Origin of the sequence: Halapricum sp. CBA1109, from assembly GCF_009741825.1 — an archaeon.
In the GTDB taxonomy this organism is placed as follows: Archaea; Halobacteriota; Halobacteria; order Halobacteriales; family Haloarculaceae; genus Halapricum.
Genome location: NZ_WPCA01000008.1, coordinates 1 through 42,880, shown reverse-complemented (window position 1 = coordinate 42,880; position 42,880 = coordinate 1). Strand labels below are relative to the sequence as shown.

General features: G+C 64.7%; 40 protein-coding genes and 1 pseudogene. 22 read left to right on the top strand and 19 right to left on the bottom strand.

Translation table 11 applies throughout. From position 1 onward, the window contains the following. Nucleotides 1-247 (bottom strand): hypothetical protein (locus GJ629_RS02030; protein ID WP_197428388.1); only part of this gene is annotated, 247 nt, incomplete at its 3' end. A 275-nt stretch (nucleotides 248-522) separates the two neighbouring features. Here GJ629_RS02030 and GJ629_RS02025 point away from each other — a divergent pair. Both GJ629_RS02025 and GJ629_RS02020 read left to right on the top strand, forming a co-directional pair. After that, on the top strand, nucleotides 523-2,013 hold the full coding sequence (locus GJ629_RS02025) for a lipopolysaccharide biosynthesis protein (RefSeq protein WP_157511516.1): 1,491 nt from the start codon (nucleotides 523-525) through the stop codon (nucleotides 2,011-2,013). A gap of 40 nt (nucleotides 2,014-2,053) precedes the next feature. Then, complete coding sequence (locus tag GJ629_RS02020) at nucleotides 2,054-2,833, top strand: class I SAM-dependent methyltransferase (protein ID WP_157511515.1); 780 nt, start codon at nucleotides 2,054-2,056, stop codon at nucleotides 2,831-2,833. On the opposite strand, the gene GJ629_RS02015 is transcribed toward GJ629_RS02020, so the two are convergent. From GJ629_RS02015 to GJ629_RS02005, 3 genes are all read right to left on the bottom strand, one after another. Beyond that, complete coding sequence (locus GJ629_RS02015) at nucleotides 2,819-3,829, bottom strand: glycosyltransferase family 2 protein (RefSeq protein WP_157511514.1); 1,011 nt, start codon at nucleotides 3,827-3,829, stop codon at nucleotides 2,819-2,821. The two genes, GJ629_RS02020 and GJ629_RS02015, sit on opposite strands and share 15 nt — an antisense overlap. Beyond that, complete coding sequence (locus GJ629_RS02010) at nucleotides 3,826-5,271, bottom strand: right-handed parallel beta-helix repeat-containing protein (RefSeq protein WP_157511513.1); 1,446 nt, start codon at nucleotides 5,269-5,271, stop codon at nucleotides 3,826-3,828. The genes GJ629_RS02015 and GJ629_RS02010 overlap by 4 nt, the downstream gene beginning before the upstream one ends. A gap of 84 nt (nucleotides 5,272-5,355) precedes the next feature. Next, nucleotides 5,356-7,719 carry a right-handed parallel beta-helix repeat-containing protein gene (locus tag GJ629_RS02005; RefSeq protein ID WP_157511512.1) on the bottom strand — a complete coding sequence of 788 codons (2,364 nt, stop codon included), beginning with the start codon at nucleotides 7,717-7,719 and terminating at the stop codon, nucleotides 5,356-5,358. A gap of 271 nt (nucleotides 7,720-7,990) precedes the next feature. Between GJ629_RS02005 and GJ629_RS02000 the strand changes: the two genes are divergently transcribed. Continuing rightward, nucleotides 7,991-9,241 (top strand): DegT/DnrJ/EryC1/StrS family aminotransferase, encoded by a 1,251-nt coding sequence (locus GJ629_RS02000; protein ID WP_157511511.1) that lies wholly within the window; start codon nucleotides 7,991-7,993, stop codon nucleotides 9,239-9,241. Between the two features lie 39 nt (nucleotides 9,242-9,280). After that, nucleotides 9,281-10,474: a carboxylate--amine ligase gene (locus GJ629_RS01995; protein ID WP_157511510.1), complete on the top strand. Its 1,194-nt coding sequence runs from the start codon at nucleotides 9,281-9,283 to the stop codon at nucleotides 10,472-10,474. Between the two features lie 10 nt (nucleotides 10,475-10,484). On the opposite strand, the gene GJ629_RS01990 is transcribed toward GJ629_RS01995, so the two are convergent. Continuing rightward, a complete protein-coding gene (locus tag GJ629_RS01990) occupies nucleotides 10,485-11,381 on the bottom strand; it encodes a polysaccharide deacetylase family protein (RefSeq protein ID WP_370515753.1) in 897 nt (298 codons plus the stop codon). A gap of 269 nt (nucleotides 11,382-11,650) precedes the next feature. Between GJ629_RS01990 and GJ629_RS01985 the strand changes: the two genes are divergently transcribed. From GJ629_RS01985 to GJ629_RS01965, 6 genes are all read left to right on the top strand, one after another. Next, nucleotides 11,651-12,619 (top strand): Gfo/Idh/MocA family oxidoreductase, encoded by a 969-nt coding sequence (locus GJ629_RS01985; protein ID WP_370515752.1) that lies wholly within the window; start codon nucleotides 11,651-11,653, stop codon nucleotides 12,617-12,619. Beyond that, a complete protein-coding gene (locus GJ629_RS17810) occupies nucleotides 12,616-13,545 on the top strand; it encodes a nucleotide sugar dehydrogenase (RefSeq protein ID WP_394350929.1) in 930 nt (309 codons plus the stop codon). Before GJ629_RS01985 ends, GJ629_RS17810 begins: the two co-directional genes overlap by 4 nt. Continuing rightward, a complete protein-coding gene (locus GJ629_RS17805) occupies nucleotides 13,452-13,979 on the top strand; it encodes a UDP binding domain-containing protein (protein WP_394350930.1) in 528 nt (175 codons plus the stop codon). The genes GJ629_RS17810 and GJ629_RS17805 overlap by 94 nt, the downstream gene beginning before the upstream one ends. A 2-nt stretch (nucleotides 13,980-13,981) precedes the next feature. Then, nucleotides 13,982-15,103 (top strand): DUF354 domain-containing protein, encoded by a 1,122-nt coding sequence (locus GJ629_RS01975; RefSeq protein ID WP_157511509.1) that lies wholly within the window; start codon nucleotides 13,982-13,984, stop codon nucleotides 15,101-15,103. After that, complete coding sequence (locus GJ629_RS01970) at nucleotides 15,096-15,314, top strand: hypothetical protein (protein ID WP_157511508.1); 219 nt, start codon at nucleotides 15,096-15,098, stop codon at nucleotides 15,312-15,314. The genes GJ629_RS01975 and GJ629_RS01970 overlap by 8 nt, the downstream gene beginning before the upstream one ends. A 109-nt stretch (nucleotides 15,315-15,423) precedes the next feature. Next, nucleotides 15,424-15,966, top strand: a complete 543-nt coding sequence (locus GJ629_RS01965) for an HTH domain-containing protein (RefSeq protein WP_157511507.1) — start codon at nucleotides 15,424-15,426, stop codon at nucleotides 15,964-15,966. A gap of 1 nt (nucleotide 15,967) precedes the next feature. Here the strand turns inward: GJ629_RS01965 and GJ629_RS01960 are convergent, their stop codons facing one another. Both GJ629_RS01960 and GJ629_RS01955 read right to left on the bottom strand, forming a co-directional pair. Beyond that, nucleotides 15,968-16,378: a hypothetical protein gene (locus GJ629_RS01960; RefSeq protein WP_157511506.1), complete on the bottom strand. Its 411-nt coding sequence runs from the start codon at nucleotides 16,376-16,378 to the stop codon at nucleotides 15,968-15,970. Nucleotides 16,379-16,534: 156 nt separating this feature from the next. Then, nucleotides 16,535-17,290: a TrmB family transcriptional regulator gene (locus GJ629_RS01955; protein WP_157511505.1), complete on the bottom strand. Its 756-nt coding sequence runs from the start codon at nucleotides 17,288-17,290 to the stop codon at nucleotides 16,535-16,537. A 363-nt stretch (nucleotides 17,291-17,653) separates the two neighbouring features. Here GJ629_RS01955 and GJ629_RS01950 point away from each other — a divergent pair, with 363 nt between their 5' ends. Continuing rightward, nucleotides 17,654-18,445, top strand: coding sequence for a TrmB family transcriptional regulator (locus GJ629_RS01950; RefSeq protein WP_197428387.1), 792 nt, complete (start codon nucleotides 17,654-17,656; stop codon nucleotides 18,443-18,445). Between the two features lie 38 nt (nucleotides 18,446-18,483). On the opposite strand, the gene GJ629_RS01945 is transcribed toward GJ629_RS01950, so the two are convergent. Next, nucleotides 18,484-18,756 (bottom strand): HalOD1 output domain-containing protein, encoded by a 273-nt coding sequence (locus GJ629_RS01945; protein ID WP_157511504.1) that lies wholly within the window; start codon nucleotides 18,754-18,756, stop codon nucleotides 18,484-18,486. A gap of 277 nt (nucleotides 18,757-19,033) precedes the next feature. Between GJ629_RS01945 and glmS the strand changes: the two are divergent. Together glmS and GJ629_RS01935 are read left to right on the top strand one after the other, a co-directional pair. After that, a pseudogene (glmS, locus tag GJ629_RS01940) lies at nucleotides 19,034-20,874 on the top strand (glutamine--fructose-6-phosphate transaminase (isomerizing)). Between the two features lie 132 nt (nucleotides 20,875-21,006). Next, the gene (locus GJ629_RS01935; protein ID WP_157511503.1) at nucleotides 21,007-22,164 is read left to right on the top strand and encodes a glycosyltransferase family 4 protein; all 1,158 of its coding nucleotides are present in this window, start codon (nucleotides 21,007-21,009) and stop codon (nucleotides 22,162-22,164) included. 24 nt (nucleotides 22,165-22,188) lie between these two features. On the opposite strand, the gene wecB is transcribed toward GJ629_RS01935, so the two are convergent. The 3 genes from wecB to GJ629_RS01920 all read right to left on the bottom strand — a co-directional run bounded on the left by wecB (nucleotide 22,189) and on the right by GJ629_RS01920 (nucleotide 24,487). Next, nucleotides 22,189-23,301, bottom strand: a complete 1,113-nt coding sequence (wecB, locus tag GJ629_RS01930) for a non-hydrolyzing UDP-N-acetylglucosamine 2-epimerase (protein WP_157511502.1) — start codon at nucleotides 23,299-23,301, stop codon at nucleotides 22,189-22,191. A 284-nt stretch (nucleotides 23,302-23,585) separates the two neighbouring features. Beyond that, entirely contained in the window at nucleotides 23,586-23,840 is a 255-nt protein-coding gene (locus tag GJ629_RS01925; RefSeq protein WP_157511501.1) for a hypothetical protein, read from the bottom strand. Nucleotides 23,841-23,887: 47 nt separating this feature from the next. Beyond that, nucleotides 23,888-24,487 (bottom strand): hypothetical protein, encoded by a 600-nt coding sequence (locus GJ629_RS01920; protein ID WP_157511500.1) that lies wholly within the window; start codon nucleotides 24,485-24,487, stop codon nucleotides 23,888-23,890. A gap of 129 nt (nucleotides 24,488-24,616) precedes the next feature. Between GJ629_RS01920 and GJ629_RS01915 the strand changes: the two genes are divergently transcribed. The 6 genes from GJ629_RS01915 (at nucleotide 24,617) to GJ629_RS01890 (ending at nucleotide 32,702) form a co-directional block, all read left to right on the top strand. Continuing rightward, nucleotides 24,617-26,062 carry a lipopolysaccharide biosynthesis protein gene (locus GJ629_RS01915; protein WP_157511499.1) on the top strand — a complete coding sequence of 482 codons (1,446 nt, stop codon included), beginning with the start codon at nucleotides 24,617-24,619 and terminating at the stop codon, nucleotides 26,060-26,062. Between the two features lie 43 nt (nucleotides 26,063-26,105). Further along, nucleotides 26,106-27,551, top strand: a complete 1,446-nt coding sequence (locus tag GJ629_RS01910; protein ID WP_157511498.1) for a sulfatase — start codon at nucleotides 26,106-26,108, stop codon at nucleotides 27,549-27,551. 57 nt (nucleotides 27,552-27,608) lie between these two features. Further along, the gene (locus tag GJ629_RS01905) at nucleotides 27,609-28,514 is read left to right on the top strand and encodes a hypothetical protein (RefSeq protein ID WP_157511497.1); all 906 of its coding nucleotides are present in this window, start codon (nucleotides 27,609-27,611) and stop codon (nucleotides 28,512-28,514) included. 52 nt (nucleotides 28,515-28,566) lie between these two features. Continuing rightward, the gene (locus GJ629_RS17800; protein ID WP_197428385.1) at nucleotides 28,567-30,279 is read left to right on the top strand and encodes a carbamoyltransferase C-terminal domain-containing protein; all 1,713 of its coding nucleotides are present in this window, start codon (nucleotides 28,567-28,569) and stop codon (nucleotides 30,277-30,279) included. A gap of 112 nt (nucleotides 30,280-30,391) precedes the next feature. Continuing rightward, on the top strand, nucleotides 30,392-31,516 hold the full coding sequence (locus tag GJ629_RS17795) for a glycosyltransferase (protein WP_157511496.1): 1,125 nt from the start codon (nucleotides 30,392-30,394) through the stop codon (nucleotides 31,514-31,516). A gap of 52 nt (nucleotides 31,517-31,568) precedes the next feature. Then, nucleotides 31,569-32,702 carry a glycosyltransferase family 4 protein gene (locus GJ629_RS01890; protein ID WP_197428384.1) on the top strand — a complete coding sequence of 378 codons (1,134 nt, stop codon included), beginning with the start codon at nucleotides 31,569-31,571 and terminating at the stop codon, nucleotides 32,700-32,702. Here GJ629_RS01890 and GJ629_RS01885 read toward each other — a convergent pair. The 4 genes from GJ629_RS01885 to GJ629_RS01870 form a co-directional block, all read right to left on the bottom strand. Further along, nucleotides 32,651-33,502: a polysaccharide deacetylase family protein gene (locus GJ629_RS01885; RefSeq protein ID WP_157511494.1), complete on the bottom strand. Its 852-nt coding sequence runs from the start codon at nucleotides 33,500-33,502 to the stop codon at nucleotides 32,651-32,653. The genes GJ629_RS01890 and GJ629_RS01885 overlap by 52 nt on opposite strands. Next, the gene (locus GJ629_RS01880; RefSeq protein ID WP_157511493.1) at nucleotides 33,499-35,037 is read right to left on the bottom strand and encodes an alkaline phosphatase family protein; all 1,539 of its coding nucleotides are present in this window, start codon (nucleotides 35,035-35,037) and stop codon (nucleotides 33,499-33,501) included. The genes GJ629_RS01885 and GJ629_RS01880 overlap by 4 nt, the downstream gene beginning before the upstream one ends. 69 nt (nucleotides 35,038-35,106) lie before the next feature. Continuing rightward, on the bottom strand, nucleotides 35,107-35,814 hold the full coding sequence (locus tag GJ629_RS01875; RefSeq protein WP_157511492.1) for a sulfatase-like hydrolase/transferase: 708 nt from the start codon (nucleotides 35,812-35,814) through the stop codon (nucleotides 35,107-35,109). Continuing rightward, nucleotides 35,730-36,284, bottom strand: coding sequence for a hypothetical protein (locus GJ629_RS01870; RefSeq protein WP_197428383.1), 555 nt, complete (start codon nucleotides 36,282-36,284; stop codon nucleotides 35,730-35,732). The genes GJ629_RS01875 and GJ629_RS01870 overlap by 85 nt, the downstream gene beginning before the upstream one ends. 184 nt (nucleotides 36,285-36,468) lie before the next feature. On the opposite strand from GJ629_RS01870, the gene GJ629_RS01865 reads away from it, so the two are divergent. After that, complete coding sequence (locus GJ629_RS01865) at nucleotides 36,469-37,911, top strand: sulfatase (RefSeq protein WP_157511490.1); 1,443 nt, start codon at nucleotides 36,469-36,471, stop codon at nucleotides 37,909-37,911. Here the strand turns inward: GJ629_RS01865 and GJ629_RS01860 are convergent. Genes GJ629_RS01860 through GJ629_RS01850 form a run of 3 tightly spaced genes read right to left on the bottom strand, consistent with a single transcriptional unit; the run spans nucleotide 37,854 to nucleotide 40,205 of the window. Continuing rightward, nucleotides 37,854-39,014, bottom strand: coding sequence for a glycosyltransferase family 4 protein (locus GJ629_RS01860; protein ID WP_157511489.1), 1,161 nt, complete (start codon nucleotides 39,012-39,014; stop codon nucleotides 37,854-37,856). The genes GJ629_RS01865 and GJ629_RS01860 overlap by 58 nt on opposite strands. After that, a complete protein-coding gene (locus GJ629_RS01855; RefSeq protein ID WP_157511488.1) occupies nucleotides 39,011-39,271 on the bottom strand; it encodes a glycosyltransferase in 261 nt (86 codons plus the stop codon). Before GJ629_RS01855 ends, GJ629_RS01860 begins: the two co-directional genes overlap by 4 nt. Beyond that, nucleotides 39,228-40,205, bottom strand: a complete 978-nt coding sequence (locus tag GJ629_RS01850) for a glycosyltransferase family 4 protein (RefSeq protein WP_157511487.1) — start codon at nucleotides 40,203-40,205, stop codon at nucleotides 39,228-39,230. Before GJ629_RS01850 ends, GJ629_RS01855 begins: the two co-directional genes overlap by 44 nt. An 86-nt stretch (nucleotides 40,206-40,291) precedes the next feature. Here GJ629_RS01850 and GJ629_RS01845 point away from each other — a divergent pair, with 86 nt between their 5' ends. Beyond that, nucleotides 40,292-40,888 (top strand): hypothetical protein, encoded by a 597-nt coding sequence (locus tag GJ629_RS01845; RefSeq protein ID WP_157511486.1) that lies wholly within the window; start codon nucleotides 40,292-40,294, stop codon nucleotides 40,886-40,888. On the opposite strand, the gene GJ629_RS01840 is transcribed toward GJ629_RS01845, so the two are convergent. Beyond that, complete coding sequence (locus GJ629_RS01840; protein ID WP_197428381.1) at nucleotides 40,879-41,799, bottom strand: hypothetical protein; 921 nt, start codon at nucleotides 41,797-41,799, stop codon at nucleotides 40,879-40,881. The two genes, GJ629_RS01845 and GJ629_RS01840, sit on opposite strands and share 10 nt — an antisense overlap. 111 nt (nucleotides 41,800-41,910) lie before the next feature. Between GJ629_RS01840 and GJ629_RS01835 the strand changes: the two genes are divergently transcribed. Continuing rightward, the coding region (locus GJ629_RS01835; RefSeq protein WP_157511485.1) for a glycosyltransferase at nucleotides 41,911-42,880 on the top strand (970 nt) is incomplete at its 3' end.

Below are 42,880 nucleotides of genomic sequence, written 5' to 3'. Positions count from 1 at the left end.
CGAGGACGAACACGATGTCGACGGCCGGCGCGGGCCGGTCGAGAGCGGTGGGGCCGCCGTCGGTCGCCGTCGCGTTCGGCGCGGTCGCCAACTGCTGTTCGCCCGGCGTCTCGGCGACGCTGCCGACTGTCGCGTCCGAGGGCGCGCCCGCCGTGAGCGTCGCCAGCACCGCGAGCGCTACCACGGCGAGGGTCGCCCCCGACGCCAGTATCGATGCCGCCCGTCTGTCCGTCAGTGGTCGTGACACACCGGGAGTAGGCTGCCGATGGAGGTAGTAAACGGAGGCTTACCACGCTCGTGCCGGACAGCGGAGCGTTCGCTTCCGTGCGTGAGGATACCTGTCACGCTAGCGTGGAGGCCGTCTCCGTGGGCGGGTAACCGTGTCATAACTACGGCCCGCCGGCGACTGGAACGGCCAATGAGCGCACGTTCCCGCCGACCGACTGGTCACCCGACACGACTGCCGCGGCCGGGCGCGACGCCCGTCAGATACCGGCGGACAGCCACGCCGCGCGCTGCGCGATGAGCGGGACGACGCGGTTGTTCCAGCGGTTCCTCTCGCTGGTCGGCCCGAAGATGCTCGGGACGCTCATCGCCGTCGTCTCGACGCCGGTCATCGTCCGCTTGCTCGGCCCGGGCGGGTACGGCGACTACGCCGTCCTGCTATCGATGTACTCGCTGTACATGATTCCGATCAGCGCGGCCGTCACCGAGGGCGTCCAGAAGTTCGTCGCCGAGAATCGCGGGGACGGCTGGGTCGAACGAGTCCTCCAGTTCTATCTGGTGCTCGCCCTCACGCTGGGGGTTCTCGGGAGCGCGCTCCTGTTCGTGCTCACACGGCTCGGCGTCGGCACCGTCTTCGGCGACGGGTTCACCGCGTACCTCTACGTCCTCGCGGCGTTCGTCCTCGTCGGTCAGTGTCGCGCCCTCTCGATGCACACGGTACTGGGATTCGGTCTCGAACACGTACAGGGGCCCCTCGGCGTCGTCAAGAAGGTTCTCACTGTCAGCGTCGGTATCGGCCTCGTCGCCGGCGGCTTCGGCGTCATCGGGATGCTCGCGGGCCACATCCTCGCCAACGGTGTGGTCGCCGTCGTCGCCGGCGCGGTCGTCCTCCGGCGGATATCGCTGCGCCGACTGCTCGCGCTCCCGCGGTCGATTCCCTATCGGGAGTTCCTCTCTTTTAACGTGCTCAACGTCGTCCTCGTCCTCCTCGTGATGTCGCTGTTCCACGTCGACGTGGTGATGGTTCGGACGCTCGTCGGCGGGGCGGAGACGGGCTACTACAAGGCGGCGCTCGCGCTCGCGGAGTACATCTGGATCGTCCCCATCGTCCTCCAGACGCTACTGTTACACTCCAGTTCGAGCCTCTGGAGCGAGGAACGGTACGAACAGATCACGGAACTGGCCGGGCGGATCACCCGCTACACGACGCTTTTGGTCCTGTTGATGGCCGTCGGTCTCGCGTCGCTTGCCCACCGGGTCGTCCCGCTGTACTACGGCCAGCAGTTCGCGGTGGCGACGACGCCGCTGCTGTTGTTGCTCCCCGGTGCCGTCGGGTTCGCCGTCGCCCGGCCGTTGCAGGCCATCTGTCAGGGCTCCGGCCGCCTGCGGCCGCTGCTCGCCGCCGTGGCTGTCGCCGCCGTGACAAACGTGGCGCTGAACGCGGCTCTGATACCCGCCTACGGTATCGCCGGAGCGGGGATCGCTACCAGCGTCGCCTACGGGTCGATGTTCGTCCTGCTCGTGGCGACGGCCAGACACATCGGCTACGACCCGCTCGTGGACTTCCGCGTGGGCCGCATCGCGGTGACCGCACTGGCGACCGGAGCCGCGGTCGTCTGGACCGACAGCCTGTTCGATACCGACGTGCTGGCGCTGGTCGTCGTCCCGGTCGTCGGGCTGGCGGTGTTCGCCGCCGCCGCGCTGCTGTCGGGCGCGCTCGACCGCGAGGAGGTCCTCGCCGCCGTCGACCGGCTACCGCTCCCGTTCGCGGGGAACCCAGTGGCGTAGCGATAGTATACTTATATTAGTCCCCCTCGGGGAATCGAGCATGGACCTGAAGGGACATCTGTACAGGCTGCTCCCGGGGAGGCTCCAGCCCCGGTGTAAGCGGGCGTACCTCACGCTCAGCCCGACCCGACTGACACCGGGGAACATCCAGCGGTCGCTCTCGTCGTCGCTGTTCGACAACGACGCGGCCTACCGCTCGTACCTCGCGGAGCTAGACGAGTCCCCGTTCACCGAGTATCGGACGGTGATGCGGGATCGATACGACGAACACGTGGGGACCCAGACGACCAACGAGCAGAAGTCTATCTCCGGGGGCTTAGACGACACGGCGGCCCGGAACCTCTACGCCGTCGTCCGGTCGCTGCAACCGTCGGTCGTCGTCGAGACTGGCGTCCACTACGGGCACTCGACGGCGTACATCCTCGCGGCGCTGTCCCGGAACGGGCACGGCCACCTCCACTCCGTCGACCCGGTCGCCGCGAGTAGCTGTCCCGGGGACACCGAGGAACCGGGGTGGCTGGTCCCCGAGACGCTGCGGGACGACTGGACCCTCCACGTCGGCCGGAGCCAGCGGGTCTTGCCCGAACTGCTCCCCGAACTGGGAAGCGTCGACCTCTTCTTACACGACTCGGACCACAGCGCCCCGTGTATGCTGTTCGAGTTCGAACTCGCGTGGGAGTGGCTCTCCGAGCGAGGGCTGCTCGTCTCCGACGACATCCACTGGAACGACGCGTTCCCGACGTTTCTCGACCACCGCGACGGCGACGCCGGACGGCTCTCGCTGAACGCCGGCTACGTCCGCCCCTCAGGACGACGGTGACCGCGAGGGCGTCCGCTCACCGGTGAGCACGCGACCGGTCGCCACCACCTCGACGGCCGCCAGCGGGAACGAGTCCGCCGGCGGCGTCCGCTCGGTCAGCCCCGCCGCGAGTCCGACAAGACCGAACCCCTTCACGACGAAGAAGTCGGCCGCGCCGGCGACGCCGCGCTTGCGGGCGACGACGGCGAACGCCGCGATAGAGAGCGCGAGCCACGCGAGGCGGAGCGGCCGCGAGCGGAGCGACCCGACTCCCAGACAGAGCCAGCCGAACAGGCCGAGTTTGTACTGCTGGCGGGCGAGCAACCGCCCGAGTATCGGCGGCGAGCGGAGCCACTTCCTGACGGTCTGTCCCGGCGCGGTGTAGTAGCCCTGTCGCCACCGCCGGAGTGGTTCGGTCGCGGCGTCCTCGTGGTGGTGTATCGCCGACACCGCCGGCAGCCGCACCAGTCGATGGCCGGCGGTCCGGAGTTTGAACCCCACGTCGATGTCCTCGTACCCCGGGAGGAAGGGGTCGAAGCCGCCGACCGAGCGGAGCACCGCGGCGTCGTACAGCATCACGCCGCCGATCTTCTCGACGTCGACGACCTCCTCCTGTGTGGACTCGTCGAGACAGCCCTCGGCGGCCACGGCGTCGGTGTCCCGGAGGTACGCCAGCGCCGCCGGGAGCCACTCCTCCGTCAGCGTCATGTCACCGTCGATGTGGAGGACGTACTCGCCGGTGGCGACCTGATCGCCGACGAACCGGCCCGCGCCACAGGAGACGGTGTGCTCCTCGGGGATGCGGAGGACGGTGACGGGGTACTCGCTCGCGTACTCGACGGTCCTATCTGTCGAGGCCGAGTCGACGAGGATCACCTCGAACTCCTCGACCGACTGGCAGGCGGCGATCACCGACGCCAGACACTCCCGGACGTGGTCGGCCTCGTTCTCGGTGATGACGACGACCGACAGCGTGATCGCTCCCGGTTCGGCGGCCGTCGTCGGATCGACGGTCATCGGTCGCCCCCCGCGAACTCGCCGTCGGTCACACGGCGCTGTTCGACGTGTTCGGTGCCGTCCGGTGTGACCAGTGTCGTGTTCTCGACGCGGACTGTCGCGTCTCTCAGGACCAGTGGCGCCCCCGTGACGTCGATTCGGGAGTCGACGACTCGACCCCCCTCGCAGCCCCAGAAGTGGATGCCGTCGCGGTCGTCGCCGGTCGCTGTGATCTCACAGTCCCGGAACACCGTCCCGTCGCGGCCCTCGACGAGGACGGTCCGGCCAGCCGCGCTCTCGCCCGTCATCGTCACCCCCTCGAACGTGGCCGTCCCCGGATGGTCACTGTTGTCGGGGAACACTCTGATCGCGGGGGTGTCGTCGCGGTCGACCGTTATCTCCGTCCCGGTGACCGTCGCGCCGCCGTTGGTCTCGTGGAAGACGACGCCGCCGTGGGTGAACCGCGAGTCGGCGGTGATGCGGACGAGGCAGTCTTCGATGCGCTGACCGTGGCCGCTGCGGAGCCTGAACCCGCGGGCGTTCGCGCTCGGGCCGGCGTCGGTCGTCGGCGGCGGCGCGTCGCTGATGCTCTCGACGTTCACCGCTGTCGACCCGACTGATCCCAGACGGACGTTCGCGATGTTGTTGTTCCGGTAGGTGCCGCCCTCGACGTGGACGACGCCGCCCGCCCCGTCGGCGAGGCCGGGCGCGGACGCGTAGAGCCCGTTGTCCGTGAACGCCTGTACCGTGCAGTCACGGAAGCGGAGTTCGCCCGCGTGAGATTTCCCGACGTACACGCCCGTCAGGTACTCGTCGTCGTCGCGCGCCCCGATGTCGAGGTTCCGGACGAGGGCCGTGGCGTCGGCGTCCAAGACGTCGAACCGGAACAGCGCTATCTGGCCGTCACAGCCCCCAGCGGCAGTGACGTTCGAGACGGTCGCGTCCCCTGCGGCGTTGACCCTGACGATGCCGCCGACCGAGTCGTCGGTCAGGTCGAGGTGGATTCGGTCTATCAGGAGGTCCTCGACGCCGTCGAACAGGAGGTACGACTCGCCGCTGCCGAGACAGCGGTCGCCGGAGGCGACGAACGCGGGCCGCTCGGACCCGGCGGCGGCGATACCGAGGTTCCGATAGCCCGAGAGGTCGGTCGGTTCCAGCCGGTACTCCCCGGCGGGAAACGACAGGAGCGTGTCGTCGCCGGCGTGGGCAGTCAGGAAGTCAGTTATCGGCTCCTCGCCGTCGGGGTCAGCGCCGTTCTCGACGGCGTCGACGACGGTGCCGAACGCGTCGGCGTGCCGCGGTCCCGACCCGGACGGTTGGGGGTCAGCGACGGCAGTCCCGTCGTCCTCGTCGGGCCCCATACCGCCCAGAATCGACAGCCCCACGAGCAGTCCACCGAGCCCGCCGATACCACCCCACGTCAACAGCTCCCGTCGCTCGAACTCCCGTCGCTCGATATCCATGTACCTGCCCGCTAGGGGTGGGGCCGGATTGTTATGCCGTGGCTATCGGTCCTCGGGGCCCGAGACGCCGACAGCCGCCGGCGTTCAGTTGGTCCGGGAGCCGTCGTACCCCGGGATGATGTCGCTGTACGTGACGGCCGCGTCCGCGCCGTAGTGGTTCGACCCGAAGGAGACGTTCGTCCACGAGGAGTTGTTCGGCTGGATGATCGCCTGCCCGGCCTGATCGGTCGGTCCGTCGGCGTCGGGCGCGTTCGGGTTGAAAAACCAATTGTCGGTGATCAACGCCTCGTCGTCGGGGGCATCCCTGATGACGACGATGTGGTTGACGTTGTCGTCCCACTCCCGTCGCACCGTCTCCACCACGTTGTTGTGGATCTCGTAACGGTCGCCGGCCGGTTCGTGGGCGTCAATGTTGTGCAGGACTTCCATCGGACCGAAGTGGTTGTACCGGCAGACGTAGCCGGGGTTCGACCCACCGGTCGCCACCGAGTGGCGGTTGTAGTTGAAATAGTTGTACTCGATGACGGGCATCCCCGCGTCGACGGTGATGCCGTAGCCGAGGCCGCTCTTGTTGTTCTCCCTGACGACGTTGTGATGGAAGTGCGCGCCGTCGCCGCTGTCGGCCTGTATCCCGTGGTGGGAGAAGCCCCACACCTCGCAGTTGTCGATTTCGCCCGCGCCCATCGTCTGTGCGCCGCCGGCACTGGAGTCGCCGCCCCAGTCGTCGCCGGGGTGGGGACCGCGGACTCGGACGCCAGTCAGCCGTGAGTCGCCCTCGAGGCTGAGCAGTTCGCCCGGTTCGTCGTCGGTGTACAGCAACGCGCCGGCGGACCCGTCGACGCCGCGGTCCGACGCCAGCGTAACCCCGTCCGGGATGTCGTACTGCCGGTTCCCGAGGTCTATCTGTTCGTTGCTGGGGACGAAGACCACGTCGCCGGACCCGGCGCTCGACAGCGCGTCGTCGAGTCCGCCGGCCGTCGTCACGACGGTGTCTGCCTCCGAGCGAGCGACCGTCGCGTCGTACCCCGGGCCGCCGCCGACGACTGGCCCCGTCTGTGTCGTCGTCGGCTCCGCTTCCTCGTCCTGCCACGGGAAACCGCCCTTCCAGCCGTCGCCCGTCGCGCCGGGCTGTGGGTAGTAGTCCAGACTCGACGGCCCCCCGTCGACGAAGGCGTCGGCTTCGCCCTCGATAGTCACGTCGAGGACGAGGTTGTCGAACTCGTAGGCGTGGCGCTCGCCGGGGTCGACGCGACCTGCCGCCTTGGTCCCATCGTCGCTCACCCAGTGGAAGTCGGGCTCGATAATCGCGCCGTCCAGCGTCGTCGCCACCATCTGGGCGTCGTCCTGCACTTCGAGGTAGTAGTCCGCCCACGAGTCGCCGGTCCCCTCGAAGGAGTAGGAGTGTTCACGCTCCACGTCGACCTGCTGCCACGGGAAGCCGCCCTTCCAGCCGTCACCGGTCGCGCCGGGACGCGGGTAGTAATCGAGGTCCGACGGTCTGCCGTCGACGAGGGCGTCTGCCTCACCGTCGATTGTCACGTCGACCACGAGGTTGTCGAACTCGTAGGCGTGGCGCTCGCCGGGGTCGACGCGGCCCGCCGCTTTCGTTCCGTCCTCGCTCACCCAGTGGAAGTCAGGTTCGACGACGGCGCCGTCCAGCGTCGTTGCGATCATCTCGGCGTCGTCCTGCACTTCGAGGTAGTAGTCCGCCCACGAGTCGCCGGTCCCTTCGAAGGAGTACGAATGCTCGCGCGTCTCGGGCGGTTCCTCGCCGGTCAGATCGTAGGCCGTCACCTCGGTCCCGTCGAGAAACAGCGTGTAGTCGCCGTCCATCGGCGAGAACGACTCGACGTCGCCCCAGAAGTCGAAGGTGTCGCCGTCGGTGTTGGCCGTCTCGCCGGTCGCCGTCCAGGTGCCGTCGTCGTTCTCGACGACGGTGTCTTCGGCCTCGGCGGCGTCGCTCTCGGCGTCGCGCACGGCGACCATCCGGTCGGTGGTCGTCACCGAGTACGTCACCGAGGACTCGGTGCCCGCGACGACCGTCAGCCGCTTGGCCGATACGTCCGAACTGTCGCCGTAGTTGATCCGGACGCTCGCGTCGCCGTCGACGTCCAGTCCGGCGAGTTCGCCGCTGAACCGGTAGGCGTCCACGTCGCGGTGGACGGCGCCGGACGCGCTGCCGTCGCCGAGGGTGTCGTTGCCCTCCGTCGACTCCCCGTCTGGGGTGATCGATCCGGTGACGCTGACCTCGTAGTCGGTCTTGCCGCGGCTGACGGTCCCGTCGAAGACGATGCTGTTGGGGTGGTCGGACGTGTCGCCCACGACCGTCCCGGCCGCGAGGGTGCCGACGAGGCCGGCCGTCCCGACCTGCATCAGGCGGCGCTTGCTGATCGACGGTCGCTCGGCTGTCTCGTCACTGTCGGTAGGGTCGCCATTCGAGGGTGGCATAGCTCGGTATGATGTACTTACTGTAAAGGCCGTTGTGACGGGGAAGAGACCACTGAGGCTCCGGTACGGTCGTTTAGTATCCAGCTACCGATCAGTTGGTCACCACCGGCCGTAATTTCCATCGCGTGACGGATCGGATGCGTCTGTGCGCGATACGGACTTCCTACCGCCGGGCCGACGAGATGCGTCGAACGCCGACAGGACAGTATGAATCTTCTACCGACCGGTAAGGACAGGATACCTTTCCGGACGGTGGCTGAGAACCCGACGGATGGACCGACACGACGCGGCGGCCACCGACCGGTGGCCCGACAGCGTGGAGCGACGACGACGGCCCCGGCGGTGGCGACTCGTCCCGCCGGCGGTGACGCCGGTTCGGGCGAGCGACGTCGCCGCGGGTATTCGGGGGCAGTGGGCCGGCCGCGGCCGCCGGCAGTTCCGCGAGGAGATAGCTGGGTTTCTCGACGCCGAACAGACCGCGACCTACACCTCCTACCGGCGGACGCTGGCCGGCTGTTTCCACGAACTCGCCGTGGCCGACGACGACGGGCGCGACACCGTCCTAATCCCGGCGTTCTGTAGCGCCGACTTCCCCGAAGCCATCGAGGGCGTCGGCCTCGAGCCGCGGCGCTACGACATCGACCCCGAGACGCTCGCGTTCGACCCCGACTCCCTGCGCGAGGGGCTGGAGACGGACCCGCTGGCCGTCGTCTCGATACCCGTGTTGGGCTACGGGTCGCCGATGGACGAGTTGGTCGAGCGCTGCGGGGACCCGTACCTCGTCGAGGTGCTGGGGTACGCGCTCGGGACGGAGTACGACGGGCGGCGACTCGGCACGTTCGGCGACTGCGCGGTACTGAACTTCCAGCAGGGGAAACCGCTACCGGTCGGCGGCGGGATGGTCGTCGCCGGAAACGACGAGTTATCCTTCCGCGACGCGGGGCGGGACCCGGTCGACCCGAACGTCGCCGCGCTGGCGGGCTACGCCGCCTTGGGCCGCCCGCGGCCGTACTACGCCTACGCGGCCGTCCGCGACGCGTTCGACGGCGTCGGCGACCGGGCCACGACCCACCCCGACCCGAAGTTCGCGGTCGACTACGACCCGCCGTTCGAGACCATCTCGGACTTCCAGGGGACCGTCGCATCCCGGGTGTTCGGCCGCCTCGACGCCCACCGCCGGGCACGCGAGCGGACGGCGACGCACTACCGCGAACAGCTATCGTCCTGCCCGGGGGTGAGCGCCGTCGAGGCGGTCCCGGGGCTGTCGAACTGCCAGCACGTCCGCTACCCGCTCGTGGCCGAGACGACGGCGCTGCGTGACCGGATCAAGACGGCGCTTGCGGACGCCGGCATCGGGGCGACGCCGCTGTACGACTGGCCGGTCCTCGACCCGGAGACGTTCCCGGGTGGGGCGTCCCTCCAGCGGCGGATTCTCACGCTCCCGACCCACCCCTACGTCGACGACCGGGACAGGCGCTTGGTCGTCGAGACAGTCCGAGAGGTCACCGCTGGCGGCCGGTAGGCGGGCCATAACTTACCCGCTCTCAGCCCGGGTTCGGGTATGCACGAACCATCGGCGGCGGTCGTCCCCGGCGTGGAGACGGCGGGGTCGCTGAGCACCGTCCGGTCGCTGGGTCGGATGGGCGTCCACACTATCGTCGCCTCGGAGCACGAACGGCCGCCGTCGGCCAGTTCCCGCTACTGCGCGGAGACGAAACGGGTCCCCGAGCCGGAGGGAGATCTACACGGCTACCGGGACGCGTTGCTCGACCTCGCATCCCGGGAAGACGTGGGACTGATCGTCCCCGTCAGAGAGCCCGACGTGTACGTCCTCGCGAAGTACCGCGAGTCATTTTCCGAGCACCTCGACACGCCGTGGCCGACATTCGAACAGTTGCTTTCCGTCCACGACCGGGTGCGGTTGTTCGAGGCGGCCGAGCGGGCCGGCGTGACCGTCCCAGAGACGGCGCTGCTGGACGACATCGAGGACTGGGAGCGCGAGCGCATCGTCAAGGGCCGTTACGCGGTGCTCACCGAAGACACCACTGAGGACGTCCCCGAGGGGCGATTCGAGTCCCCGCCGAAGACGCTGTTTCTCGACCCCGGCCGCCGGCCCGACGTCGACGCTATCGTCGAGCGGATGGGCCACGTCCCGATCGCCCAGTCGTACGTCGACGGGACGGAGTTCTGTTTCCGGGCGCTTCGCCACGACGGCGAAGCGGTCGTAACATCACAGAAGCGGCTGATCAGAGGGTACAAGTACAGCCGCGGGCCGAGCGTCTACCACGAGGCCGTCGACATCCCGGCGCTGGAAACCGCCGGCCTCGCGTTGTTGTCGGAACTTGAGTGGGAGGGGATAGCGTCGGTCGGCTTCATCCGCGACAGTTCGGGGGCGTTCAACCTCTTGGAGATCAACCCACGCATCCCGTCGAGCCTCCCGGTCGACATCCACGCCGGCGTGGACTACCCCCGATACTGGTGGCAGCTAGCGACCGGGGCGGCCGTCGACGCGGACCGCCACTACGACAGCGGCGTCGCGAGCCACCTCCTCCGTGGCGAGGCCGTCCACCTCCACAGCGTCCTCAGAGAGGAGTACGCGCTGGCGGAGCGACCGTCGGCCGCGGGAACGCTCCGGGATATCGCCGTGTCGCTGTACCGCCAACCCAACTTCGACTACCTCAGCCTCGACGACCCCGCGCCGTTCGTCCGGGACTGGCTGAACGTCGGGCGGGGACTGCTCGGTGTCGATAGCTGACGGCGAGTGCCTACCGGACCCGCGCCGCGGCTTCGGCCATCGTCTCGATGCGGAGGCCGTCGCGCTCACGACACTGGGCCGCGTACTCGACGATAGCGTCCACGCGCCGGGCGTCGCGGGGCGTACACAGGTTGTTCGGGTGGAGCCACATATGGAAGACGCCGTCCGTCTCTGCGGCGCGGTCGATACCGTTTCTGGCCTGTCTGACGATCGGATCGCCGCCGATTGCCGTCGCCACCGTCCGCGCCCACCCCTCGAACCCGAAGAGGAACAGCGACGGCGGGACGTCGACCAGTCCGTACTCGTCGACGGTCGGTTCGACCATTGAGGGACGGGCGGTCAGGGCGTCCCGGAGTTTCGCGGCCGCCCGACCCGCGCCGGTCGCGGGCGCGGACTCTCTGCTCCGGTAGCAGGTGAAGCCGGCGTCGGCCACTCGGTCGCGGTGGCCGACGGCGTTGCGCGGGAAGACGATGGAGTCGTACTCGACGCCGAACCGCTGGGCGGCGTCGCTGGCGGCCGCTAGCTCCGCCGCCGCTATCTCCGGCGTGACCCGCGGATCCCCGAAGCGGACGTGCGAGAAGGTGTGACAGGCGATCTCGTGGTCGTCGTCGACGGTTTGACGGACGAGGTCGACGCCGAACCGCAGGTCCGGACGGTCGCGCCAACTCGTCCGTTCGCGGTCGAACCAGCCGTCGATGGCGGGGAGGTCGGCGTGGACGCCGTCACACGAGTCGAGCATCAGGTGGCCGACGACGGCCCACGTCGCCGGCACGTCGTACCGGTCGAAGATATCCAACAGCGTCAGCCACCCCTCCCGTCCGGCCTCGACGCGGGGTGTCGGCGGGTCCGGCAGGTCGTGAAACCCCCAGCCCAGTTCCGCGTCGACGGAGAAGACGACCGCACCCACTACCGGGACACCTCGTGCATACACCGGCCGTTGGACGCGATTGCGGTAGTTATCGTCCCGCTACTGAGGGGGTCACAGACGGGCTATCGAGCGCGGCGGCGTCAGTGAGAGCTTACCGGTAACAAGCCGGGAATAACAATCCCGACAGCGGGCGGATCTACGGGCGTGCAATCAGATCAGCGACGACCGCCGGCCGGGGCCGAACCGCCGGCAGTAACGCCGGAGTACCGACCGCGGACGACCCCGCCGACTACCGGGGGGAGACGGGCGTGAGCGACGAACTGCGGGCCGGCGTGATCGGCGTCGGAAGTATGGGGCAACACCACGCACGCGTGTACAGCGAACTGCCGGGGACGACGCTCACCGGCGTGACGGACACCGACGCAGAACAGGGCTTGTCGGTCGCAACCGACTACGGCGCGACGTATATGAACCGGCGTGACCTGCTCGACGCCGTCGACGTGGCCTCGGTGGCTGTGCCGACCCGGTTCCACGCCGACGCCGTCGAGTCGTGTATCGAGGCGGACGTGGACGTCCTCGTCGAGAAGCCCTACGTCGACGACCGGGACCGGGGCCGGGAACTGGCCCGCCAGGCCCGGGAGGCCGGCGTCACGCTACAGGTCGGCCACATCGAGCGGTTCAACCCGTCTATCACGGTCCTCTCGGACATCGTCCCCGACTTAGACGTCGTCTCCATCGACATCGACCGCCTCGGGCCGCCGCTGGCGCGGGAGAACGACGACAACGTCGTGATGGACCTGATGATCCACGACATCGACATCCTGCTGTCGCTCGTCGAGGGGGACATCGAGTCGCTGTCGGCGGTCGCCCGCGACGACCGACACGCCACGGCCCAGTTCGAGTTCGACACCGGTGCCGTCTCGACGGTGACGGCGAGCCGCCTCACCCAGCAGAAGGTGCGGACGCTCTCGATAACGGCCGAGTCCTGCCGAGTCAACGTGGATATGATCGGCCAGACCGTCGAGATACACCGCCGGTCGCTGCCGGAGTACGTCGAGGCCGACGGCGACATCCGCTACCGTCACGAGAGCGTCGTCGAGCGCCCGATGGTCGAGAACGGCGAGCCGCTGAAAGCCGAACTCTCGTCGTTCGTCGACGCCGCCGAGAACGGGACCGAACCGCTCGTCACGGCCGAGGACGCCCTCGACGTACTGGAGGTCGTCGAACGGGTCGAGGGGATGGCGTTCCCGCCGGTGCCGGAGGTGACCCGTCCGTGAGCGAGTCCGTCACCGACCGACCCGGGCTGTACGGTGCGAGCGACGACGAGGAGTCCCAGCGGACGGCGTTCACTGCCGGCGACGTGCCGGTCGCCGTCTACGGCCTCGGGAAGATGGGCCTCCCGCTGGCGGCCGTCTACGCGAACGTGACGACGAACACCGTCGGCGTCGACGTCGACCCCGACGTGGTCGAGACAGTCAACGCGGGCCGCTCGCCGATCCAGCGCGAGCCCGGACTGCCGGGACTGGTCGCCGCGAACGTCGACGGAGGGAACCTGCGGGCGACGACCGACGGCGCCCAGGCGGCGGCCGACGCGGCCGTCCACGTCCTTATGGTCCCGACGCTGTTGACCGAGGAGCGGGAGCCGGACCTCTCGATGCTCGACACGGTCGTCTCGACCGTCGCCGAGGGGCTCTCGCCCGGCGACCTCGTCGTCGTCGAGTCGACGGTTCCGCCGCGGACGACCACTGACCGCGTCCGGCCGCGACTGGCCGAAGAGAGCGGTCTCGACCCCGGGGAGTTCGGCGTCGCGGCCTGCCCCGAGCGGACGGTCAGCGGGCAGGCCATAGCGGACATCCGCGGGACCCATCCGAAGGTCGTCGGCGGCGTCGACGCCGAGAGCACGCGGGCCGCGGCGCTGGTCTACGGCGAGATCAGCGACAACGAGGTGCTGCGGACGGACGCGACGACCGCCGAGGCGGTCAAGGTGTTCGAGGGCGTCTACCGCGACGCGAACATCGCCGTCGCCAACCAGCTAGCGATGTACAGCGAGGAGTTGGACATCGACGCAACGAGGCCATCGACGTCGCCAACACTCAGCCGTTCTGTGACATCCACGACCCCGGGCCGGGCGTCGGCGGCCACTGCATCCCGGTGTACCCGTACTTCCTCAGCGGCCAGTTCGACGCCGACGCGTCGGTGCTGAGGGCCGCGCGCGAACGGAACGACGCGATGCCGGCCGTCGCCGCCGAGATGGTCGAGGCGATACTCGAGTCCGAGGGCGTCGATATGGAGGGCGCGCGCGTGCTCTTGCTCGGCGTGACCTACAAGGCCGATATCGCCGAACTCCGCAACAGCCCGTCGATTCCGCTGGCGCGGCACCTCGCCGATGCCGGCGCGACGGTGTCGGCCGTCGATCCCCTGATCGAGGACTGGTCGGGGCTGGACGGGATGGAACCGACGGCGCTATCGGCGGCCGAGGCGGCCCCGGCCGACGTGGTCGTGCTGGCGACACCCCACGAGGAGTTCACGCGGCTGGAGTGGGACCGTTTCGACGCGCCGATTCTCGACGGCCGCGGGGCCATCGACGACGGCGACGTCTCGGCCCCGGTGTACCGCATCGGCGGGCGGTGGCCCTGACGATGATAGACGGAGTCACGGCGACCGCGAGCGAGGATGCCCCGGCTACCGAGAGCGACGGGGCGGGGCTCCGCGTGCTGTTCGACGTGGGCCACCCGGCGCAGGTCCACCTCTTTCGCAACGCCATCGAACAGCTACGAGCCGACGGCCACGAGACGTTCGTCACCTCCCGGGAGAAGGAGGTGACGACCGACTTGCTGGACGCCTACGGTATCGACCACCGGTCGCTCTCGACGCGGGGGGACTCGCTGCCCTCGCTGGTCGCCGAACTGCTGGTTCGGGAGTGGCGACTGCTCGCGGTCGCCCGCGAGTTCGACCCGGACGTGATCGTCAGTCGACTCGGACCCGTCCCAGCCCACGTCTCGGCGGCGCTTGGCTGTCGGAACGTGGTCGTCAGCGACACGCACGTCGACGAATCGCTGTTACAGCGGGTGTATCAGGGAATCACGTTCCCGTTCGTCGACACGACGTGTGCGCCCGCGGACTTCGAGTTGCCCGTCGACGACGCCGACCGGCGGCCGCTTGACTTCCAGGAGTTGGCCTATCTCCACCCGCGGTACTTCGAGCCGGACCCCGAGCGCATCGCGCCGTACGGGCTGTACCCGGACCATCCCTACTTCGTCGTCCGGGTCGCCGGCTGGGACGCCTACCACGACGTGGGGTACGACGGCCTCTCGCCGTCGGTCCTCCGGGAGTTGATCGGCGTGCTCGAACAGCACGGGACGGTGCTCGTCTCCGCCGAGAAGGCCCTCCCGGCGGACCTAGAGAGCTACCGGCTCCAGATCGACCCGTCGGACATCCATCAGGTCCTCTACCACGCCGACCTCTACGTCGGCGACTCCGGGACGATGTCGACGGAGGCCGCGATGCTCGGGACGCCCGCCATCAGGACGAACACGATGGTCGGCGACGAGGACGAGAACGTCTTCCGGGAGCTGGAGTCCCGGTACGGATTGCTGGAGTCGTTCGCCGACGCCGACCGCGCCGTCGAGGCCGTGCGGCGCCACGTCGAGAGCGACGTCGACCGGGCGGAGTATCGCCGGCGACGGGAGCAGTTGATCGCCGACCACCCCGACGTGACCGACCGACTCGTCGAGACGATTCTGGAGACCACCGATGAGTGAGCGGACCAGAGTCGTCGAGATACCGGAGGAGACCGCGGCCGTGATCGCCGGGCGTCTCGCCGGGACCGAGTTCGAATCGGTCGACGACTACGTCGCCTTCGTGCTGGCCGAACTGCTCGAGGAGGTCGACGACGACCCCGACGGCCCGGACGGGTCGGACGCGGACCACGACGACGTCCAGAGCCGCCTCGAATCGCTGGGGTACCTGTGAGCCCATCGGCCGCCGTAGTCACTTCCTACCGTTCGTAGGACGCTCCTGTGGCCCTGAACGGTCGGCGTCGCTTATCTGTCGGGACCGGGATGGTACGGGCGAGTACACGATGAGACACACGGCAGACGGTACGACAGCGATGGCCGACTGGTGGCAGCAGTATCGGGCGAGGGCGCGCGACGCCGACGCGGTGACCGTCGAACTGTTCCTCCGGTCGTACACGCCGACGGGCCACCACCTCGACCGGTCGGCCCTCGTGGAGTCGGTGACCGAACGGGTCGAGGACGGGGGCCTCGACGGCTACGACGTGACCGTCGTCGGCGACCGTATCTGTGTCTGTGACCGCTGTACGGAACTCTACGCCGAGGAAGACACGTTCGAATCGGTCGCCGCCCTCGCGGAGTGGCGGTCGGGACCGCTGGAGGCCAGCGGCATTACGGAGCGGGCCGTCGAGTCCGCGATCACCGGCGAGTATCATCACACCATCTCGCTCCCCGAGCAGGCGCTTGGCGTATTCGTCGACGATGCACTGGTCGGCGTGTTCCCCTGTACCGACGGCGTCCGGACGTACGAACCGGCGACGTTTCTCTCGGAACGACAGGAGCGGGCGGAACGCGCCGACGCCGGACAGTCCGAACCCGTCTCGGACTAACTCAGTCTCCGAGCATCGACTGCTGGGCGAGCGCTATCTCGACGTACGGGCGGACCAGTTCGGTCCGGTCGGTCGACTGAACCAGTTGTCGCTCTAAGTTGTACGTGACGAACCCGGCCGACGCGAGTTCCGGGAGGTGGGTGTGGGTCAACTCCGCGGTGATGCGCCGGCGGAGTTCGTTCGCCGACGCGTCGTCGGCGGTCTGTTCGACGACGTAGTCGACGAGGTCGGCGACCGTGAGGCCGCCCTCCGCCCGGAGCAACAGCGTCAGGACGTACCGCTGTTCGGGCCGCGCTAGCGCGTCGAAGACGTCGGTTATCGCGTCGGTCGCCTCGTCGTCGGGCACCGTCCCCTCGGTCAGCGTCCGGACGGCGTCGCGTTCGCTCTCCAGTTCCGCCAGCCGTTCGCTCATACGACCGTTCGCCCTCCCGTGTGCGCGGACGCGGACCGCTCGAAGTCACCGTTGGCTGTCGTTGGCATACCCGTAGCTGGGTCCCTGTTATCCTTTGTTATGGACACGCATATCAGCGACAGGGCGGCTCTGGCGGGCGGCGACGGCCGAACGAACTCACTCGGTGTCGCGGCGGCCAGTCACCATCGCCCGGAGGACGGCGGCGAACCCGTGGGACGCGGCGTCGCTCCAGACGGCCGTCTCCGTCCCGTCGACGCGGGCGCTGAGGAGCGTCCGCTCGCCGTCGACGACCAGCACCCGGCCGAGCGCGGTGTCTGCGATGTCCCACGCCGTCGCGTCGACCGCCGCGTCGGGGACTGCGGTCCGGACCCGTTCGCGGACCGTCGCGGAGGCGCCGCCGACCGTGACCGAGACGCCGCGGTCGTCGGCCGTCACGACCGCGTCGAGTACGTCGGCGGTGAGGCGGTCCGCGGCCGTCGCGTAGACGACCGACTCCTCGGCCCCGTCAAGCAACGACAGGACCCGGTCCGTCACCGCCGCCTGCCCCTCGACGGTCCGGCCGCCGCTGTCGGGCGGAGATTCGGTGTCGAGCGCGCGCAGGGCCGTGCCGAGGAGACCGATACGGCGCTGGAACTCGTTCTCGAAGGTCCGGGACACCGTCTCCAGCGGGGGCACCCTGAACGTCCGGGGCGAGGACTGGTGGACGGACGCCAGCCCCATCTCCTGTAACTCCTCGACCGCGTCGTAGACGCGGGTTCGCGGGACGGCGGCGACGTGACTCACGTCCCGTGCGGTCCCTGTTCCGAGCGTCGAGAGCGCGACGAACGTCCGGGCGGCGTAGGCACTCAGCCCGAACTCTTGGAGTTGTTCGACGGCGACCGACCACGGGTCCGCTGGTGGTTCAGAACTCATCGGTTGTGTAAAGTAGGCCCGGCCGGCGAGGGCCGGGCGGCACACGTCAGACGGTGTTGGGACACATTCTGGCTGTGTGCCGTTAGACCGGATGGCCCCCCGGCGTATATTGTTTTTGTGATTAACCGAGTTACACTAGCCAGGGAGTAAAAGTCACATAATCTATATTTCGACGGGGTGCGTCACTGTGAGTATTACAGACAGTCTACGGTGACCGGGGGCGCCGTAATACGATGACGCTGGCGGCATAGAGGCCGAGTCAGACAGACGAAACGTTATAATTAGGGTGACAATACATATCCGTCCTCGGGGAGAAGTACGAGACAATCCCGGATTCGAGCCGGGACGTTGGGACACACAGACATGACTGAAGATCTAGAGGAGGCGATTGAGGTACTCCAGCAACTCGGTATGAAAGAGTACGAAGCGCGGTGTTTCGTCGGGTTGTGCCGGCTGGAGAGCGGTACAGCGAAGCGACTCAGCGAGACGACGGAGGTGCCACGGACGCGCGTCTACGACGCCATCAGAGTCCTCGAAGCGCAGGGACTGGTCGAGATACAGCACACGAGCCCACAGCGGTTCCGGGCCGTGCCCCTCGACGAGGCGACGGAGACGCTCAGACACCAGTACGAGGACCGGGTCGAACGGCTCCGGGACACCCTAGAGACCATCGACGTCACCGAGGAGGAGGGGACGCCGGTCCAGGAGGTGTGGTCGATGTCCGGACAGGAGGGCATCGAGAACCGGACCGACCAGTTGCTCGGGGAGGCCACCGAGGAAATCGTCCTCGTCATCGGGGACGAGTCGCTGCTCACCGACAGGCTGATAGCCACGCTCAACAGCGCCGACCCGGGCGTCGAGTTGGTCGTCGGTGCGCTGACCGAATCCCTCGAGACGCAGATCCAGTCGGCCGTCCCGGACGCGACGACGTTCGTCTCGGGGCTGGAGTGGCTACACGGCGAGGATATCGACGAGGAGACGGCCATCGGCCGCCTAGTGCTGGTCGACCGCTCGAAGATACTCGTGAGTACTATCGTCCCTGACAGCCACGTCGAACAGGCTATCTTCGGCGAGGGGTTCGGGAACGGCCTCGTCGTCATCGCCCGTCGGCTTATGTCGCAGGGCCTGATCCCCGCCCGAGACCCCGGCTCCTGAGACCGCCCCCGGCCTCGCACGGCCGCGGTCGGCACGCCTCACCGTCTGCTGGCCCGGTCCGGGTCGAGGCGGTGGACGGTGACGTACTCGCCGTTCTGGACGCTCACGCGACAGCCGCTGTAGACGAACGACACCTCGCCGCCGATCCGGAACGTCCCGTCGGTCCGCGGGGAGAACAGCGCGTCCAGCGCGTCGGTGTCCAGTATCTCGGCCAGCGGCCGGAGATCAGGGGCGTCGCGGTCCACGACGGTACTCACCGCTCGGACGACCGCCAGACTGATTTTTTCGTTCGGCCCACACTCGTACTCCATAGTCGCGCTAGGTCCCGGACCATCAAAACACTCGCAGTTTTTCACCCAGTTCAACACAACAGTCATTAGTGGCCGTTTCAGTGCTGCTACCGTCTGTTCGCGTCCGGGGCCGACGGTGCGACGACGACCGACAGTAGTAACCGGTTACTTGCCACCAGTTCCGCAAATCGATCCATAACAAAGGGTACGTGGGGCTTTCTGGCGGTATGCGACAGACCAACGGTCCAGCGGTTCGCAGTCGGCCCGAGCGCTCGCCGATCCGAGGGGTGTCGGCCTGATGTGCGGCATCACCGCGCGCGTCGGCACCGGCGACTCCCTCGACGCGTTGCTGTCGAGCCTCCGGAATCTGGAGTACCGCGGGTACGACTCCGCCGGTATCGCCATCCAGAACGGCGACGGCATCGAGGTCAGCAAACAGGAAGGTGAGGTCGACGCGTTGCAGGCCCGGATCCCCGCCGACGGACTCCACGGCGAGGTCGGTATCGGCCACACCCGCTGGAGTACCCACGGGCCGCCGACCGACGAGAACGCCCACCCCCACCAGGACTGCTCGGGCGACGTCGCCGTCGTCCACAACGGCATCATCGAGAACTACCAGGAGTTGCGGGACGAACTGGCCGCCGCCGGACACACCTTCCGCAGCGACACCGACACCGAGGTCGTCCCCCACCTCGTCGAGGCCGAACTCCGGGGCGGGGCCGACCCCGAGGCGGCCGTCCGCGCGGCGGTCGACCGACTGGAGGGGAGTTTCGCCATCGCGGCCGTCGTCGCCGGCGTCGACCGCATCTTCGCCGCCCGCAACGACTCGCCGCTCGTGTTGGGTATCGACGACGGCGAGGCGCCACGCGCCCCGGACGAGGCGAGCGGTGATCAGCCGCGAGGCAGCGCCTACTACCTCGCCAGCGACGTGCCCGCCTTCCGCGACCACACCGACCGCGTCGTCTATATGGACGACGGGGAGTTCGCCGTCCTCGACGCCGACGGCTGGACGGTCACCGACCTCGTCGGCAACCACGTCGAGAAGGCCGTCGACACCGTCGACTGGGACCCCGAGGAGACCGGCAAGAGCGGCTACGACCACTATATGCTCAAGGAGATCCACGAGCAACCGCGGTCGCTCAGGCAGTGTCTCTCCGAACGCGTCGACGAACTCGACGGTACTGTCGACATCGGCGACCTCGCGGACCTCACCCCCCGAGGCATCCACTTCGTCGCCTGTGGCACCTCCTACCACGCCGCGCTGTACGGCGCGCAACTGTTCCAGCAGGCCGGCATCCCCGCACAGGCGTTCCTCGCCAGCGAGTACGCCAGTTCGCCGCCGCCCATTGGCGACGCCCTCGTCGTCGGCGTCACCCAGAGCGGCGAGACGGCCGACACCCTCTCGGCGCTCCGGGAGGCCAAACACCGCGGGGCCCGGACCCTCGGCGTCACCAACGTCGTCGGGTCGACGGTCGCCCGCGAGTGTGACCACGTCTTCTACATCCGCGCCGGCCCCGAAATCGGCGTCGCCGCGACCAAGACCTTCGCCTCCCAACTGGCCGCGCTGAACCTCCTCGCCCTCGGGATGACCGACAGCGAGGACGCCCGCGAGGTCATCGGCGCCTCCGGGACCTCCCCGGGCAAGTCCAAGAAGTGCTGGACGAGTCCGGCGCGCGCGCCGTCGCCGAGACCTACGAGTCCGCCGGCGCGTACTTCTTCATCGGTCGCGGCCTCCAGTTCCCGGTCGCACTGGAAGGTGCGCTCAAGATGAAAGAGATCACCTACAAACACGCCGAGGGCTTCGCCGCCGGCGAGTTGAAACACGGCCCGCTGGCGCTGGTGACCGACCAGACGCCCGTCTTCGCTGTGGTGACTGGCGACGGGGAGCAGGCGCGCAAGACCATCGGCAACGTCAAAGAGGTCGAGGCCCGCGACGCGCCCGTCATCGCCGTGACCGACGGCCAAACCGACGTCGAACGCTACGCCGACCACGTGCTCTCGATTCCGGACACCCATCCCCGGACGGCGGCTGTGTTGGCCAACGTCCAGTTGCAGTTGGTGTCCTATCACACCGCGGCGTTGCTGGGGCGCTCGATCGACAAACCGCGAAATCTGGCCAAGAGCGTGACGGTGGAGTAGGGTAAAATCAAGAGACCCGACGGTTTTAGATGAAATATTAGTGTCAGACGGTTTGTTGCCGCAACTCATACTCGATCCCTGACCACCGTATGATAGCTATTTATATGCATTTCTGGAATAGATAGAATAGTTATGAAGATTGGGATGGTCTCCGACACCTTCCACCCAAAGGTAGGTGGAGCGGAAATCCACGTGAAAGAGCTCTCAAAAGCGCTCCGTAACCGGGGACACGAGGTGAGTGTTCTTACGTTTACTGATGGGAACGACACTGTTGAGGAACTGCCAGTAACACGGCTTCAGTACTCTCCTTGGGACCCAACTACTGGTGTGGCCACGCTACTGACAAATGACATTGGCAAAATAGCGGCCTTCATCAGGAACCATGACCTGATACATACTCACTATACGTTTATGTCATCCGCGATAGTTGGCGTACTAAGCAGCATACTTCGGACCCCAATGGTAACAACATTACACGGCTTAGGAACGCTTGATTCCTCGGTCTCCGATTCGGTGCACAAAAAAACGTTCCGTCGTCTTTCGTTTCTATCTACTCAGCGAATAATCTCAACTAGCGAAGAGATGGCCAGCGTCGCAGAACGATATGTTCCAGATGATATAATTACAGTTATACCAAACGCTGTTGACACAGGCTACTTCAAACCACAGGGACACCAAGACAGTGGAGAGACACTCACTATCCTCTCAGTTCGTCGGTTAAATCCAAAGAACGGGGTTCAGTATCTCATCGATGCGTCCCCTACTATCTGTGAGAGAGTAGAAGATGTAGAAATCATCATCGCAGGGAACGGTGGGAAGGACGAAATGATGGAGTATCTTAAGAATCGGGTAGTAGAACACGGAACAGAGGAGCACATCAGCTTCCTCGGAGAGGTTCCAAACGAACAGACCCGAGATCTGTACGATAGATCCGATATTGTTGTCTTCCCATCAAGTGCTGAATCAACAAGTATAGCATGTCTAGAAGCAATGTCGATGCAGTGTGCAGTCGTCGCTAGTGATATCAGTGCTTATAGGTCAATGCTAGGGAGCGGAAAGCGTGGGGTTCTCGTAGAGTTGTTTGACCGAAACACGTCGGATTATGATGCCCCGATGATACTTCCAGAAGAACGAATTCAGTCGCTTGCAGAGAGTATAATTTCGTTATACGAGAATCCGGAGCGTCGACAAAATCTTGGTAGAGAAGCGCGAGAATATGTAGTTACAAACCATGATTGGTCGATAATCGCAGAAAAGATTGAGGAAGAATATTATTCGGTTCACGGGTAGCGCAGCGTTACAGTGTAGAAGCAATTACCGACAGCAGATATCAATTATTGTGGCCGCTGCAGTCCCGTTACCGAATGGTATCGGCCAGTCCGTTGGCTTTGAGACAGCTTCCAAACCACACTCAATGATGGCGTTCGGGTCTGTGCCGACAATGCTGTTTGCACCGACTGAGACCGTTTCTGGCCGCTCCGTGTTGTGCCGGACCGTAATGCACGGTGTCCCGAGAATACAAGCTTCTTCTTGTACACCGCCAGAGTCCGTCACAACGAGTCTTGCACTTGATTCAGCGTGCAGGAAGTCAAGATATCCTAGTGGGTCAACGACACGAATATTGTCTGGCACACATATACTTACTGATTCAACTAGCTTTTTTGCTCGTGGATGTGCAGGGTATAAAATAGGCGCCCCAAGCTTCTGACCAAGCCGCGATACACCATCAAGGATATTCTTGAAGCGCGACTGATCGTCAATATTCTCTGCTCTGTGAACGGTGAGGAGAATGAATTCGTCTGGATCGATGCCAAAATCAGTGTGCAATGTGCTCTGCCGGTCGGCTAGTTGCTGGTGCTTGTAGACGGCATCAACAACGGTGTTTCCGGTGAGGTGTATTAGCTCATCACTGAGTCCCTCATTTTGAAGGTTCTGGACGCTCGTCTCAGTCGGTGCGAATAAATAGTCCGAGGTGTGGTCGGTGAGAACACGATTCGTTTCCTCCGGCATTTCCCTATCGTAGCTCCGTAATCCAGCCTCAATGTGACCAAGATTTATCGGTAGCTTACTTGCTGCAATCGCCCCCGCCAAAACAGAGTTTGTATCGCCCTGTACCAAAACTGTATCAGGAGTTGTCTCGTCAAGTATTTCTTCAATACCAGCAATCATTTCGCCGGTTTGTCGACCGTGGGATTTGGAACCCACGGCAAGGTTATATTCTGGTGTCGGAAGATCCAATTGATCGAAAAAAATATCGTCCAGCTTTTCAGAATAGTGTTGTCCCGTGTGAATAAGATCATAAGATATCTTTCTCTCAGTGCATTCGTGAATTACCGGTGAAAGCTTGATAATCTCGGGTCGTGTCCCGAAGACGAACGTGAGAGACGGCTTGTCAACCACAACTGGTATGAGCGGCTGGTTGAGCATAAATACTCGGGCAATAGTGATCTGGGATGTCGGCAGCAAAACAGATCTCGGACGACACGAAGAAGTGTATCTTACATTGATAAGTATATTATTTGTTAATTCATAGAGGATCGATGTCCATACACACATTTAGCACAATAGTATAGACGAATATTGGAGGTGAAGTCGTTCTTACATCCGATCAGAATATCCGTCGAGAGGAGTGGCGTCCACACCCCACGACAATATTATAATCGACTCTGTGAAAATGAGATTGGGTTACTTTGACACATATTACAACGAAATTATAGGTATCCAAGGTCCCGGAGTCGTTCCTCTATATCTTGATTACTGCCGCCCTCTGTACGCTCGGTAGAAGGTTCGTATTCGCCGGAATCGGTAGCCGACGTACGGACCGCCGGTACCTCTTTGAGGGACTTGATCGGTGTCCAGCGTGGATGCCCGTAGTAACCGTATTCACCCATCGCGTTGCCGTGGTCCGACGTTATCAGAACCTCGTTGGCATCGACGTTTTCGAGGAGGAGGTCGACGTACTCCAAGACGATCAGCAAGGTTTCCCTGTAGGAGTCCCAGACTTCTTGGTGTGCTACTGTGCCTTCGTCCAGTTTATCCCAGATAGATCCTTCTGACGGTGGGTATTTTCGTATGCAGGACCCGTGTTTATCTTTTGATAAAACGGCTCGTGTGGCTGCATATAGTGGGCGATCATCTTGTCGGGTGTGTGAGTCCGATGTATATTGATCGCTCTGTCCGTCACAGAGCGCGGATGGACGGTGCCGATGTCGTCGTCCCAAGCGTATCGCCACAGTTCGTCCAAGATAGCGAAATCGTCGCTGGAAACAAACTTGTCCGAGTTCGGATTAGCTGAAACGTACGCAGTAGACTCCATATCGTTACGGAATCGTTCGGTGAAGTTCTTCCCCATCCACTCGGTTGTCTTGGTCCCGACCGAGTAGACGGTATCAGTATTTAGATAGCTGTACTGAGAGGCGACAGACTGAAGCAGATCAGCCCGACAGGCGTCCAAGACGATAATGAGGTCCCAGTCGAGTTCGTATATCGGAGTTCCCGGGCGAAAAATGTCGTTGAACTCGCGTCGTGCGGCCGTAGAAATTCCATCTGTGACCCTACGTACGCCGCCTTCCGAGTAGAGATTGATTGCGCTCCGCAACTTGGAGCCGATCATCAGTCCAGATATTGATCGCACCTATATTTATGTGTTAGCGAATTTGATAGGCCGATACGGTCGATATTGTGTGTAGTTGATACGTAGTCGACAAGACTAACGCGCAAAGCCAAGAGGCAGCCTCAGACAATGCTTCAGGACCTCCGTCGAGTATCAGTCGCCGAAACCGTTGCACGCGGGGCATCGTTCGTCACCGTGCCGTTGCTGACACGGGCACTGACACCGTCCAGTTTCGGACTCTACCGATCGGTCTTTGTCGTATCGTCGCTCGTCCTCACTATCAGGGGTATCCTGAACCTCTCGACATTGGTCGAGAAGCGACTCCCGGAGATGACGGCTGACGACCAAGCATCGTTAGTCGCGGCCGCAGCGGCGACGCTTGGGGCCTTCGTCGGCCTCTCGGTACTCGTCGTCGTCGCCGTCAGCGTATCGGGTGTCTTCGATTGGGTCGCCCCCGGGATTTTCGAGTTCATTCGGTCGAACGTCCTCGTCGTCTGTCTGTTCGTCGCGACGACTGCTCTGTACCAGTTCGGCCTGACACTGTCGAAGTCACTGGATCGATTCGATCTCTACAGCGGGGCCGTCCTCGTTTCGGAAGTTGTCTTCTTGTTGGCAGTAGTGGGACTATTTTTCACCAGTCTGTTGACCGCACCGGTCGCACTCGGACTGTACGTCGTCGCTCGGGGGCTCTCGATAGCGATTCTCCTGTGGCGACTCTCGTCGGTGCTGTTCGCCCGACCGGACTTTCGTGGCCTGTGGTCGTCGGCACGGGCTATCTCGCTCCCACTCGCCCCGCAGACGGTAGTCAAGCAGGCACAGGGGAAAGTGCCCGACGCTGTCGTCATCTCGGCGTTCGGGACGGCCGTCTTCGGCGGGTGGTCGGTGCTGTTCACGTTTTCGACGGTGTTTCAGCTGTTCAGTCGCCCGTTCTCGACGATGCTCCTCCCGAAGTTGAGCAAGCGGTTGGACGAGGGGGAGGGAATCGACAACTTGCTCACCCGGTACTACCGATTCGCCACGGTCCTCGTGGTTCCGATGGTCGTCGGTGGCAGTCTCCTCGGGACACAGATAGTTGGGGCCGTCTTCGGTCCCCAGTACCGTCTGAGTGAGTTGACAACCGCGACCTTTCTGATCGCGTTCGGACTCCAGACGCTCGCAGTTCCGGCCTCACCGGTCTTCGTCGCCCGTGACGACGCTCTACTGGACACACTGACGTACACCGTCGCATCGGGACTGTTGTTGGGTACCGTCGCTCTCGGAGCGCTCTTCGGATCCATCACACTCGTCGCGGCGGGATACGCAGTACAGCAGTGTACAATCCTCGTCGTCGGCCTGTGGTACCAGACACGATACGTTACGAGCGACCTACCGACTCCCAGCGGGGTAGTTAGGTTCGGTATCCCCGCCGTAGCGATGACAGGGTTCGTACTCACAGTAGAGCAGTTCGCCCAAGGACTGCTTTCCGTCGTGGTTGTCGTCTCGGCGAGTGCCACACTGTACTTCGGAGCTCTGTACGGGACGGGGGTCGTGTCGAAGCAGGATATCGCTCTCGTTCGGCGGTTCGTGGGTGGGTGATGCCGACAGAAAGAAATTGCTCGCTGCCGTCCGTCGGAGACATATGGACGCTCCGAACGTCGTCGTACTGATCGCCGACGCCGTGCGGCCGGATTTCATCTCCTGTTACGGTGGTGAAACGGCGACGCCCGCGATAGAATCACTCGCGGAACGAGGAACGCTGTTCGAGAACGCGTACGCTGTCGGTCCGAACACGTCGATATCTCACGGCGGTATCTTCACCGGTCAGTACCCGTCTCGATCAGGTGTCCTCGGAGCCAATGCGCTCCCGGCGGACACTCCCGTACTCGGAGAGTGGTTCGCCGATGCCGGCTACGATACGTTCGGTATCCCCGGTCCGGCAAAGATGGGCTCGGCGTACGGCTACGACCGCGGTTTCGACGAGTATTTCGAGACGTACACCGGGGACAAACCGCCGAAGCTATCGACCTCCTATCTCTCGACGCTGTTCAGAGATCCCACCCTCAGGGGACCGTTGCTGCGTGATTTCCTCAGAACGGCCTTCCGCGGGCCGGACTCTCTCACGCAGTTGAAGTTCGACATCCTGCAGTCGAAAATCGAGCGCGAACTGACGTCTCCCTTTTTCGCTCTGCTCAACACGACCATCGCACACACGCCGTACAACCCACCACGACCGTACAAGGAGACCGCGACGCCGGAACTACGACGACCCCGTTGGTACGTGCTGGAACATCTCTTCGGCGACGAGCGTGTCGTCGCCGAGAACGTCCGTTCGGATCGGCTGTACGACGCACAGACCACAGACGGGATTGCGCAGTATCTCGCCGACCCGTCGTACCTCAACGACAGCGAGATGGACATACTCAGGAGGTGGTACCGGGCAGGAATCAAGTACTTCGACGACGTCCTCGGAACGTTCCTAGACTGGATCGAGAACAATACACAGAATACAATTGTCGTCGTTATGTCGGACCACGGTGAGAACTTCGGAGAACGCGGTCTCATCGTCCACAGCCACTTGCTCCACGACGAGGTACTGCACGTCCCGTTGGTCATCGCTGGTCCGGGTGTTCCCGAGGGGGAGCGGCGATCCGATCTCGTGTCGCTGGTCGATCTCTTCGAGACAGTGTGTGATCTCACGGGGATCGATGCCCCCGGGACAACCGACGGGCAGTCGATGTTCGACACGGGGAAACGGGACGCCGTCTTCGCCGAATACGGCTCACGATACGAGGAACAAGGAGGGCACACGAAGTATATGTCCTCGGAAAGGTACGAGCAGTTCCGGGTCGGACGGAAACAGATACGCACCGAACAGTACCGGTTCGTCGTGACCTCCGCCGGGGAAGAGTTCTTGTACAGACAACCGTCTGACGAACGGGTCGAAGATCCCGAAGAGAGTGTCGTCTCTCGGCTCCGAGACCGACTGTTCGAGACGTTGTCGCCGACCTTCAAGACTGGAGACGAGAACGTTGAACTCGACGCTGGCTCCCGGTCAAACCTCCGTGATCTGGGATATCTCGAATGAGAGTCGCCACCGCCACAGTGAAATACGTCTGCCTGCAGTGTTGAGACGAATCTCCGGATGATAGAGAAAGGGCCGCTCGCCGCAGCCGTCAAGAAGTGGATCGAGCGGTGTAACCGCGCCTACCACACACGCCTGTATACACGCCGTCAGAACCCCGACGGCACCAACTTCTTCGACGAAGACTGGGACACTCTCGTCCTCCTCGACGCGTGTCGGTACGATTATCTCGAACGAGTCGATGGCCTGCCGGGCCGCTTGGAGTCCCGACAGTCCCTCGGGTCGATGACGAGCGAGTTCGTTCGGTCGGCGATAGCGGGTCGTGACCTCACGGACACCATCTACGTGACCGCGACACCGCAGTTACACCGGGTCGTCGACGAGTCCGAGATACACTTCCACAAGGTGGTTCGGTTGTGGGAGGACCTCGACAACTTCTGGACCGCCGAGGACGGCCGGAACTGTATCCTCCCGGAGACGACGACGGAACACGCACTGCAGGCGGCGGCGACGTATCCGAACAAGCGCCTGCTGATCCATTACACACAGCCCCACCTCCCGTTCATCGACCCGGCGACGGAAGCGCTCGAACGGGACGGAAACCCATACAAGCAGTACGTCCGCGACGAGATAGACGTCACCGCTGCAGACCTCAGACAGTCCTACGAGAACAACCTCCGTCGTGCGATTCCACACGTCCGGGAGTTACTGACCGCTCTGGACGGGAAGACGGTCGTCACCGCCGACCACGGGCATCTGCTGGGCGAACGGAGCTTTCCGATCCCGGTCCGAATGTGGGGACATCCCCACGGCACCTACGTCGAGGAACTCGTCAAAGTGCCGTGGCTAGTCTACGAGTCCGGCGACCGCCGGCGGATCGTCGCGGAGCCACCGGTCGAGGACGATGACGCGACTGACTTCTCCGTGATCAAAGAGCGGCTACGGGACCTCGGCTACGACGAGTGAACGTCCGTGGTCGCCCACCAGAGTTATATGAAGTATCTCGCTCATTCGTAGTGTGTCAAAATATACGCTCGCGTGTAAACCCGCAATCGGCCCGTACGGCTACCACGACCCGAGTGTCGCGCTGTTCGACGACGGACGGCTATTGTTTGGGGCCGAAGAGGAGCGATACACGAGGGACAAACACGCGCCGGGGTCGTTTCCGGGGAACGCGATTCGCGCCGCCCTTCGGTATGCGGACATCTCCCTTCCGGACGTCCACAAGGTCGTACTGCCGTACGATCCGGAACTGCACCACAAACGGTTACGGCACGACCTAAAGAGTACCGTGTCGGAGCAGTCCCACCTCGGGATACGTGGGTGGAACATCGTCTCCCGAGCGAAGGACGTCGTGCGCGATCAGTTCTTTCCGGACGAGAAAGTGAGGAGTGAACTCGAGGCAATCGGGTCCCCGATACCGCCGATCAACCATCGATCACACCACCTGTGTCACGCGGCGAGCGCGTTTCATCCGAGTCCGTTCGATACCGCTGTCGTGATCACGATGGACGGGCGGGGCGAGTTCGACTCGACGGTCGTCTGGACCGGGTCCGAGAGCGGACTCGAACGGCGGCGAACCTTTGCTCATCCCAACAGTCTGGGGCACTTCTACGGGATCGTAACCGAATACCTTGGCTACGAGTCGTTCAACGGTGAAGGGAAGATAATGGGACTCGCGCCGTACGGGGAGCGAAACGACACGATAGAGTCCCGTCTCCGGAGCGTCGCCGATTTCGGTCCCGACTACGACGTGCGTACACTCACGTCGAACGGCATCGAAGCGGGCGTCACCTCCCTCGAGGAGTTGTTCGACCGACCGGCGAAACAACGCGGGGAGGAGTTCCAACAGTTCGAGAAGGATCTGGCACACACAGCCCAGAAACTCCTAGAGGAGACCGTCAGCGGACTCGTTCGACGCCACACCACCCGGACGGGCATCCACGACGTCGCGCTCTCGGGTGGGGTCGCACTGAACTGCAAGATGAACAAGCGGGTGAGAGAGACGGATCCCGTCGAGAACCTCTTCATCCAACCGGTCGCACACGACGCCGGCCTCGCTCTCGGCGCGGGGTGGCTAGAGACCGATCCGCAGTCAGTCGAACCGATGCGAGACGTGTACTGGGGGGAATCACCCGACACAGAGACCGTCACGACGCTCCTCGAAAACAACAAGCTATCGTACACGCGAAGGGAAGATGTCGAGCGATACACTGCCGAGCGGATAGCGGACGGTGATCTGGTGGGATGGATGCAGGGCCGCCAAGAGATGGGACCCCGGGCGCTGGGGAATCGAAGCATCCTCGCGGACCCGCGCACGGCAACGTCGAGAGACCGGGTGAACCGGTACGTGAAAAACCGGGAGGAGTGGCGGCCGTTTGCGCCGTCGATACTCGCCGAGGCCGCGTCGGACTACCTCGTCGACGACGAGGCGTCTCCCTATATGATACAGACGTTCGATACCGTCCCCGAACGACGGGAGGACCTCGCGGCGGTCGTCCACCCGGGGGATACCACGACCCGCCCCCAGACGGTCACCGAGGAACAGAACCCGCGGTACCACGGTCTTATCTCCGAGTTCGAGAACATAACGGGCGTGCCCGCTGTGTTAAACACGTCGTTCAACGACCACGGGGAACCGATAGTGACGACGCCGAAGGAAGCAGTTCGGGACTTCTACGGGATGGGGTTGGACGTGTTGGTCATCGAGGACATCATCGTCGAGAAGTAGTGTCGTGCAGTCGAAATGAGGGGTGATACGGTCGAAGCCAACCTGATTCGACCGTCGTCTCCGAGCGGGGGGTCCCGAAGCCATTTTTGTACAGCACCGTCGAAAGGTCCGTGTGCACGTCCTCTCGTTGAGTCTAGACGCGGCCATCGCCGAGCGAGGGAGCGAACCGTGGCAGCGCCAACGGGAGTACGCCGAGGAGTTCGACCGTTACTACGTGGTCACGAAGACAGACTCCGATACGGCCACCGGACACACCGACGGGCCGTTGACCGTCGCTCCGACTGCCTCGCGGACCCGGTATCACTACCTGCTGGACGCCTACCGTCTCGGGGCGCGATACTGCAAGCGCGAAGACGTCGACGTGGTGACCGTACAGGACCCCTTCGCCGTCGGACTCGTCGGGTGGCTGTTGAGTAGACGGTTCGACCTCGCTCTGCACACGCAGGTCCACACGGACTTTCTGGACAACCCGGCGTGGGTCGGCGAGTCACTGGAACATCGAGTGTTCGACCGCCTCGGGCGGTTCGTCGTCCCACGCTCGGACGCGGTGCGGGTCGGGACGGAGTACGAACGGCGGAAGATGGCAGCGTTCGTCCCCGCGGACGTACCGGTGGATGTCGTCCCGGTGTCGATGGACTTCGACAGTGTCGTCACAGCGGACTCGACTGTCAGGTCGGAGTACGGCCTCGGCGAGCGACCGGTCGTGCTGTTCGTCGGGCGGTTCGTCGCCGCGAAGGACCTCGGGACGTGGGTCGACGTGGCAGCGAGGGTTCGGGAGCGAAGCGACCGCGACCCCGTGTTCGTGTTGGTCGGGGACGGACCGCGGCGCGACGCCGTCGAATCGGCGGTCGAAGACGCCGGCCTCGGTGACGACGTCGTGTTCACCGGGTGGGTCGATCCGGAGACCGTCGGCGAGTACTACGCCTGTGCGGACGTGTTCCTCATCACCTCGAACTACGAGGGGACCTCACGGGTCGTCGTCGAGGCGGGGATGAACGGACTGCCCGTCGTCGCCACGCCGTTCGCCGGGGCGCACGACAACGTCGCCGACGGCGAGACGGGGTTCGTGAAGTCCTCTGTGACGGGGTTAGCCGACCGGGTCACGTGGCTGCTGGAACGGTCCGATGAGCGCGAGCGGTTCGGAACGGCGGCGCGGGACGCCCTCGAAGAACGGTTCGACCGCGAGCGATTGCGCGTGGCGTACGTCGAGTCGGTCCGGGCGACCGTCGAGCGGTGACCGCCGACAGGGTTTTCGACCCGGGCGGTTTACACCGGATAACCGACGACGTATGCGTATCGTATTCATCACGCAGGAGGTCGACAGGGACGGCGACATCCTGGGGTTCGTTCATCGCTGGCTCGAACTGTTCGGGACGCATCCGTCGGTGGAGCACGTCCACGCGGTCTGTCTGCGTGAGGGACGACACGACCTGCCCGACTCGGTGTCGGTCCACCCCGTCTCGGGCGACGGGCGCGCCGGCAAGGCCGAGAAGTTTCTCCGGATGCAGTCGACGCTGTTCCGCCTGAAGCGACGCCACGATATCGACGTGATCTTCGCACATATGTGTGAGATATACGTCACGCTGTCGTTCCCCTACGCTGTCGGCGACACGGTCCTCGCGTACTGGAAGACACACGCCGGGCTATCGCGGCACATCCGGTTCGCCCACGACAGGGCGGACGTTCTCTTCACCGCCTCCGAGGAGAGCTTCGACCTCGACTCAGCGAAGAAGACGCCGGTCGGCCACGGCATCGACACGACGATGTTCACACCGAACGGGACGGAGACGGACGGGCGCGACCGGATTCTCTCCATCGGACGGATGACGGAGTCCAAACACCACGAGCGGTTGGTCGAGGCGACCGGCCGCCTCGTCGAGGCGGGCCGGAACGTCCAGTTGGACCTTGTCGGCGGACCGCGAACCGCCGAAGAACGCCGATACTACCGCACCCTCCAGCGACAGGTGTCGGCGGCGGGCTTAGATGATACAGTCGTCTTCCACGAGAGCGTCCCCCACCACGAGGTGCCGGAACACTACCGCCGGGCGAGCATACTCGTCAACGTCAGCGACACCGGGAGCCTCGACAAGGTAGTACTGGAGGCGATGGCGACCGAGACACCGGTACTCACGTCGAACGAGGCATTCGAGCCGGTGTTGTCGGGTTTGGATTTCGACCTCGTCTTCCCGGCCGGCGACCGGGACGCACTGGTCGACCGTCTCGGGACGTTTCTGGACGCTGACACCGACGCGCTGGGACGTGCTCCGGGAGAGAGTCGTCGCCGACCACAGCGCCACAGCACTGATCGACACGATGGTCGGACACCTCGAACGGGTCCGGGCCGGCAGGAACTGAGTCGGAGGCCTAGCGGTCAGCGGACGTACGAGCGGATGCGGTCCAGCGGGCGTTTGATCGGATCGTAACTCCCCCGGAGCCGTGCCCGGAGGAGCGCCGGCGAGAACGTCGGTTCCGACCCGTCCCGGGGGAGGAGGTAGGGGTCGCTCCGCGCCGTGACGTAGCCCGGTTCGAGCGTGAACGCGGCGTCGTAGCCGCTCGCGGCGACCGCCGCCCGTGCGGCCGCCGGCACGTTCCACGGTGCGCCGAACGGGTACGCGAAAAACCGCGGAACGACGCCGGTTGCCGCCTCGATACGGTCGCGGTCCTCGCGGACCTCCGCTTCGATGGCGTCCGGCGAGACGGCCCCGAGATCAGGATGAGTCCGGGTGTGGCCCCCGATATCGAACAGCGGGTCCGCCGCGAGGGCCGCCACGTCGTCCCAGTCGAGGCTCGTCGTCGGTGAGAGGCGGAGGTTCTCGCGGGCGAAGGCGTGCATCTCGGCGGTCGTCTCCGCGTCGACGAACCCGGACGTGAGAAAGAACGTCGCGGGGACGCCGTGGGCCCGCAACGACGGAACGACGGTGTCCAACCAGCTATCGAAGCCGTCGTCGAACGTCACGGCGACCGACCGCGGGCCGGTCGTCGGGCCGTCCCCGCGGAACGAGTCGACGAGTGTCCCGAGCGGGACCGGGTCGAACTCCGAGACGAGGAGGTCGAGCAGTCTATCGAACGCATCGACCTCCTCGGGCGCTATCTCGTGGAACGTCAGCACCCGACCGTTAAGCGCGCCGCTGTGTCGCCCCAGCACCGCGCGGTAGAGGCTGTCAACGCCGAGACGATCAGCGAGCCGTATCAATCGGTCACGGACCGCGGCTTTCGGAGTCATTCGAGGTAGCCGAGGTCCGACAGTCGCTCCCGCGTCCGGTCCCCCTCTACCGCGGTGTCGGACCGCGCGTCGAAGTCGTAAGAGGCGTAACTGACGTCCGGACGGTCGACCACGGGGAGGACAGTCCCCTCCATCGACGAGGCGACCGGCGTGTCGAGAAGCGCCAGCACGGACGGGGCGAAATCGAGGATAGAGACGGTGTCCAGCGGGACGTCCGTGTCGATGTCCGGGCCGGCGGCGGCGAAGATACCGGTCATCTCGTTCTCCGCCCGCCAGTGGTCCGGGTCGACGAAGATATCCTCGTCGCCGAGCGAGTTCGAGATGTGGACGCCCTCGTTCTGTTCGATGACGAGGTCCGGGGCCGTCTCGGCGTAGGGGCCGGAGTAGACATCCGCCCCGTCGTGGACGGTACTGGCGATGTGCTTGCCGTCGTGTGTCAGGTCGGCCAGTGCGGCCTTTATTTCCTCGCGCTTGTCGTCGTCGAAGACGTACACCGGCCCCTGCCCGAAGGCGAAGGCGTCGGACGCCTCCCAGTCGATACGGTCGTTTTTTCCTTCCAGCCTGACCGACCCCGTCTTCGTCGGAACGCTGTCGATGACGTCACGGCTCAGTAGCCGTTTGAGAGCGGATTTAACGCCGATTTTCGTTGCCAATGCCGACAGCCGATCCCGGTGTAAGCCAAGTCGGTACAACATCGGTCCGATTGTCGCGTCCGACCCGGTGGTCTCGAGATACCCCTGTTCGGCCAGCCAGAGGTTGATGTAGAACTTCAGGTCCGTCTCGTTGCTGCCGTGATCGGAGGCGAGGAGGAAGGTCGCGTCCTCGAACGTCTCGACCAGCCGTCCGATACCGTCGTCGATACGCCGCCAGAGGGCCTCGGTCGCCGGCCCGTCCCAGAAGAAGTGCTGGAAGACGTTACTGAGATACACCGTCACGTTGAGATAGTCGACGTCTCTGGTACGGCCGAGGTGTTCGGCCACCTCGAAGCGAGTTCCGACGAGGTCGATAGCCTCCTCGACGGCCGCCTCGTCGCCGTCACCGAGGAGCGACAACCGGCGTGGCAGACACCGGTAGTCGTAGCGTTCCCGGAGCGTCGATTCGAGCGACTGCGGCGTCGTGAACCCCTGTTCCTCGGCGTTGGGCCCTCCGGAAACCATCACGCCTGAGATGTCCGTCGGCGGGTGCGTCGTCGGCATATTGACGACGGCGCTCAGTATGTCGTTGTGCCCGAGGTAGTCCCACAGTTCGGGTTGCCGGTAGGACGTCGAGGTCGGACGGGATATCTCGTAGCCGTCGGCCGTCTCGGTGAGCACCTCCCACCAGTAGACGTCGAGGGCACCGGGATTTCGACCCGTCGAGAGACACTTCCAGTTCGGGGAAGTGACCGGCGGGTGACAGCTCCGCAGGTCGGAACGGACGCCCCGGTCGAGCAACGCGGCGAGATTCGGGAGCGTCCCGTCGTCGACCCACCGGTCGAGGAGCCGCCACGTTGCTCCGTCGAGGCCGATAGTGATGACAGAGGGTGTCCGATGCACGGTATATCACTCCAGAGGTGGCCGACAATCTTTAGCGTGATGCTCGACGGCGAATCCCCTCGCTATTGGTTACTTGTATCCAAGTGCTTCGAGACGGTCTTCCATCTGCTGTGTGTCGACACCGGGTTTCTCACCACTCATATTCTGACATACCGGGAGCGCCGTTTTGTTCGCGACTTCCCGTGCCTCAGATGAGACAGTCCCCTCGGTTCGGACAGTACCGTCTCGGGTCCCAACGAGATAACCCGTCTTCTCGGTGACCCGAACTGCTCCGTTGGAGAGGGAAACGATACGTTGATCGGTAGCCTCTGTGAGGCAAGGAATGCTATTAGAGGGCGAGTTGCTGTTGGACGTGAGCGTCGAGTAGAGGTTTCGGTGGCCAGTCAAGTGATCGTACGAACTGCCAGCGTGGTCGCCGTTCGGATATTTGACCAAGAGAGGAGTTCGCACTAGTTCATCGTGTGGGTCAGCCCCCCACGGATGGAAGGTCAGACCATATTCACCGAGCAACTCGCCGTGGTCGGAGACAATAGCGATGAGAGCATCACTGTACCACGGCTGTCGTCGTAGCCATCGAAGCAGACGCGCGAGTTCTCTGTCGAGATATCTGACGTTCGCGTCGTACAGTGTAGTGGCGAGCGACATCTCCGCATCGCTGAGGCCATCACGACGCCCGTCAGTAAATCGGTCGTTTATCTCTCGGAGTTCATCGTCGGTGTGTGATATCTCTGGGATATCGACTGCACTATCAGGATGATGCGGCGTATGGGGGTCCATATAGTGAGCCAGAGGAACGTCTCCTGACTGGTAAGATTCTCTATGGCAAAATCCGTCACAGTGTCTGCGGTTTCATAGGGAATCGGGTACTCACTCGACCCGGTGTAGTTAGACGTGTCACGGTACGCCCCCACTAGAAGATGGTACAGCGCCGGGACGAGTGGAATTCGTCGAAGAAGGTCGATCTCTTTCAACCGGCGAATCGGGTGGACTCCAGTCGGTGGTTTGGCCCAATCGAATGTCTCGATACCACGATTGTATCCACGACCCGGACGAAGATGGCCGTTGTTGGTGAACGCTATCGTTCGCTCAATAGCTATCTGTTCTGCAATCGTAGGCTGGTCAGTGGGGAGGGTACAGTCGTCGCTGGAAAGGGCCCCACTGATGATCCCGGGGAACGCGAAGGGTGTCGCAACACCGTGGGAGTAGCAGTTGGTGAAAGAGGCAAAGTCTGTCTCGAACATCGGCATACACTCGGGGAAATACTCCTCGGAAAGTCGATCATATCGCAGTGAGTCTACCGAGAGGAGAACGACAGGAGGCACCATCAGCATATAAGCTGTCGAATGAAAAGTATCCCACGGTCGGACAACTCGGTGTCATTTATCCATCGACGCACAGCTATTTGTACCGCTCCCCAACTACTGCCACGGTATGGACGAACGGCCCCACGTCGTCTGGATCACGCTCGACAGTGTGCGGGCCGACCACACGACGATGGACGGGTACGGACGGGACACGACGCCGAACGTCGCCGCACTGGCCGACCGGGCCGACGGGCAGTACCTCCCGAACTGCTTCGCCCACGGGAAGTACACGCTCACGTCGACGGCGTCGATGCTGACGGGCACGTACCCCACCTCGAACGGTCTCGGGTACGACCACCGGACACTTCCCGAGGACATCCCGTCGGTACCGGAACGATTCGGTGCGCTGGGCTATCGGACCGGCGGCTTCTCCTCGAACCGGTACGTCAGCCCCGAAACGGGACTGGACAGAGGGTTCGACGAGTTCACGTGGATCCACCCCTCAACGATGTTGCGGTCGGTACCGTGGCGGGCGCTCGCGGGTTTTCTCGTGAATCTGCGTCGCCACTCCGCTGGCGTCACGTTCGACAAGTACCGCCACGCGACAGCGTATCTCCTCAACGGGAGCGCCAAACGGTGGCTCCGCGACGGCGACGATCCGGTCTTCCTCTACGCCCACTACAACGAACCACACAGGCCGTACTATCCGCCGCTGTCCTACCGCGACCGGTACACCGGAGACCTATCGATGTCCGCCGCCGACGCGGGTGAGTTCTCGATGCACGTCCACGAGAACGTCGAGCGGTTCATCGCGACGGGCCACACCCTCGGCGAGGACGAACTGGACGCGTTGCGGGCGATGTACGACGCCGAGATACGGTACACCGACGAGTGTGTCAGGCGGTTGCTGGCGGCCGTCGAGGGGATGGACGACCGCGAGGTGGTCGTCGTCGTCACCGCAGACCACGGGGAACTGTTCGGCGAGTACGGACTGCTGGGGCACAAGTTCGTTCTCAAGGACGAACTCACGCGCGTCCCGATGGTCACGAGCGGACTCGACGACGTGGCCGACGACCGCCTCGTCCAACACGCGGACGTGATGGAGACGATACTGGACCGCGTCGGCGGTGACACCACCGGGTTCGAGGGGCGGCCGCTGTCGGCACCACCCCGGGAGTTCGTGGTCAGTCAGGACCACGAGACCGACCTCGAACCGTACCACAGGCACAACCCCGACTTCGACATCGCCCCGTTCCACCTCGGGGACGTGAGTGCGCTCCGGACCGCCGACTACCGACTGCACGACAGCGACGGGAGGACCGAACTGTTCGAACTGCCCGACCAGACGACGGACCGGAGCGGTGACGACCCCGACCTGACGGACCGACTCGCGGCGACCCTCCGGGCGTGGCTAGACGACCACGACCGGGACCGACCGGTGGCGAGGAGGGCGACTACTCCGAAGCGATGCGCGAACACCTCTCCGATATGGGCTACCTCTGAGCGGCGGCTTCACCGCCCCGACGCGTATCGGTCGAGGATGCGCTCGGCGCGGGCGGTCCACGTGTAGCGCTCGACGCGGTTTCGAGCCGCCGCCGTGCGGTCGTCGGCATCGTCGCCGTCCCGAACCGTGCGGAGACACGCCGCGAGGGACGCGGGGTCGTCAGGGTCGAAGAAGAACGCCGACTCCTCGTCGAGGACCTCACGGATCGACGGCAGGTCGGATGCGACGATGGGACGGCCGGCCGCCATATACTCGAACAGTTTCAGCGGCGAGGTGTACCGCGAGGAGATGTCGCTGTCGGCGGTGTTCGGGAGGACGAGGCAGTCGCTGGCGGCGAGATACCGCGGCACGGCCTCGGGCCGGACGTGGCCGACGAGCGTGACCGACCCCGGAACCGAGCCGACCGTCTCCCGGAGCCACGCCAACTGGTCGTCGGTGCCGCCGACGACCCAGACGTCGACATCCTCGAGCGTAGCCGCCGCCCGAACGAGCGTGTCGACACCCTTCCACGGCTTGACGCTGCCGGCGTAGCAGGCGACGAACCGGTCCTCGGCCGTCGAAAGCTCACCTCGGACGGCGCTCCGGTCGACATCGGCGTCGAACCGGTCGAGGCGGACACCGTCCGGTTCGACCACGATGTCGGCGTCGGTGGCCTGGTCCCACTCCCGGCGGAGCCCTTCGGAGATGGTGACGACGCCGCGGAGCCGCTCGAACCGCCGCCCGAGGAGGCGAGCGACCCACCGCCTAGAGGGGAACTGGTGGAGTTCGACGACGGTACGGTCTGGCAGGACGATACTACAGAGGAGGGCAAAGAGCAGCGACCGCGTATAGATTAGGTCCGCCTGCTCCCCCCGGAGGACGTGCCACAGGGCAGCCAGACTGAACGTCAGGGCCTGTAGGTAGAAGATGGGGAGTCCGAAGGCCGACGGCAACCGGTCGAGGGTGTATATGAAGTCGATACAGCGAAGTTTCGTGATGTCGAAGCTTATCCGCGTATCGAAGTACGATTCGGCCGGGCCGTCGACCGCGTTCCGACCGTGACGGCGGTCGGGGACGACGAGTTCGACGTCTTCGCCCGCCGCCTCGAAGCCCGCACACATCTGGACGATCTGGTAAGGATGGGCTTTCCTGCTCGGGATCCGTGCGTTGGCGACGTACTGGATGGTCATCGCTGGCCGCCCTCGCTGTGCTGCCGTTCGGCGAACGTCTCGACCATCGTCTCGTCGCCGTCGATGATGCCCCGGAGCAGGGCCTCGTACTCGTCGTACATCCGTTCCTGATCGAAGTGGGAGGCCAACCGCGACTGGCTCGCCTCGTGGAACCGTATCCACAACCCGTCGTCGGTCAGCAACTGCTCGAACCGGTCGGCGAAGGCGTCGGCGTCACCCTGCGGGACGACGAACCCCGACTCCCCGTCGGCGACCACTCGGGTTGCCGCCGGCGTCGGAGACGACTGCAGGCGTGCCACAGGCCATCGCTTCGAGGACAGCGTGGGGCAACCCCTCGTACGTCGAGTTGAGGGCGAACACCCGACTGTCGGCGACGTGTTCGAGGACGTCGTCGTGTGGGACCCGCCCGTGGAAGACGACCCGGTCGGCATCGACCGTTCGGGCGGCGTAGCGTTCGAAGCGCTGCTGGTGTGGCCCGTCACCGATCACGTGCAGCGTCGCGTCCGGTACGCTGTCAGCCACCGCGGCGACGGCGTCGATCAATCCCCGGACGCCCTTCCACTCGACCTGCCGGCAGACTGTGACGATGTCGCTGCTCTCGCCCGTCGCCGTCTCCGTGATAGCGCCGGTGTCGATGGCGTTGTATATCGTCGTGATGTCGTCGGCATCGACGCCCCAACCGGCGACGAGGTTCTTCAGGTAGTGGCTGGGCACGGCGACGTGGTCGGCACCGCGAGTCTGTGCGGTTCGGACGGCCCGATGGAGTTCGACCCGGGGGCCGTACCGCCGCCGCGCGAACGCTTCGATGTCGTCGGTCACATCGTACCGGACCTTGGCACGCTCCCACGCCATATCGCCGACGACCTTCACCACGACCGGCGTCCGGGTGAGCGTCCCGGCGACGACGGCGGGCCAGTCGAAGGCGTTGGCGAATATCACGTCGGGGTCGAACGACCGAGCGGTACCGACGACCGTTCGCAACTGCCGCGGATACCGGGTCAGCGCTGGGTCCGGGCGGACGCGGACGACATCGAAGGGGAACTCCTCGTCCACCGACGGGGCCGGATCACCGTTGGTCACGACGAGTGTCTCGTGGCCGCGTCGGTCGAACTCCGTCGAGATGTCGGGAACGAACGTCGCCGGGCCGCCGGCGTCTGGTGGAAAGATACCGGGAGCGAACAGGATCCGCATTACCCCTGATCGACGGGCCGCGAACAAAAATCCAACTGATCACCGCGTCGGGAACACTTATTTTCGCGGCTCCGTGAACGGCTACCGTGCAGATAGCTGTCGGCCCGATTTGGTGGGTTGGGCTCCTCTCACTCGGCCTCGTGGGGGCGGTCACTGCCGGCGAGCGGTTCGCAGGCAGGCGTCGCCTAGTGGCGGCGTACGCCGGGGCCGTGGCGCTCGCGGTCGTCGCCCGCGTCCCGTATGCGACGCTCACGCCGTCACACGACGACAGTGCGATCTATCTCGCCGACGTGGAACGGATCGCACTGGAGGGGTCACTGGCGGTGAGCGAACTGGAGCATCTGGGCGTCGAACTCGTTATGGCGCTGTTCTATCTCGTGTTCGGGCAGTCGGGGCCGAACCTCGCGTTGCTGGCGGCCGTGCTGGCCACGGTCCCGGCGATGGGACTGGCCGCTCGGTCGCTGTTCGACTCGGAGCGTGCGGGCATTGCGACGGCCTTCGTCGTCGTCATCCTCCCGTTAGACATCTTCTACTCGTCGCGGCTCCTGATGGAGCCGATATCGCTGCTCGTGCTCGTCGGAACGCTGTACACCGGCTACGGAATGGTCGTCTGCCTCGACGCGATCCGTGCGGACGATGACATCGGAACGGCACTGGGGCGAGCGTTGCGCGACTACCGGTAACCCAGTGCGTCGAGGTGACTCTCGACGTCGCGCTGTGGTTCAGGGCGGTCGATTTTCGGTTCGTGCCCACCCTCGTCGGTGGCAGTCGTCGTCGCCCACGGCACTCGTTTGACGTGTGGATGGAGTGATCCGGCGGGGTGGTTGTACGCTCCCCAAGAACCGAAGGCCTCGCCGTGGTCGGCACTGATCGCAACCGTCTCGGCGTCGAGGTTCCGAAGCAACACCGCGACACTGTCGAGAGCCATCCGTAGATTGTCGAGGTAGGCGTTCCAGACGGTCTCGCGGTCGACACGACCCGCTCTGAGTTCTTCGAAGGGGTCCCGTTCGTGTGGTTCTAGGTCACGGTTGGCGGCTCTCGCGGCGGCGATGTACGGTGCGTGCGGCTGTGAGTAGTGGACGATGAGACGGCCCGGATCGCGGTCACGGCCGACAGCGATGGCTCGGTCGGTGAGATGTTCCGCGAGCATGTGCTTGTACGGCGTTTCCGGCTGGTATCGCCAAGCGTTGTCGAGCAGACCGAACGCCGTGGCGTCGACAGTCGTCCAAGCGACGGGGAGTCGGTCCCCGGGGAAATCACGGTCCTCGATGACACGCTTCGAAAAGGCGTTCGCCGAGAGGTAGGCTGTCTCGGCTATCTCCGGGCGGTACCGCTCCCGGAACGTGTTCGCTATCCACTCGGACGACGTGCTACCGACCGATACCATCGACTCGACCGCGCCGAGGAAGTCGTACTCGTCGGCGACGGCCCGGAGCGCATCGACTCGGCAGGTGTCGAGTAACAACAGCGCGTCCCACTCGCGCTCGTAGACGTTCGTTCCGATCGGGACGCGCGAGGTGAACGGATACCAGCCGGCGAGGTACGCCTTGTACGCGATGACCCGAATACGTCGACGGAGCGATCCTGCACCCATCGTGACGGCCTTTCTGTCCAGCAGGTAATAAACCGTCTCTACCGAGGTCTGCCCCGTCCCGGACAAGAAATCAGGGAACCGTTTTGTAACCCGCGACGGTAGGTACGCCGGATGGCACGTCGGGTACTACAGCTCATCACCGGGATTACTGTCGGCGGCGCCGAGAACCACCTGCTCACACTCTGTGAGGGATTAGTCGAGCGCGGCCACGACGTGACAGTCGCCTACCTGAAAGGGGAGGGAGAGCTTCGGGAGGCGTTCGAGGCGGCCGGCTGTACGGTCGTCGCCATCGACATCGGAGCCGACGCCGACCCGCTCGGGCTGGCCCGACTCCTCGGACACGTCCGCGGCGAGGAGTACGACGTGATCCACGGGCACCTGTTCCACGGGACCGTCTACGGCGCGGCGGTCGCGGCCCTGACACGCGACACGCGGTTCGTCGTCTCGAAGCACAACGACCACCCGTTCTGGGACGAACAGCCCTACCGGACGATACACGATCTGGCGATGACCCAAGCCGACCGCGTGGTCTGCCTCTCGGAGCACGTCCGCCAGTACCTCCTCGAGACGACCCGCGTGGCCCCGGGCGACGTGGAGACGATCCACTACGGCCTCGACCCGGCACCGTTCGACGAGGTGCCCCCGGAGACCGTCGCGTCGGTCAGATCGGAGCTGAGCGGGAACGGCCCGCTCGTCGGCACTGTCGGTCGACTCACCGAACAGAAGGACTTCCCGGTGTTGGTGCGCGCGTTCGGGCGAGTGAGCGAGTCAGTCCCCGACGCCCGACTCGCGGTCGTCGGACGGGGCGAGGAAAAAGCGGACCTGCGGGCGCTCACGCGACGACTGGGTATCGAAGACCGGGTGACGTTCACCGGGTTCAGAGAGGATATTCCGGCACTGATGCACGCCTTCGACGTGTTCGCGTTGCCGTCCCGCTGGGAGGGGTTCGGCGTCGTCTTCCTCGAGGCGATGGCCGCCGGAACGCCTATCGTCGCCTCTGACACGAGCGCGATTCCGGAGGTCGTCGGCCGCGGCGACGACAGCGCCGGCCGGCTCGTCGAACCCGGCGACGTCGCCGGGT

Bases quoted from the DNA above. Each gene is read 5' to 3' on its own strand.
- GJ629_RS01960 (WP_157511506.1), bottom strand. From the start codon at position 16,378: ATGAGCGAACGGCTGGCGGAACTGGAGAGCGAACGCGACGCCGTCCGG.
- GJ629_RS01860 (WP_157511489.1), bottom strand. From the start codon at position 39,014: ATGACCATCCAGTACGTCGCCAACGCACGGATCCCGAGCAGGAAAGCC.
- GJ629_RS02005 (WP_157511512.1), bottom strand. From the start codon at position 7,719: ATGCCACCCTCGAATGGCGACCCTACCGACAGTGACGAGACAGCCGAG.
- GJ629_RS01965 (WP_157511507.1), top strand. From the start codon at position 15,424: ATGAGACACACGGCAGACGGTACGACAGCGATGGCCGACTGGTGGCAG.
- GJ629_RS01850 (WP_157511487.1), bottom strand. From the start codon at position 40,205: ATGCGGATCCTGTTCGCTCCCGGTATCTTTCCACCAGACGCCGGCGGC.
- GJ629_RS02015 (WP_157511514.1), bottom strand. From the start codon at position 3,829: ATGACCGTCGATCCGACGACGGCCGCCGAACCGGGAGCGATCACGCTG.
- GJ629_RS01950 (WP_197428387.1), top strand. From the start codon at position 17,654: ATGACTGAAGATCTAGAGGAGGCGATTGAGGTACTCCAGCAACTCGGT.
- GJ629_RS01920 (WP_157511500.1), bottom strand. From the start codon at position 24,487: ATGATCGGCTCCAAGTTGCGGAGCGCAATCAATCTCTACTCGGAAGGC.
- GJ629_RS01915 (WP_157511499.1), top strand. From the start codon at position 24,617: ATGCTTCAGGACCTCCGTCGAGTATCAGTCGCCGAAACCGTTGCACGC.
- GJ629_RS01945 (WP_157511504.1), bottom strand. From the start codon at position 18,756: ATGGAGTACGAGTGTGGGCCGAACGAAAAAATCAGTCTGGCGGTCGTC.
- GJ629_RS01955 (WP_157511505.1), bottom strand. From the start codon at position 17,290: ATGAGTTCTGAACCACCAGCGGACCCGTGGTCGGTCGCCGTCGAACAA.
- GJ629_RS01995 (WP_157511510.1), top strand. From the start codon at position 9,281: ATGCACGAACCATCGGCGGCGGTCGTCCCCGGCGTGGAGACGGCGGGG.
- GJ629_RS01975 (WP_157511509.1), top strand. From the start codon at position 13,982: ATGATAGACGGAGTCACGGCGACCGCGAGCGAGGATGCCCCGGCTACC.
- GJ629_RS02010 (WP_157511513.1), bottom strand. From the start codon at position 5,271: ATGGATATCGAGCGACGGGAGTTCGAGCGACGGGAGCTGTTGACGTGG.
- GJ629_RS01935 (WP_157511503.1), top strand. From the start codon at position 21,007: ATGAAGATTGGGATGGTCTCCGACACCTTCCACCCAAAGGTAGGTGGA.
- GJ629_RS01840 (WP_197428381.1), bottom strand. From the start codon at position 41,799: ATGGGTGCAGGATCGCTCCGTCGACGTATTCGGGTCATCGCGTACAAG.
- GJ629_RS02020 (WP_157511515.1), top strand. From the start codon at position 2,054: ATGGACCTGAAGGGACATCTGTACAGGCTGCTCCCGGGGAGGCTCCAG.
- GJ629_RS01905 (WP_157511497.1), top strand. From the start codon at position 27,609: ATGATAGAGAAAGGGCCGCTCGCCGCAGCCGTCAAGAAGTGGATCGAG.
- GJ629_RS02000 (WP_157511511.1), top strand. From the start codon at position 7,991: ATGGACCGACACGACGCGGCGGCCACCGACCGGTGGCCCGACAGCGTG.
- GJ629_RS01970 (WP_157511508.1), top strand. From the start codon at position 15,096: ATGAGTGAGCGGACCAGAGTCGTCGAGATACCGGAGGAGACCGCGGCC.
- GJ629_RS01865 (WP_157511490.1), top strand. From the start codon at position 36,469: ATGGACGAACGGCCCCACGTCGTCTGGATCACGCTCGACAGTGTGCGG.
- GJ629_RS01885 (WP_157511494.1), bottom strand. From the start codon at position 33,502: ATGACTCCGAAAGCCGCGGTCCGTGACCGATTGATACGGCTCGCTGAT.
- GJ629_RS01870 (WP_197428383.1), bottom strand. From the start codon at position 36,284: ATGCCGATGTTCGAGACAGACTTTGCCTCTTTCACCAACTGCTACTCC.
- GJ629_RS01910 (WP_157511498.1), top strand. From the start codon at position 26,106: ATGGACGCTCCGAACGTCGTCGTACTGATCGCCGACGCCGTGCGGCCG.
- GJ629_RS02025 (WP_157511516.1), top strand. From the start codon at position 523: ATGAGCGGGACGACGCGGTTGTTCCAGCGGTTCCTCTCGCTGGTCGGC.
- GJ629_RS01875 (WP_157511492.1), bottom strand. From the start codon at position 35,814: ATGGACCCCCATACGCCGCATCATCCTGATAGTGCAGTCGATATCCCA.
- GJ629_RS01890 (WP_197428384.1), top strand. From the start codon at position 31,569: ATGCGTATCGTATTCATCACGCAGGAGGTCGACAGGGACGGCGACATC.
- wecB (WP_157511502.1), bottom strand. From the start codon at position 23,301: ATGCTCAACCAGCCGCTCATACCAGTTGTGGTTGACAAGCCGTCTCTC.